33 protein-coding genes and 5 tRNA genes (1 of these 38 only partly in view) are annotated in these 45,848 nt (G+C 60.4%); 17 read left to right on the top strand and 21 right to left on the bottom strand.

Annotated elements, in window-relative coordinates:
• The 6 genes from ACW5XD_RS03865 to ACW5XD_RS03890 form a co-directional block, all read left to right on the top strand.
• Positions 1–1,171 carry the 3' portion of an MATE family efflux transporter gene (locus ACW5XD_RS03865; protein ID WP_456493711.1) on the top strand. The gene continues 209 nt to the left of window position 1, outside the view, so only the last 1,171 of its 1,380 coding nucleotides appear in the window; its start codon lies off the left edge, out of view; the stop codon is at positions 1,169–1,171.
• Positions 1,172–1,343: 172 nt separating this feature from the next.
• A tRNA-Val gene (locus ACW5XD_RS03870) sits at positions 1,344–1,420 on the top strand.
• A gap of 11 nt (positions 1,421–1,431) precedes the next feature.
• Positions 1,432–1,508 (top strand) — tRNA-Val (locus tag ACW5XD_RS03875).
• A gap of 15 nt (positions 1,509–1,523) precedes the next feature.
• Positions 1,524–1,600 (top strand) — tRNA-Val (locus tag ACW5XD_RS03880).
• 110 nt (positions 1,601–1,710) lie between these two features.
• Positions 1,711–1,787, top strand: a tRNA-Val gene (locus tag ACW5XD_RS03885).
• A gap of 34 nt (positions 1,788–1,821) precedes the next feature.
• Positions 1,822–1,898: transfer RNA gene (locus tag ACW5XD_RS03890), tRNA-Val, on the top strand.
• A 122-nt stretch (positions 1,899–2,020) separates the two neighbouring features.
• On the opposite strand, the gene ACW5XD_RS03895 is transcribed toward ACW5XD_RS03890, so the two are convergent.
• A complete protein-coding gene (locus tag ACW5XD_RS03895) occupies positions 2,021–4,468 on the bottom strand; it encodes a DNA polymerase II (RefSeq protein ID WP_456493712.1) in 2,448 nt (815 codons plus the stop codon).
• A gap of 183 nt (positions 4,469–4,651) precedes the next feature.
• On the opposite strand from ACW5XD_RS03895, the gene ACW5XD_RS03900 reads away from it, so the two are divergent.
• The 3 genes from ACW5XD_RS03900 (at position 4,652) to ACW5XD_RS03910 (ending at position 7,104) form a co-directional block, all read left to right on the top strand.
• Positions 4,652–5,143 (top strand): prolyl-tRNA synthetase associated domain-containing protein, encoded by a 492-nt coding sequence (locus ACW5XD_RS03900; protein WP_456493713.1) that lies wholly within the window; start codon positions 4,652–4,654, stop codon positions 5,141–5,143.
• Positions 5,144–5,359: 216 nt separating this feature from the next.
• Complete coding sequence (locus ACW5XD_RS03905) at positions 5,360–6,598, top strand: GGDEF domain-containing protein (RefSeq protein WP_456493714.1); 1,239 nt, start codon at positions 5,360–5,362, stop codon at positions 6,596–6,598.
• Entirely contained in the window at positions 6,595–7,104 is a 510-nt protein-coding gene (locus ACW5XD_RS03910) for a GNAT family N-acetyltransferase (protein WP_456493715.1), read from the top strand. Before ACW5XD_RS03905 ends, ACW5XD_RS03910 begins: the two co-directional genes overlap by 4 nt.
• Before the next feature lie 97 nt (positions 7,105–7,201).
• Here the strand turns inward: ACW5XD_RS03910 and ACW5XD_RS03915 are convergent, their stop codons facing one another.
• The 4 genes from ACW5XD_RS03915 to ACW5XD_RS03930 all read right to left on the bottom strand — a co-directional run bounded on the left by ACW5XD_RS03915 (position 7,202) and on the right by ACW5XD_RS03930 (position 11,634).
• Positions 7,202–8,062, bottom strand: a complete 861-nt coding sequence (locus ACW5XD_RS03915) for a PA4780 family RIO1-like protein kinase (RefSeq protein ID WP_456493716.1) — start codon at positions 8,060–8,062, stop codon at positions 7,202–7,204.
• A 178-nt stretch (positions 8,063–8,240) separates the two neighbouring features.
• Positions 8,241–9,236 carry an LpxL/LpxP family acyltransferase gene (locus ACW5XD_RS03920; RefSeq protein ID WP_456493717.1) on the bottom strand — a complete coding sequence of 332 codons (996 nt, stop codon included), beginning with the start codon at positions 9,234–9,236 and terminating at the stop codon, positions 8,241–8,243.
• A gap of 139 nt (positions 9,237–9,375) precedes the next feature.
• Positions 9,376–10,365 (bottom strand): lauroyl-Kdo(2)-lipid IV(A) myristoyltransferase, encoded by a 990-nt coding sequence (gene lpxM / locus ACW5XD_RS03925; RefSeq protein WP_456493718.1) that lies wholly within the window; start codon positions 10,363–10,365, stop codon positions 9,376–9,378.
• A gap of 276 nt (positions 10,366–10,641) precedes the next feature.
• Positions 10,642–11,634 carry a TDT family transporter gene (locus ACW5XD_RS03930; protein ID WP_456493719.1) on the bottom strand — a complete coding sequence of 331 codons (993 nt, stop codon included), beginning with the start codon at positions 11,632–11,634 and terminating at the stop codon, positions 10,642–10,644.
• Between the two features lie 99 nt (positions 11,635–11,733).
• Between ACW5XD_RS03930 and ACW5XD_RS03935 the strand changes: the two genes are divergently transcribed.
• Positions 11,734–12,657: a LysR substrate-binding domain-containing protein gene (locus tag ACW5XD_RS03935; protein WP_456493720.1), complete on the top strand. Its 924-nt coding sequence runs from the start codon at positions 11,734–11,736 to the stop codon at positions 12,655–12,657.
• 116 nt (positions 12,658–12,773) lie between these two features.
• Here the strand turns inward: ACW5XD_RS03935 and ACW5XD_RS03940 are convergent, their stop codons facing one another.
• From ACW5XD_RS03940 to ACW5XD_RS03950, 3 genes are all read right to left on the bottom strand, one after another.
• Positions 12,774–13,766, bottom strand: a complete 993-nt coding sequence (locus ACW5XD_RS03940) for a Gfo/Idh/MocA family protein (RefSeq protein WP_456493721.1) — start codon at positions 13,764–13,766, stop codon at positions 12,774–12,776.
• A gap of 28 nt (positions 13,767–13,794) precedes the next feature.
• Positions 13,795–14,640, bottom strand: a complete 846-nt coding sequence (gene nfo, locus ACW5XD_RS03945; protein WP_456493722.1) for a deoxyribonuclease IV — start codon at positions 14,638–14,640, stop codon at positions 13,795–13,797.
• A gap of 130 nt (positions 14,641–14,770) precedes the next feature.
• Positions 14,771–16,795 (bottom strand): glycoside hydrolase family 3 protein, encoded by a 2,025-nt coding sequence (locus tag ACW5XD_RS03950; RefSeq protein WP_456493723.1) that lies wholly within the window; start codon positions 16,793–16,795, stop codon positions 14,771–14,773.
• A 228-nt stretch (positions 16,796–17,023) separates the two neighbouring features.
• On the opposite strand from ACW5XD_RS03950, the gene ACW5XD_RS03955 reads away from it, so the two are divergent.
• Positions 17,024–18,034, top strand: a complete 1,011-nt coding sequence (locus ACW5XD_RS03955; protein WP_456493724.1) for a helix-turn-helix domain-containing protein — start codon at positions 17,024–17,026, stop codon at positions 18,032–18,034.
• On the opposite strand, the gene ACW5XD_RS03960 is transcribed toward ACW5XD_RS03955, so the two are convergent.
• Positions 18,014–18,937, bottom strand: a complete 924-nt coding sequence (locus ACW5XD_RS03960; RefSeq protein ID WP_456493725.1) for a LysR family transcriptional regulator — start codon at positions 18,935–18,937, stop codon at positions 18,014–18,016. The genes ACW5XD_RS03955 and ACW5XD_RS03960 overlap by 21 nt on opposite strands.
• 131 nt (positions 18,938–19,068) lie before the next feature.
• Between ACW5XD_RS03960 and ACW5XD_RS03965 the strand changes: the two genes are divergently transcribed.
• Positions 19,069–19,827 carry an SDR family NAD(P)-dependent oxidoreductase gene (locus ACW5XD_RS03965; RefSeq protein WP_456493726.1) on the top strand — a complete coding sequence of 253 codons (759 nt, stop codon included), beginning with the start codon at positions 19,069–19,071 and terminating at the stop codon, positions 19,825–19,827.
• 48 nt (positions 19,828–19,875) lie between these two features.
• Here the strand turns inward: ACW5XD_RS03965 and ACW5XD_RS03970 are convergent, their stop codons facing one another.
• Together ACW5XD_RS03970 and ACW5XD_RS03975 are read right to left on the bottom strand one after the other, a co-directional pair.
• Positions 19,876–21,174 carry an HD-GYP domain-containing protein gene (locus ACW5XD_RS03970; protein WP_456493727.1) on the bottom strand — a complete coding sequence of 433 codons (1,299 nt, stop codon included), beginning with the start codon at positions 21,172–21,174 and terminating at the stop codon, positions 19,876–19,878.
• Positions 21,175–21,384: 210 nt separating this feature from the next.
• Positions 21,385–22,818 (bottom strand): glycoside hydrolase family 1 protein, encoded by a 1,434-nt coding sequence (locus tag ACW5XD_RS03975; RefSeq protein ID WP_456493728.1) that lies wholly within the window; start codon positions 22,816–22,818, stop codon positions 21,385–21,387.
• A gap of 165 nt (positions 22,819–22,983) precedes the next feature.
• On the opposite strand from ACW5XD_RS03975, the gene ACW5XD_RS03980 reads away from it, so the two are divergent.
• On the top strand, positions 22,984–23,862 hold the full coding sequence (locus tag ACW5XD_RS03980) for a LysR substrate-binding domain-containing protein (protein ID WP_456493729.1): 879 nt from the start codon (positions 22,984–22,986) through the stop codon (positions 23,860–23,862).
• 278 nt (positions 23,863–24,140) lie between these two features.
• Here ACW5XD_RS03980 and ACW5XD_RS03985 read toward each other — a convergent pair whose 3' ends face one another.
• Complete coding sequence (locus ACW5XD_RS03985) at positions 24,141–26,009, bottom strand: potassium transporter Kup (protein WP_456493730.1); 1,869 nt, start codon at positions 26,007–26,009, stop codon at positions 24,141–24,143.
• 94 nt (positions 26,010–26,103) lie between these two features.
• Positions 26,104–30,099 carry an ATP-binding protein gene (locus ACW5XD_RS03990; protein ID WP_456493731.1) on the bottom strand — a complete coding sequence of 1,332 codons (3,996 nt, stop codon included), beginning with the start codon at positions 30,097–30,099 and terminating at the stop codon, positions 26,104–26,106.
• Positions 30,100–30,467: 368 nt separating this feature from the next.
• Between ACW5XD_RS03990 and ACW5XD_RS03995 the strand changes: the two genes are divergently transcribed.
• On the top strand, positions 30,468–32,084 hold the full coding sequence (locus ACW5XD_RS03995; protein ID WP_456493732.1) for a response regulator: 1,617 nt from the start codon (positions 30,468–30,470) through the stop codon (positions 32,082–32,084).
• A 289-nt stretch (positions 32,085–32,373) separates the two neighbouring features.
• Positions 32,374–35,277, top strand: coding sequence for an HD domain-containing phosphohydrolase (locus ACW5XD_RS04000; protein ID WP_456493733.1), 2,904 nt, complete (start codon positions 32,374–32,376; stop codon positions 35,275–35,277).
• On the opposite strand, the gene ACW5XD_RS04005 is transcribed toward ACW5XD_RS04000, so the two are convergent.
• From ACW5XD_RS04005 to ACW5XD_RS04035, 7 genes are all read right to left on the bottom strand, one after another.
• Positions 35,258–36,337 (bottom strand): GGDEF domain-containing protein, encoded by a 1,080-nt coding sequence (locus ACW5XD_RS04005; protein WP_456493734.1) that lies wholly within the window; start codon positions 36,335–36,337, stop codon positions 35,258–35,260. The two genes, ACW5XD_RS04000 and ACW5XD_RS04005, sit on opposite strands and share 20 nt — an antisense overlap.
• A gap of 390 nt (positions 36,338–36,727) precedes the next feature.
• Positions 36,728–37,579, bottom strand: coding sequence for an aldo/keto reductase (locus tag ACW5XD_RS04010; protein ID WP_456493735.1), 852 nt, complete (start codon positions 37,577–37,579; stop codon positions 36,728–36,730).
• 123 nt (positions 37,580–37,702) lie between these two features.
• Positions 37,703–38,764: an alpha/beta hydrolase gene (locus ACW5XD_RS04015; RefSeq protein WP_456493736.1), complete on the bottom strand. Its 1,062-nt coding sequence runs from the start codon at positions 38,762–38,764 to the stop codon at positions 37,703–37,705.
• Between the two features lie 109 nt (positions 38,765–38,873).
• Positions 38,874–39,362 (bottom strand): (R)-mandelonitrile lyase, encoded by a 489-nt coding sequence (locus ACW5XD_RS04020; protein ID WP_456493737.1) that lies wholly within the window; start codon positions 39,360–39,362, stop codon positions 38,874–38,876.
• A gap of 27 nt (positions 39,363–39,389) precedes the next feature.
• Positions 39,390–40,418 carry an MBL fold metallo-hydrolase gene (locus tag ACW5XD_RS04025; RefSeq protein ID WP_456493738.1) on the bottom strand — a complete coding sequence of 343 codons (1,029 nt, stop codon included), beginning with the start codon at positions 40,416–40,418 and terminating at the stop codon, positions 39,390–39,392.
• A 103-nt stretch (positions 40,419–40,521) separates the two neighbouring features.
• A complete protein-coding gene (locus ACW5XD_RS04030) occupies positions 40,522–41,505 on the bottom strand; it encodes an aldo/keto reductase (protein ID WP_456493739.1) in 984 nt (327 codons plus the stop codon).
• 128 nt (positions 41,506–41,633) lie between these two features.
• On the bottom strand, positions 41,634–42,782 hold the full coding sequence (locus ACW5XD_RS04035) for an iron-containing alcohol dehydrogenase (RefSeq protein ID WP_456493740.1): 1,149 nt from the start codon (positions 42,780–42,782) through the stop codon (positions 41,634–41,636).
• Between the two features lie 137 nt (positions 42,783–42,919).
• Here ACW5XD_RS04035 and ACW5XD_RS04040 point away from each other — a divergent pair, with 137 nt between their 5' ends.
• Together ACW5XD_RS04040 and ACW5XD_RS04045 are read left to right on the top strand one after the other, a co-directional pair.
• Entirely contained in the window at positions 42,920–43,888 is a 969-nt protein-coding gene (locus ACW5XD_RS04040) for a LysR family transcriptional regulator (RefSeq protein WP_456493741.1), read from the top strand.
• A 260-nt stretch (positions 43,889–44,148) separates the two neighbouring features.
• Positions 44,149–44,346, top strand: coding sequence for a hypothetical protein (locus ACW5XD_RS04045; RefSeq protein WP_456493742.1), 198 nt, complete (start codon positions 44,149–44,151; stop codon positions 44,344–44,346).
• A 504-nt stretch (positions 44,347–44,850) separates the two neighbouring features.
• Here ACW5XD_RS04045 and ACW5XD_RS04050 read toward each other — a convergent pair.
• A complete protein-coding gene (locus tag ACW5XD_RS04050) occupies positions 44,851–45,246 on the bottom strand; it encodes a DUF2513 domain-containing protein (RefSeq protein ID WP_456493743.1) in 396 nt (131 codons plus the stop codon).
• Positions 45,247–45,848 lie beyond the last annotated feature (602 nt).

A 45,848-nucleotide genomic window follows, 5' to 3' on the forward strand; every position in this document is an offset into this window, starting at 1 on the left:
CATCGTTTCCCAGCTCAACGGGGCCCGCAAGCGGGACGAGATCCGTCCTGCCGTGCATCAGGGCTTCTGGTTGGCACTGATGGTAACCCCCATCGCCATGCTGGCACTCTATTTCAGCCCGCTGGCGCTGCAGTTCATGGATGTGGATCCCGTGATGGCGAAGAAGACGGCCGGTTACCTGCACGCCATCCTGTGGGGCTTGCCTGCCTTCGTGATGTTTCAGGTACTGCGCAACTTCAGTGAAGGGCTCTCCCATACCATGCCGACCATGGTGATCGGCTTTGTGGGGCTGGCGGTCAATATTCCCGCCAACTACATCTTCATTCACGGTCACTTCGGCATGCCCAAACTTGGCGGGGTCGGCTGCGGCGTGGCCACCGCCATCGTGCTGTGGGCCATGCTGCTGGCGATGATCCTCTATGTGAAGCTCTCTCCCCACTTCAAGCAGATCAACCTGTTTGCCCAGCTCCGACGCCCCAACGGCAGCCGGATCTGGCGCCTGTTCCGCTTGGGCTTCCCCATCGCCATGGCGATCTTCTGCGAGGTAACCCTGTTTACCGTGGTGGCCCTGATGCTGGCCCCCTTCGGGGCAGAGACGGTGGCAAGCCACCAGATAGCCCTGAACTTCTCCAGCCTGGTGTTCATGCTGCCGCTGTCAATTGGTGTGGGGGTCACCATACGGGTTGGCCACAGCATAGGGGAAGGTTTGCCTGAGCACGCACGGGTCGCGGCCCGCACCGGTCTGATGCTGGGCATGGCCGTCGCTGCCTGCACCGCAGCTCTGACCGTGCTGCTGCGCGAACAGATAGCGACCATCTACACCGACGACCTGCAAGTGATCACGCTGGCCGCCACCCTGCTGTTCTTCGCCGCCATCTATCAGGTCTCCGATTCGGTGCAAGTAGTAGCCGCCGCCGCACTGCGCGGTTACAAGGACACCAAGGCGATCTTCTACGTCACCATAGTCGCTTACTGGGGGTTGGGGTTGCCCACCGGCATGATCCTGGGGCTGACCGACTGGGTCGTCCCACGCATGGGGCCGCAGGGTTTCTGGGTTGGCTTTATCGTCGGCCTGACCGGCGCCGCCCTGATGCTGGGAGCAAGACTGCGCCATACCTATGGCCGCTTCGCCAGTCCAGAGGACTGTACCGCCCTCTCCCGGGCCCAGTAAATGAGTGCCCGGCGAGCCGCTCACGAGGGCGGCTCGCCTGCAAAATCAACAGGCTGCGCAAGAACTGGGCAAACAGTCTCCTTTGTGCATGTCCCTTGTTGACAGCCTTGGGGGGCATGGGTAGTATGCCGACCACGCAAGCGACGTCGTGTTCGCTTGCGTGATGAGAAGCGGGTTTATAGCTCAGTTGGTTAGAGCACTACCTTGACATGGTAGGGGTCGTTGGTTCGAATCCAATTAAACCCACCACTTTTCGTGATGCGTCCTTAGCTCAGCTGGTTAGAGCACCACCTTGACATGGTGGGGGTCGGTGGTTCGAATCCACTAGGACGCACCATCACGACACTGTTATGCGTCCTTAGCTCAGCTGGTTAGAGCATCACCTTGACATGGTGGGGGTCGGTGGTTCGAATCCACTAGGACGCACCATAACAGTTCGAATAAATTGCATATATGGGTTTACAGCTCAGTTGGTCAGAACAGTACTTTGACATGGCGTAGGCGATGTCGTTGGTTCGAATCCAATTGAACGCAGATGTGGGTTTATAGCTCAGTTGGTTAGAGCACTACCTTGACATGGTAGGGGTCGTTGGTTCGAATCCAATTAAACCCACCACTCCCCTGCAACACAAAGTCGCCTTGCGCACCCTGCGTCCTTAGCTCAGCTGGTTAGAGCATCACCTTGACATGGTGGGGGTCGGTGGTTCGAATCCACTAGGACGCACCAGATTGGAAAAGCCCGCTCATTGAGCGGGCTTTTTGCATTCTGCTTTACTGCCCTGGCTTCCCGGCCATCCTGACAAAGATCGGCACCCCAGTTGCCCCGTCCCTGGTTGCGGGGCAACTTCGCTAGAAGAGATCCAGCTGCTGGCCGCAGATCCGGTCGAATGACTCGCCGATGAAGGGCAGTATGGCATCGGCGATGGGCCTCAGCTGCTTGTCGATGTAGTGCTCGTAATCGATGGCACTGCGCCTGTATTCCAGCGGCTCCGGGCCGCCCAGCGTCATCAGATAGGCGATGGTGCCCCTGTGTTGATAGCGCTGGGGCTGGCCGCGACGCAGGTTCTCCTCGTCGGCCAGACGCGCCGCCCGCACATGGGGCGGCACGTTCTTCTGGTACTCCTCCAGTTTCTGGCGCAGCCGCTTGCGGTAGATGAGCAAGTCATCGTGCAGGCCGGCCCGGGTCTGGTCCACTATGGTGCGCACATAGCTGCTGGGGTCCTCGTCGTGAAACACCAGCTCGTAGAGCCGGGTCTGAAACTGCTTGGCCAGCATGGTCCAGTCGGTGCGCACCGATTCCAGCCCCTTGAACACCAGATGCTCTTCCTCCCCTCGCCCCTCTTCCTGTTTTCCAACCAGACCGGCGTAGCGCTTCTTGCTGCCCTTCTCCAGCCCGTGGATGGTAGGCATCAGGAAACGGCGGTAGTGGGTCTCGTACTGGATCTCCAGATGGCTCGGCAGGTCGAACTCGCGCCTGATCAGCGCACTCCAGTTGTCGTTGATCATCCGGGCCAGCTCATGGCCAATTTCGTCCGCCTGCTGCGGACTGGTCTCCCTGCCCAGGTGAACAAAGGTGGAGTCGGTATCGCCGTAGATCACCTCGAACCCCTGCGCCTCGATCCACTCCCGGGTCTGCTGCATGATGCTGTGGCCGCGCAGGGTGATGGAAGAGGCGAGCCTGGGATCGTAGAAGCGACAGCCCCCCGAGCCCAGCACGCCATAAAAGGAGTTCATGATGATCTTGATGGCCTGGGAGAGCGCCTTGTTGCTGGCCGCCTTGGCCCTGTCCCGCGCCGCCCACAGGGTGGCGATGAGATCCGGCAAAAAGTGGCGAGTACGGGAAAACAGGGCACCGCGAAAGCCGGGAATGGCCTCGTCCGGATGCTGCAATCCCTCCACCAACCCCATGGGATCGATGCAGAAGGTGCGGATGATGCTGGGATAGAGGCTCTTGAAATCGAGCACCAGCACGTGACGATAGAGGCCGGGTTTGGAGTCCATCACATAGCCGCCTGGGCTCGCCAGCCCGCCATCGGCAGGCAGATTGGGCGCCACGTAGCCGCCGCGATGGAGCCGCGGCAGATAGAGGTTGGTAAAGGCCGCCACCGAGCCCCCCACCCGATCGAGTTCGAGGCCGGTGAGAGAGGCCCGCTCAATGGCAAAGGGGATGAGGTGGCAGTAGTCGAAGATCTCCCACACCAGCCTGCAATCCTCCAGGTTGTAGCGGGCGAGCGCCTCCTTGTCGGAGTGGAACAGCTCGGTGATCTTCTCCCCCCGGTTCGCCACATCCTCGATATCCTTGCCACGGCCGAGCAGCTCGCTTGCCACCGCATCCAGGCTGTAGCTGGCAAACTGCCAGGTGGCGCTTTTCAGGGTGTCGATGCCGTCGAGCACCATGCGGCCCGGGATGATGACGTTGCCGGTCTGGGGATCGCCCCGTGACGAGCGCCAGAAGCAGAGTTCGCGCCCCCGCCCGAGGCGCAGCCGCCGCTTGTTGAGTTCGGCGCGGCGCAGCAGCAGGCGAAAGTCGAAATTGACCACGTTCCAGCCGATCACCAGATCGGGGTCGTGCTGGCTGAACCAGGTTTCCAGCGCACTCAGCAGGGCATTTTCATCCGCCACCCACTCGATGCGGGTCTCCCACGCTTCGGCACCGGCTTCGGGAACGCCGATCATGATGACCCGCGCATCCTCTGGGCTGTAAAGCCCCACCGAGAAAAGCGCCCCGTCCATGGCGCACTCCACGTCCAGCGACACCCAGGAGAGGCTCGGCGTCACCGCCTGCGGGGCGCAGCGCGCCTCGTTCACCTCCCAGTAGCCACGCTTGCCCCCTTTCTGCCGTGCATGGCCGCCAAAACGCACCCCGGCTGTGATGAAGCGCTCCATCAGGAAGCGCTCCGGCAGCCGGATATCCGCCTCGAAGTGCTCCAGCCCGCGGATCAGCAACAACTCGATGGCGCGGTGAAAGGCGCTCAGGGTGGAGAAATAGCAGCCCACCACGGCACGCCCGTCGAAGGTGTGCATGGGCAGACGGCGAAACCGTCCGCTCACGCCGGCCCCCTTGAACAGCTCGGCCGCCTCCTGCATGTGGCTTTGCGGCAGGAAGAACACCGGCTCCTGCCCCGGCACCACCAGCCGCACCGGTCCCTGCTCGCTCCAGAGCCACATCACTATCTCGGTGCATCCCCCTTGCCCGGCCCGGCCGCGCACGTCCCGGCCATGACGAGTCAGGATAAACCCGTCGCGAGGCGGCGTGGCAGGAGAGGGGGTGGTCACTGTGGGTTGGGTCGCAGTCATTCAGGATAAAAGGGTCGGCCTTGGGATGAGACTATTGTACGTTCATACAGTGCCTGGCCGCAATTGCCACGCCAGGCTGCGCGGCAGGGGCCAAGCTGGTAAGCTCGACCTCTGCCCATGCGCCGGGAGCCCTGATATCACAGTTCATTCCCTGCGCCTGTTCGTCCGACACGAGGAGCCCTGGTGACACTCTATTCCCTGCTGGACCGGCTGGCCATTTGCTACCAGCGCATCGATCACGCCCCCGTCTTCACTTGCGAGGAGGCGAGCAAGCTGCTGCCCGACCTGCCCGCCGCCAGGACCAAGAACCTGTTTTTGCGCGACCCCAGGAGCGAGCAGCTGTTTCTGGTGGTGGCGCCGGAGGAGAGCCGGGTCGATCTCAAGGCGCTGGCCACGGCACTCGGGGTCAAGCGGCTGAGCTTTGGCTCTCCCGAACGGCTGGCTGCCGTGCTCGGTCTCACCCCAGGCGCCGTGACCCTGCTCGCCATGGTACGCGACACCGAGCGGGCGGTGACGCTGGTGGTGGACCACACCATCTGGCAGGCCGAACGGGTGCAGTGCCACCCGCTGGTCAACACTGCCACCCTCATCATCACGCTGGACGATGTGCGCCGCCTGCTGGCCCACCTCGGCCGGGAGGCCACCGTCATGGCGCTGCCGGTGCAGTCAACCTGACACTCCCCAGACGGGTAGCGCGATCGACAAACCCCGTCTCGAGCCCTTGATGAATCGAGTCAGCTGCCGCCATCGATCCGGTTGTGGTCAGGATCGGGAGCCAGCAGCCCAAGCCATTGATAATGAGCGGGATTCATGTTGTGATCCGGCATTGTCATGGCGACCCCCAGGGTCGAGACACAGTGACCGGCAGGACGAGCCCAGAGAGACCCCTTGATGCAAAATCTGTTTTCCTCAGCGCAATTGTTGAGCCTGATGTTGTTTGTCACGCTGTCGCACGTCGGGGTCGCGGCCATTTTCGCCTATGTGTGGCATACCCAGCGCCGCATCCGGGCCCTGCTCTACTGGTCGGCCAGCGAGCTGGCCATCGCCGCCGCCTTCGGCTGCCTGCTGATCCGCCCGCTCGCGGGGGATACCTCCCTCGCCAATATTCTGCTGACCAACCTGCTGCTGATCGCCACCCCCTTGCTCTATGAGCGGGGCCTGCGTCATTTCTTTCGGCGCGAGGCTGACCGGCTGGGCTGGCTCTGCCCCGCCATCGCCCTCACCGGCTTCGCACTGTTTGCCCTGACCGCCAGCCTGCAGCCGCTGTCCGATGTGCACAGCCGGATCATAGTGCTCTCGGCCGTGCTCTCGTTGCAGATGGCCGTGCTGATCTGGCAGCTCTGGCGTTATCAACGGCTGGCCCCCGTCTATCGGGTATTGCGCTTTGCCATCCTCTTGCTCGGCCTGCAGCTGCTGTTGCAACTGCTGCGGATCGCCAAGCACCTCTGGCTGCCAGAGTCTGCGGCCACGACCTTTACCGATCCCCTGCTCGGGCCCGTGATCCTGATCAGCCTGCTCTTTACCATAGCCCGCAGCTATCTGTTGCTCAGTCTGGTGCACACCCGCCAGCAGCAGGCGCTGCTGGCGACCCAGCGCGAGCTGGAGCGGCGCGCCAATCAGGATGAGCTGACCGGGCTGCTAAGCCGCCACTATTTTCAGCAACGGCTGCGGGCTCATGTCAGCGCAGGCTCAGTTCCCTGCCAGCTGCTGCTGATCGATCTGGACAACTTCAAGCTGATCAACGACCGGCATGGTCATCCCGCCGGTGATGCCATGCTGCGGGCGGTTGGCCGGGTGATCCGTGAGAACCTGCTGCCGGCGGGGCTGGCCGGGCGGCTCGGCGGTGACGAGCTGGCGCTGCTGGTGATGGCAAGCCCGCAGACGCTGCCGCACTACTGCCACACCCTGCAGCAAGAGGTCACGGAGGCGACCCGCTGGCTGGCTGGCGGCCCCATCAGCCTCAGCATGGGCCTCACCTCGCTGCAGCCGGAAGAGAGCTTCGAGCAGGCCTATCTGCGGGCGGATCAGGCGCTCTACGCCGCCAAGCAGACGGGACGACAACGGGCCTGCGTGCAGGAGCCCCACCACAGCGCGCCCCAGCCACTGCAGACTGCTGAGCTGCGCTCATGACGGCCACCATCGAATGCCGGGCTGCACAACTTTCCGATGCGCCCGCCTATCGCCGTTATGTGGCCGAGTGCGGGGACGCGGGCCTGCCGCTCTATCAGGTGGCGCAGTTTGACCCGGATCAGTGGCTGCAGGATCTGCTCGCCCATGCCGATGGACGGCATCTGCCGCCGGACTACCCGCCCACCACCACCTACTTTGCCCTCGAGGGGGAAGAGATCCTTGCCACCTTGCGCCTGCGCCACGGCGACAATCCGGCCACCCTGGCCTGGCTTGGCCACATAGGCTACGAGACCCGCCCCTCCCGCCGTGGTGAAGGGGTGGCCCGTACCCTGCTGCGCTGGTTGCAGCAAACTGTGCTGACCGAGCCCCTGCTCATCAGCTGCGACGAAGCCAACGGCGCCTCCCTCAGGGTCATAGCAGCCGCCAACGGACAATGTCTGGATCGCCGCTACCATGCAGGGGATGGCTGCTGGGTGCGGTTTTACCGGCTCTCTCCCGCACTATGACCACCTGCCTGACTCGGCACGGGTGCAAGGTCGCGGCCATAAAAAGAGCGCCTCCAGGGCGCTCGTGGTGTGACTGATGAGGTGATGATGGCGGGAGTCAGTAGCTGTCTTCCTGCTCGGCCTTCATTCGCGCCTGGCGGGCCAGCGCCTCCTCTTCGGCGCTCTCGATCTCGTGCAGCACGGCATCGATGTCGATAGCCTCGGTACTCTCCTCGAACAGACCGGTCAGCTCGCTCTCGGGGGTCAGCTTGCCATCTTCGAACCGCGCCCACATTTCCTTGGCGTAGCGGGTCTTGAGCAGCTCGGGGGCATACATGCCGTAGTAGTTGCGCATGTTGTTGACGTCCCGCTCCAGCATGGCCTTGGCCTGGTTGTTGGCGGCGGCATCCACCACCTGGGGCAGGTCTATGATGACGGGCCCCTGGGCATCCACCAGCACGTTGAATTCGGAAAGGTCGCCATGGATAAGACCGGCACAGAGCATGCGCACCACGTAGCGGATCACCTTGGCGTGATCGGCGATGGCCTGCTCGGGCGAGAGCGCCACGTCGTTGAGACGGGGGGCCACGTTGCCCTCCTCGTCGGTGATGAGCTCCATCAGGAGCACGCCGTCGAGGCAGACATAGGGCTGCGGCACCCGTACCCCGGCCGCCGCCAGCTTGAACAGGGCGTCGACCTCGGTGTTCTGCCACACCTCTTCGTGCTGCTTGCGACCGTACTTGGAGCCCTTCTCCATGGCACGGGCGCTGCGGCTGTTGCGTACCTTGCGCCCCTCCTGATAGACCACGGCCTGCTTGAAGCTGCGCTTGGACGCCTCTTTATAGACCTTGGCGCAGCGGATCTCGTCACCGCAGCGCACCACATAGACGTCGGCCTCTTTGCCGCTCATCAGCCGGCTGATGACGTCATCGACCAGGCCGTCATCAACCAGAGGTTGGATTCGATTTGGAATTTTCATGGCCGCCCTTTTACCCTATTTGCGCATCAGAAGATAGCCCCTGCGGGGCCAGCTTGCATATCCCTGTTATCTGGCGCCCCGCGGCGCCCTGATTGTCGACTTTTTGCCCACCAAACGGCCTGAGGGAGACGCGCCGGTAGCCACCCTCCGTTCAACACGCCAGCCGATGTATTTCCCTTCAGGAGTCGGGAGGCAGACCACTGCGGATCCGCTTAATGCCCTCTTCGTAAAGACCGTCCGGTCCTTCCTGATGTTCCAGAGTTTCGAAAATCTTGAGAAACCACATGTACTGCTCGGGATGGCGGCGCAGCTGCTGCTCCACCATGCGGTTCATGGCGTTGACATCGGCGTTCAGGTCCCCGCTGGGATAAGGATCGAACGGCGGTTCAATCTCCAGCCGATAGCAACCCTCATCCTCGTCGTAGCAGGCGAGGATGGGCACGGCCCTGGCGCCGGTCAGCTTCACCAGCTTGGGCAGGGCCGGCAAGGTTGCCTTGGGGTGGCCAAAGAAGGGGATGAACAGACTGGCCTCGCGGCCATGATCCTGATCCGGCAGGTAGAAAAAACTGGATCCACTGCGAATGGCCTTGATGGCCGGCTTGATGCCGACGCTGCGCTCGTACACCTTGCCCCCCTTGGCCCGTTCGCGGTTGATGTACCAGTCAAAAACCTGATCTTTCGGGCTCTTCATCATGGTGCACAGGACAAGCCCCTCGTCGGTCAGGTAGCGGCCTATCATGTCCACCGCCCAGGTGTGAGGCACCACCAGTATCATGGGACGCCCGGCGGCTTGCTCCGCCGCTATGTGTTCCCAGCCCCGCACCTTGATGCGGCGCTTGAGGTGGGCGGCACTGCGCAGGGTCAGCTCGCCAAAGCCCATGAAGGTCTTGAGGCCGGTGCGGATCGCCTTGAGCAGCAGGGTACGGCGCCCGGCCGCATCCAGCTCGGGAAAGCAGATCTTGAGGTTGGTCTCGGCGATATAGGCCTGTTTCCTGGAAAAGCGCAGCAAGGCAGGAGCCATGACATTGGCAACACGATCGCGCAGCCCGTGGGGAACCAGCGCCAGCAGGCACAACAAACCGAGTGCCAGCCAGCTGCCCCACCAGCGCGGGTGAAGCAGATGGGCATGAAATGAGGTGTCAAAAACCGGATCGTGTGAGGACATGGCCGCCATCAAGTCATAGAAAAGAAACGGTTATTTTAATTATCCTGATATTTTTTTCCACTTTGGGGTGCAAGGGGCGGCGCAATCCCGGGGGCGGCGCTCACAAAAATGGCCCCGAAGGGCCATGACAAACAGCGGTGACACCCCCTCAGGGGCGGGGGGGAAGATCACCCCGGATCCGCTTAATGCCCTCTTCGTAGAGGCCATCCGGCCCCTCCTGATCCTCACGGGTATCGAAGATCTTGAGGAACCACATGTACTGGCCGGGATGGCGAGTCAGCTGCTGCTGCACCATGTCGTTCATGCGGCAGGTGTCCGCCATCAGATCGGCGCTGGGATAATCCGTAAACGGCGCCTCTATCTCCAGACGGTAGCAGTAGTGCGCCTCGTCATAACAGGCCAGCAAGGGCACGGCCCTGGCTCCGCTGACCTGCACCAGACGTGGCAGGGCAGGCAGGGTCGCCTTGGAATAGCCGAAGAAGGGGGCAAAGATGCTCTTCTCGCGGCCATGATCCTGATCCGGCAGATAGAAGAAGCTGTGCCCCCCCTTGATGGTCCGGATCACCGCCTTGATGCCGGCGCTGCGCTCGTAGACGCGGCAACCGTTCTTGGCCCGGGCCCGGTTGAGGTGCCAGTCAAAAACCGGATTGCGGGCACTTTTCATCATGGTACACATGGGCACACCACGCTGGGTGAAGTAGTAGCCAGCGGCATCGACCGGCCAGCTGTGAGGCACCACCAAGATCACGGGCCGACCGGCGGCCTGCTCGGCCTCGATATGTTCCCAGCCGCTCACCTGGATGCGGCTCATCAGATAGGCGGGGCTGCGCACCGTGAACTCACCGAAGCCAAGCAGGGTCTTGAGGCCGATGCGAATGGAGGTCATCAGGATGGCATCTCGCTCGGCGGCGCTCTTGTCGGCAAAGCAGATATCCAGGTTGGTCTTGGCTATGTATATCTGCTTCTTGGACACCTTGACGACCAACGGGGCCAGCCATTCTGCCAGCTTGTCACGCCAGCGAGGCGGCACGAAGGCGAGCAGACAAAGCGCACCGAGCGCCAGCCAGCTCGGCCAGTAACGCGGGCGTAGCAAACGGGTCTGAAAAGTGGAATCAAACACAGGATCTTGGGCAGACATGAATGAGGTCAAACGAAGAAAATGGGGTTGCATTGTATTCGTCCTGACAGGTAATACCAGTGAAATTCATCGCGATCACCCCACTGTGAGCGCTGGTTCAAAAAATGGCTCCGCCAGGGACTGACGCCCCCGCTTTCGACCCGCGATAAGAGACAAAAAAGCGCTCCGCCAAAGGCGGATCGCTGTCACTGCTGTCTGGTCAGTGGAGCATGTCATCACGCATGCCCTTCTCGTTGACTGACCCCTTATCCCCTTGCTCTCCAGCAGAGTCTTTGCCTAGCGGCGGGCGCCGTGCCGGGCCATGCCTGACGTCATACCGCCATCACCCAGTGGCAGGAAGAACATCAGATACCGCAGGGCCACGTAGCCGACAATCAGGGTGGCGGCACCCAGTTCGAAATGGGCAAGCAGGTTGATCTGCTCCACATAGTGGGCCGCTTGCGGCCACTGCTCCAGCAGGTGCCCTACCTTGAACAGGGCGGTGGCGCCAATCACCAGCGGGAAGGTGAAAGCAGCATAGCCCGGTGAAAACGGCAGACGCAGCAGCTTGATGAAGGCCAGGTAGATGATGCCGGTCATCAGGATGGCGATCCCCAGCAGCACGGCCACCAGCAGCAGGGAAGGATCCTCGGTCACCGTCAGATAGCCGGCCAGTGACAGGCTGGCAGGGGCCGCCAGAATGGCGATGGTCGGCTTGGCCGCATCCGGCACTTCATGGCTGAAGATGAGGCGGTAGAGCATCAGCGGCAGCATCAGAGCGTAGCAGAGCATGCCGAACCAGAGCAGACCGTCGGCCAGCGCGGCAAACTGGCCGCCAGGAAAGGCGACGTCAGCCACGATAATACCCACCGGCGGCACGAACCAGCTCGGCACCATGTGATGGATCTCGAACTGCTTGGCCCGATGCCAGATGAAGGTCGCCAGAAAGAGAAGGTGCAGCACCACGGCAAACAACCAGAGCCCCTCGCCAAGGCCCGGGTTCAGCATGCCAACCGCCTTGGAGACCACCATGGTACCCATGGCATAGGTGGGCACCACGCTACCCACCACGGGGTGAGCCAGATCCTGCCACAACAGGCGCGGGTGCAGCAGAAACTTGAAGGTGAGGATCACCAGCAGCACGGCGGCGACGGCGGCGCCCAGCAACTGCAGGCGACCATCGAACTGACCGGCATTTTCCCAGCACCAACCAAGACTGGCGATCCCGAGTGCCAGGCCCGCCATGGGGGTCGGGGCTTTGCCTAAGGATTGACGGGTTCTTGCGATCATGTCTGAAACCTCTTGTAGGAGACGATGTGCATAGGATAAAGAGTGGCTATCGTTTACGATATCTAAATGAATTAAATCAATCGTTCAGGTTAACCAAACATGAAACTGACGCTGCAACAACTCAAGGTGTTCGCCACCATAGCCCGCTACGGCAATCTGGGGCTGGCCGCCAACGAGCTCTGCCTGAGCAAGGGCGCCGTCTCCCAGTCGTTGCAGGAGCTTGAGCGCCAGCTCGCTACCCCCTTGTTCGATCGCATCCACCCCAGGTTGCAGCTCAACAACGAGGGGCGCCTGCTGCAACCGGCCGCCGAAGAGTTGCTGACCCGGATGCAGGATATCGAGACCCTGTTCAGCCCGGATGCAGAGCCGAGCGGCCAGCTGCGCCTCGGCGCCAGCCAGACCATAGGCAACTACCTGCTCCCTGCCCTGCTGGCCAGCAGCAAGCAGGAACTGGGTCTGCCCCCCAGAGTCACCATCACCAACACCCACAAGCTCTGCCACCTGCTGGCCAACTTCGAGCTGGATCTGGCATTGATAGAGGGACAGAACCATCACCCGGATCTGGTCAGCGAGCCCTGGCTCAATGACGAAATGCTGATCGTGGCCCACCCCGACCATCCCCTCGCCCGGCGCAATCGCCTGTCGCTCAACCAGCTGAGCGATGAAACCTGGGTGCTGCGCGAGCCCCAGTCTGGCAGTCGTGAACAGTTCGAGCGGCAGATCCTGCCCGAGCTGCCCCGCTGGCAGGCGGGGCTCGAGCTCAACACCCTGGAAGCCGTGATGCTGGCGGTTGAAAAAGGGCTGGGGATCTCCTTCATCTCCCACCTGGCGGTGTCGGATCGGTTGCAGGCCGGTCGGCTGGTGGCCTTCTCCCTTGCCCGGCGCTTTCCCCGCCAGCTCTCCCTCATCTGGCATCGGCAGAAATACCACTCCGCCACCTTGCGCCGTTTCCTGCAGTTTTGCCGCGCACAGGAGGAGGCCCTGCCTCAGACAGCCACAACAGGGTCGCCAACGAGCAGATAGGACGAGCGTCTGAGGCATGACACCATTTGCGCACCGGCTCGCCGCCTTCCGCTCAAGCCGGCAAGAGAGCAGACAAAAAGAGAGGGCGCCCAACGCCCTCTCTGCATATCCCTAGATCACGAGCCGGCTTGCAAGCCGCGCTCGACCCACCCCAGCACCTGTCTGGTCAGGGCCTGCGGCACCCAGGGGGAATCGCTCAAGCCTTGCATAACGCACACGGCGAAATGATCCGCTTCGTGCTGCATGCCACCGCCCGTCACCGGCTCCGCTATGTCTCCCGGCCAGGCCAGCAAGGGATCGCCCGTGAGCCAGCGAACCTGCTGGGGGTTCCACCACTTGCCGGCCAGTTGCAGGGCCCAGCCCTCGCCGCCCAGATACGCCGCCTTGTCGAGATCCTGGACGATGGAGGCATCCAGCTCGGCCGCGAGGGGGCCAGCAAAGCGGAAGCTGGCGGCCTCGTCCACCTCGCCCGTCTGGCGGGAAAGAGCGACCTGCGGCTCCCCCACCGGGAGATCCAGCTGCTGGCAGAGCGCGGCGTAGAGCCAGAGCGGATAGACACCCACATCCCAGGCAGCGCCGCCGGCCAATGCGGGATCAAACAGCTTTCCATCTCGCTCCTGCACCGAGCCGAAGGCCGCCCGCAGCCGGTTGGGGGCAGGCAGGGCGCCGAGCCGCTGAAGCAACATGCGCATGGCAGGGAAGCACATCACCTTCATCGCCTCCATCAGCAGCAGGCCGCGCGTCTGGGCGAGCTGCACCAGCGCATCCCAATCCGCTACTCGGGTCACTGCCGGTTTTTCCACCAGCACGTGCTTGCCCGCCAGCAACATCTGCCTGATCAGGCTGGCATGCTCGGGGTGGATCACCGCCACATAGACGGCCTCCACCTCGGCGCTGGCCGCCAGCGCCTGATAGCTGTCATAGGCAAGGGGCAGCCCCTGCTCATCGGCAAAGGCCCGGGCCCGCGTCTGATCACGGGCGGCGATCGCCACCACCCGCCCCAGACTGGCGTGATCATTCACGTCCCGGCAGAAGCGACGGGCAATGGCGCCCGCCCCGGCAATACCCCAGCGCAGTGGCCGCGCTTGTTGCTCTTCTTGCATCATCATTGTTCCTTATGCGGCGGTTCCGGGCGCCTCACGCCTTGGCCAGACTGCGCAGCCAGCGGATCTCGTCACGCCAGATCGTCTCGTCTATGGTCTCCAGGATCAGCGGAATGCCGTCGAAGCGATCGTCATTCATGATGTGGTGGAATACCGCCTCCCCCAGATTGCCCTGCTGCAGGCTGTGGTGGCGATCGACCCGGCTGCCGAAGGTACACTTGGCGCCGTTGATGTGCATCCCCTTGAGGTACTGGAAGCCGACGATGCGATCGAAGTCGGCGAACACCCGGGCACAGGATTCAGGGGTGCGCAGATCGTAACCGGCGGCAAAGGCATGGCAGGTATCGAAACAGACGCCGACCCGGCTCTTGTCTTCCACCCCGTCGATGAGGGTGGCCAGGTGTTCGAACGACCAACCGAGGTTGCTGCCCTGCCCGGCGGTGTTCTCGATCACCGCCGTCACACCTTGGCTTCGCTCCAGCGCCCAGTTGATGGACTCACTCACCAGTTTCAGGCTGGCCGCTTCCGGGATCTGTTTCAGGTGGCTGCCGGGGTGGAAGTTGAGGTAACAAAGCCCCAGCTGCTCGCAGCGCTTGAGCTCATCGAGAAAGGCATCGCGAGACTTGGCCAGTCCGTCAGGATCCGGATGCCCCAGATTGATGAGGTAGCTGTCGTGGGGCAGGATCTGCTGCGGACGAAAGCCGGCTTTCTCGCAAGCCTGCTTGAAGGCGCGAATGCTGGCCTCGGAGAGCGGCGCCGCCTGCCACTGACGCTGATTCTTGGTAAACAGGGCGAAGGCGTTGGCACCTATGGCCTCTGCGCGGGCTATGGTGTTCTCCACTCCGCCGGCGGCACTGACGTGGGCTCCGATATATTTCATGAGATCTCCTCTGCACTGTGAATGCGCCATTATGCCGATCTCCCCCGCCCGCGCCAAACCGGGATCCTCGATGGCCACCATAGAAAAGGCGCCCGCAGGCGCCTCGTTCAGAATGGTCGTCAGCCATGACTCAATAGTCCAGCCCAGCGCCATAGGGATAGAGCGGACTGGCAGAGTCGCTCGCCACATCCGAGTGCTGGTTCAACACCGCCTGCCAGCTGGAGGGCAACTCAAACGGCAACTTGCCTCGGGCCTTGGCCTTGCCGCTGATGACGTCGAACAGTGCCTGATCCAGCGCCCCGAAGTTGGCCAGCAGCACCTGTGCCGCGGGTGCTACCTCGGTCAGGATGGCAGGCCGGTCAAGATAGACCGACAGCACCAGCGGCACCCCGGCCTGCTCAATGGTCTGGATGACGGCCAGATCGTCCGCCCCCTGATAAACCCCCTCGTGGGCGGTTTCCTGCACCACCTGATCCTTGCTGGCGAAGCCAAGCTGACCGAAATTAATACGGCCAAACGGGAAGCGGGGATCCTGCTCGCCGGGGGTACTGACCCGGGCAATCGCGAGATCGGCCTCGGCCAAGTTCGTCACCACCGTATAGCCATTGGCTGTCGCCACCTCGGCATTGACGTTATGGAGATAGACCCGCTTGCCCTCGGCCCTGAGTGGCAGCAAGGCGCCATCATTTTTCAGCAGCACATGAGACGCAGCCTGCGCCGCCTGGGCCTCCTGCTGGAAGGCGCTGTTGCCGACCAGGGTCACCGCCGCCTGGGCATCAACATAGGGGTTCTCAAACAGCCCCAATACGAACTTCTGCTCCAGGATGCGTTGGGCCGAGGCCGACACCGCCTCCTCGGTCACCAGACCCGCCTGCACGGCCGCCAGCAAGGGGGCTGGATCCTCCACCCCGCCGAACTGATCCACCCCGGCGGCGATGGCCTTGGCGTAACGCTGGGCCTTGGTCAGCTTCTCCACCCCCCACGGCATGCCAATGGGCAGGCTCCAGGGATCAACACCGGCCGCCACCTCCTCCTTGCTCAGTCCCTCCTCGCAACGCGTGTTGCAGTCGTTGACTATGCTCCAGTCGCTGAGCACCACCCCCTCGAACTTGAAGTGGCCCCGCAACAGATCGGTCAGGATCTGGCGGTTGAAGCCAAAACCCACCTCCTCGATTGCCTGCCCCTCATAAGTCAGCCCCTCCGGCCGGGCATAGTAGGGCATGACGCCCCCCATCTTGGCCTCAAAGGCTCCTTCAAACGGCACCAGATGGTAGGCAAACTGGCCACCCGGATAGACTTGCTCCTTGCCCCAGGGATTGTGGGCATCCAGCCCGTCCTTCTGCGGGCCGGCCCCGGCGAAGTGCTTGACCACAGTGACGACACTCTGCGGTCCTATGCCGTCATTCCCCTGCTGAAAGCCCTCTATGTATGCCTTGACCAGGGATTTGGCGAGCTGATTGTTCTCGCCGAAGGTGCCGTTGATGCGGCCCCAGCGTGGCTCGGTCGCCAGATCCGCCTGCGGTGACAGGGCCTCCTGGATCCCGACTGCGCGGTACTCCTGGCGGGCGATGTCGCCAAAGCGCCTCACCAGGGCGGCATCCCCAATGGCGGCTAGTCCCAAGGTTTCCGGCCACTGGGAGAAAGCACCGGCACCAATGCTGGTGGCGTTGGGATCGTGGGTGAAATGATTGCGCGGATCGGTACTGACCGTCATCGGGATGCCGAAGCCGACCCCCTCCAGCAGTGCCTGCAGCCGGTTGTTGTCCAAGGCGATCGCCGCCGGATCCCCGGCCATGCGGGTGATGAAGGTGTTGACCCCATCACTTCTCAGCATCTTGTCCATGGCGGCCAGATTGACCCGCCCCTGCTCGTCCAGCACCAAGGTACCGTGCATCATCAGCCCCGCCTTCTGGGCCAGGCTGAGTCGCGCGACCAGATCCCGCGCCCGCTCGTCGGCACCGAGGCGCCAGTCTTCATAGGGGGTCAGGTCGCCGCTGGCATCCAGATCCTTGAATTGCAGGCCATCCTGCTCGATCAGGGCCGCAGAACGGTACCCCAGGTTGGGTTGCTCGGGCTTGGAGGTGGAGTCGTTGTCATTGTTGCACCCGGCCAGCAGCAGGGCGCCTATGGTCAGGGCGAGACGGTGGTATTTCATTATTGTGACCTTCCATGTGTGTAGGTCAGGCCACTGTATGGAAAAGCCAGCCCCTTCACTTGCCCGCCGGGTGCAGGAGCTTGCCCGCTGGGAGCAGCATGCAAAACTGTGAAAAGGGTTGCAGGATTACGCTTGGTTACAAAACTGAAACAATTAACCACACCTAGGTCACAGCAATTTGTGGCCGGTGCTGGATCATGGTGGGCCACCGCTGACAAGGATTTAGCCGTGAAGACAGTCTCCAACCGGATAGCCCAGTACTGCCTCGCCCACTGGCAGGCCCAAGGACGGGATCCGGCCCACCTTCTCTCCGCTGCCGGCATTGCCAGAGAAGAGCTGCACCTGCCCCAGGGCAGGATAGATGCCGAGCGCCACTTCCGGCTGCTGGCCCACTTCGCCCCTCATGCGGATCTCGCCCATGGCTGGGCGCCTCCCTCGCTGACCAGGTTCTTTGCCGACTACCTGCCCCTGGCCAGCCTCTGCTGCAACGCCGCCACCCTGCGCCAGGCGCTGCACTTTTTCCTTTCCTACCGTCCCCTGATCGGCGAGTGCGACCGGATCACGCTGCAGGAGCAGGATGGCATAGCCCGGCTCAGCTATTACTCGGACTCCCATCATCCGGATGTGATCGCCATGAGCAGCCTGACCAATCTCTGCCACCTCTGTGCCCTGCTCCAGTTTTATCACCCGGGGCAGGGCCAGCTGGTGCTGCCAACGCCGGTGCGACCCAAGCTGTGGCGCGAGCTGGCCGCCTGGCTCGGAGGAGGGCTGCGCCAGGGGAATGGCTATCAGCTGCGCTTCCCCGCCGCCCTGCTCGATTTCGCCTATGCCGGCCACAACCTCGCCCTGCAACCCCTGCTGCTGGGGGAGCTTGGCCAACAGATGAGCCAGCTCCACCCGCCAACTCGCTACCGTGAGCGGGTACTGGAGCAGATCCGGCACCGGCTCTGGCAGGGAGACTGCGAACCCCACCGCCTGCTCGGCGAGATCTGCGAGACGCTGAAGCTGACCCGTTGGACCCTCAATCGTTATCTGCGTGAGGAGGGCTGCCACTTCTCGGCGCTGCTGGAGCAGATCAGACGGGAGGAGGCCTGCCGCTTGCTGCAAGATCCCGGTCTGCAGTTGCAGGAGGTGGGCGGACGGCTCGGCTTTGCCAACCAGAGCAGCTTCAGCCGCTTCTTCAAGGAGGCATTCGATCAATCTCCCAGCCAGTACCGTTTACGGCGTTGCCGGCTCTGACTCCCCGGCAAGCGCCTCATCCAGCACCTCGCTCAGCCAGTGGATGAAGGCCTGTACCCTGGGCGAGAGTTGACGACGATGAGCATAGAGTGCGTGAATGGGCAAGGGAGGCGCCCGCCAATGAGGCAGTATGGCAACCAGTTCACCACTGGCGAGTTGCGGTTCGACCCCGACGCCTGGCAGCTGGATGATCCCAAGCCCCGCCTGCGCCGCCGCCAGATAGGCTTCGCTGTCATTCACCGTGAGGGTCCCCGCCATCGCCAGCACGGCGCGGGAGCCATCGGCCTGCAAGTACTCGAAACCGGCCTCGCGACTCCCGGGCCCGGCACCATAGTGCACCAGCCGGTGCTGAGCCAGATCCGCCAGCGTCTGCGGTGTGCCGTGGCGAGCCAGATAGGCGGCGCTGGCACAGTTGATCTGGCGGTAGTGTCCCAGGGGACGCGCCACCAGGCTGGAGGACTCCAGCGCCCCCACCCGCACCACACAGTCAAAGCCCTCACGCACCAGATCGACCCGTCGATCCGTGCAGCTCAGCATCAGCTGCAAGTCAGGATGGGCCGCCAGAAAGGCGGGCAGCGCCGGGATGACCAGATGGCGCGCCATCCGGCTTGGCATGTCCACCCGCAGCTGGCCGCTGAGTTGCCCACCCTGCCGAAACAGCCCGTTGAACTCTTCCATGTCGGCCAGCAGCTCCTGGCAGCGGACATAGCAGAGCTGACCATCCGTGGTCAGCTTCACCCGCCGGGTGGTGCGATGGAGCAAGCGGGTTCCCAGCTGATCTTCCAGCCGCCGGATGGCCGCGGAGAGCGTTGCCTTTGGCATGCCCAGCTGCTCGGCGCTGCGGGTGAAGCTCTCAAGCTCGGCCACCCGCATAAACATTCTCATCGCCTCCAGTTGAACCATGGCGTCATTGTCACTTTAAATGGAACAGTGCATCCATTATCACCCTCTTTATCCATGCTGTAAGCACCAATAGAGTGGCACTAGCGGCTCGTCCCGAGCCCGCACCCACCCCCATTGACAGGAGTCGTTCCATGACCCGTTCCATCGCGCTCATCACAGGCGCCAGCCGCGGCCTCGGCAAGCACTCGGCACTGGCCCTCGCCGCCAAAGGCGTCGATCTCATCATCACCTACCGCAGCCAGGCCGAAGAAGCGGCCGCCGTGGTGGCGCAGGCCAAAGCGCTCGGGGTGAAGGCCCACGCCTTGCCACTCGATGTGGCCGAGAGCGCCTCCTTTGCGGCCTTCGCGGTTGAGGTGCACCAGTTGCTGCAACGGGAGTGGCAACGCGAGCGGTTCGATTTTCTGGTCAACAACGCCGGCATCGGCATCCACGCCAGCTTCGAGCAAACCACGGAGCAGCAGTTCGATACCCTCATGAACATTCACCTCAAGGGGACCTTCTTCCTGACCCAGCACCTGCTGCCACTGATCGGCGACGGCGGGCGCATCATCAACCTCTCGACCGGCCTCACCCGTTTCGCGTTGCCCGGTTACGCCGCCTACGCAGCCATGAAGGGGGGAATAGAGGTGTTGACCCGCTACCTGGCCAAGGAGCTGGGCCCGCGCGGGATCGCCGTCAACGTGGTGGCGCCCGGTGCCATCGAGACTGATTTTGGCGGGGGTGTGGTGCGGGACAATCAGGCCGTCAACGACTTCATCGCCAGCCAGACCGCGCTCGGACGAGTCGGCCAGCCCGACGACATAGGCGGTGTGATAGCGGCCCTGCTCTCGGATGACAATCGCTGGGTCAATGCCCAGCGCATCGAGGCCTCCGGCGGCATGTTTATCTAGCGCTCATCACAGCATGTCTCTGTACGGGCGGGATCGGCATACCTGCCATCAGTGCCGTATCGTCACCTCCTGCCCTTGACCGTTGGCGGCGCAGAGCGCTTGCGGCAAATGCGCTGCCAGGGTTGCAACGACCTCGGCATCGACCCGGTTCTGGCTGGCCAACTGTTGCAGAAAGCTGAGCGCCTGCCCGGCGCTCAGCCCCTCTCGATAGGGCCTATGCTGCACCATGGCTTGAAAGATATCGGCCACCCGCAGGATCCTGGCCTCCAGCGGCATCGCCTCGGCGGTCAGGTGGAAGGGATAACCACAGCCATTGGGCTCTTCATGGTGGTAGGAGGCCCAGAGGGCGATCGCCTCGAAACCGTCGATGTGACGCAGGATCTGATAGGTCTCGAAGCTGTGGGTGTTGATGATGGCGCGCTCCCGCTCGTCCAGTGAACCCGTCTTGTCCAGGATCTCGTCCGGTACCCGCAGCTTGCCAAGATCGTGCAGCAGACCAGCGATCTCCAGCTGTTCACAGCGCCCCTCCGCAACGCCCATCCGCTCGGCCAGCAGACGCGCCAATCTTGCCACCCCAAGCGAGTGCGCCACCGTGAAGGGGCTCTTGGCATCGACAATGGCCGAGAAAATACGCGCCAGCTGTTTGAGCTCACCGTTGCTGGTGGGACAGGGTTCCTGCTCGCGCAACATGTCATACATGTAATCCGTGATGGCTCGCCCCTCCAGCTGCAGCCAGAACGCCTCCGAGCGGGAAGCCGTCAGAAACGCCGCCACCAGCTCGGGGTCAAAGAACTCACCGGCGCATGCCTCTATCCTCTGGCGAATGTCATGGATATGCATCAGCAGGGTGCCATCGCCATAGTAAGGAGCGGCCAGCGCATCCACCCGATCGACCAGAAAAATGAGGTTGGCATGCCGGATGACGGCAGCGGACAGCGTTTGCATGTGCTGAAGCTGATGCCAATGGGTATGGTGATAGCGAATGGGATCGGCCAGAGGGGCCAGGGGCGGAAAATCCTTGAGCAGTTCATAGCCGACTTCACAATGCAGCTGGGATGATTCCCAATCGAACTCACTGACCAGATGACAATGGATAAAGGTCGATGAGACACCGATGTCGTGCAGCACCCCCAGCTCGAACAGGCAACCACATTCACTGTCACTTGCCCCCAGTGCTCGTCCGCATTCGGCCGCCATGATCCCGACCCGTTTGCCATGAGACACATCGCCTATCCCGACCAGGTCCAGTGATGCCGACAAGGCATACACGACTTGCCGCAGATCGACCTGCTGGGGCAGGGTTCCACCGACCATCGTCCCAAGATGAGGCATGTTGCGGTTGTTCATGGTGTGCATCCCACACGAGCCGACATGAAAAATCCCATTGTTTGGGGCCAACTTAACACATTGAATCTAGCCAATATGATCAACCCTACCGGGCTCCTTCCCTTTGGAACCTGCACTAATTGACAAAAGCATGAGTTGGATCAATCTGGCAGCAAATGTGCCAAGTGTGACACTCCCGCAACGGGACCCCGCGAGCAACTATTGCGATGTTTACAGCGCCTTGCCGCCGCTTGCGATCACCGATTGATACCAGTGGAAGCTCTCTTTCTTGATGCGGCGCAAGGAGCCGCCCTGCTCATCGCGATCCACATAGACGAAGCCGTAACGCTTCTGGTAGCCGTTGAGCCAGCTCAGGATATCGGTGAAAGACCAGGCGCAGTAACCAATCAGCTCGACCCCGTCCTGCAGCGCCTGCTGACAGGCGACCAGGTGGCTGCGCAGGTAGGCGATGCGGTAATCATCGTGCACCTTGTCATCCGCCCCCAGCTGGTCAAACTCGCCGAGGCCATTCTCGGTGATCATCAGCGGCAAGCCATAGCGGGAGGAGAGGCGGCGCAGGGCGATGCGCATCCCGGTCGGGTCAATGGCCCAGTCCCAGTTGCTGGTCTCCAGGTGCGGGTTGGGGGCCGTCTTGTAGAGACCGGGAATGCCGCTCGAGGGAGTGGTGCCCTTCTGGCCCGTGGTGTTGATGCGCTGCAGTGTCTGGCCGCCGAGGGGATTGTCGGTGTAGGTCAAGGTGTAGTAGTAGTTGACCCCTATGTAATCCGGCGTGCCTTCGCGCAGCAGCTCAAGATCCCCCGGCCGTATTTCCGGCGCCTCGCCATTTTCTTTCAGATAGGCGAGCGCCGCCTGGGGGTAACGGCCGAAGCAATAGGCATCCAGCCACCAGTAGTTGGTGAACTCCTCGGCATTTTCGAACGCCAGCATGTCTTTGGGGTCGCACGACGCCGGATAAGCGGGCGAGTAGGCAAAGCTCGGACCGATCAGGCCGTTCGGCACGTGCTGGCGGAACGCCTTGATCACCCGGGCGTTGGCCAGGAAGGCGATGTGGTTGGCGGCGAAGAAGCGCTTGCGATCCTGCACTGCGGGGGGATGGGTGCCGAGCTGATAGGCGTTGGTCAGGTTGTAGTTCTGCTCGTTGAGCGACACCCAGTACTTCACCTTGCCGGCGAAGCGCTGATACAGGGTCACGCAGTAACGCTCGAAGTCGTCGATGATGCGTCTGTCTTCCCAGCCGCCGTATTCATCCTGCAACGCCTGGGGCAAGTCCCAGTGATAGAGGGTGAGCACCGGCTCGATCTTGTGCGCCAGCAGGGTGTCGATGAGTTTTTCGTAGAAGGCGAGACCCGCCTCGTTCACTTCACCCCGGCCGCTCGGGTAGATGCGCGGCCAGCTCACCGAGAAGCGGTAGGCCTTGAGCCCCATCTCGGCCATCAACGCCACGTCCTCCTCCATGCGGTGATAGTGATCGACTGCCACATCGCCATTGCTGCCCTCAAAGGTCTTGCCCGGCAGCTTGGTGAACAGATCCCACACCGAGGGGCCCTTGCCGTCGGCATTCCAGGCCCCTTCCACCTGATAGGCGGCGGAGGCGGCGCCCCACAGAAAATCTTTCGGGAAGTCGTTGAACATATGGTGATGCATCTGGTGTTGCTCCTTCTGCGCGGATGGTGTCAGCCATCTCTGATAAATCGGCGCCCCATTCAAGGCGCCCCAAATAAATTGGCATAAGCATCGAACAGTTCTAAAATTCCGTCCAATGACAAATGTGGCCATTCAACATTCCCAACAGGAATGAAAGGAGCTGTGGTGGAGCTACGGGATCTGAAAGCCTTCGTGACCCTGGGGGAGGTGCTGCACTTCGGTCAGGCGGCGGTGCGCCAGCATGTCACCCAGTCGGCCCTGAGCAAGCAGATAAGGCGGCTGGAGGAGGAGTTTGGCGGCGAGCTGTTCGAGCGCAACGCCAGCAGCACCCGCCTGACCGTGCTGGGACGGGCGCTCTATGCGGATGCCCGCGCCCTGGTGGCCCAGAGCGAACAACTAGGGCGCACCGCCCGCGACGTGCTGGCAGGCAACAGCGGCACCCTGCGCATCGGCTTCGGCGTGGCCACCAAGATACTGGTACCCGCCGCCATCGCCCGCTTTCGCGCCGAGCGCCCGCAGGTCACCATAGAGCTCAACGACCTCTCCACCCATCACCAATTGCTGGCCCTGAGCGAAGGCAGGCTGGATCTCGGCTTTTGCCGCCTGCCCGCCCCCAAGGGGTGGCACTGCCTGCCTGTGGTGCAGGCGCACTTTGTCGCCGTACTGCCCGCCAGTTACAGCGGCGTAAATGAACTCGCGGATCTGGTGGACAAACCGCTGGCCATACTGCGCCGGGACAAGGCCCCCTCGTTTTACGACAACCTGATGCACTACCTGGCCCAGAGCGGCGTGCGCTTTCGCGATATCCAGTACGTCAACGACTTCGCCGCCGGGGTCGCCACCGCGGCGGCGGATATCGCCTGGACCCTGGTGCCCTCCTCCACCACCATAGAGCACCCGGATGTGCTTACCCTGCCCCTGCGCGAAGCCGAGGCAAGCTGGACCATAGGCCTCCTTCGCCCGCCCCACAGCAAGGGCCCGCTCATCGATGCCTTCTGGCAGATTGTCGCGGACATGGCGGCGCCAGCGGGCGAGCCGGATTAACCACCACACGCAGTGGGGCCCATTCTGGTGGGAAGTACAATTTGCGCCTCAGTGACGCTCGCGCCGAGACCACTGGCTTGAAGGCGGTGGCCGGGCTGTTTGCCCGCCGCGAGCGCAACGGCCTACCAGGCTCGCCTGCTGTTTCTCGGCATCATGGGGGTTTCTGATCCTTCGTCCTCCAGTGACTACGGAGGTCAACAGCAAGCCCACGCACAAAGCACAAGGCCCACACAATTCCGGTGCGGGCCCTGGTGCCCTTCAGATCGCCAATCCGGCGTTTATAACTCAACCTGCTCGCCGAGCTCGACCACCCGGTTGGTGGGAATATGGAAGAAGTCGGTCGCCTTCAAGGCATTGCGGTTCATCCAGACAAACAACTCCTCTCGCCAACGCGCCATACCGGGCAGATCCGTGCTGATCAGTGTCTCTCTCGACAAGAAGAAAGAGGTACTGCTGGCCTGAATGACCAACCCCTCATCCATGCAGCAGGCCAGAATGTCGTCGACGCTGGGTGTCTCCTTGTAGCCATAAAAGGCACTCACCTGCCAGAAACATGTTCCGAGACGAGTAACCTGTACTCGCTCGCGGCGATCAATGTGCGGCCCCGCCTTGGTTCGTACCGTCAAAAACACCACCCGTTCATGCAACACTTTGTTGTGTTTCAGGTTATGCAACATGGCATTGGGCACCCCCTTGGCAGAGCGAGCCATGAATACGGCCGTGCCTGGCACCCGGATCGGCGGATGAGCCTCCATGTTGTTGACAAACGCAGGCAATGACAGGGCTTTTTTCTCCAGCTTCTCCAGCACCAGTTCCCGCCCGCGATGCCAGGTCGTCATCACCACCAGAGCAATGGCAGCGAACAAGATAGGCAGCCAGCCTCCGTCGAAAAACTTGAGGGCGTTTGCTCCGAAGAAGCCGGCATCGATCACCAGCATGGGCAGACCAAACAAGACGATGATATAGGGAGGGATCTGCCAGCGCTGGCAGGCCACAAACGCCAACAGTATGGTGGTGATCATCATGGTACCGGTCACCGCGATCCCGTAGGCCGCAGCCAGATTGCCGGACGACTCGAACATGACGATGACCAGCACCACGCACAGCATCAGTATCCAGTTCACCAGCGGCAGATAAATCTGGCCAATCTCCTTGTCCGAGGTGTGCCGTATGGCCTGCCGGGGCAGATAGCCCATCAGGATCGCCTGGCGGACCAGCGAGAAGACCCCTGAGATGACTGCCTGGGAGGCAATCACCGTCGCCAGTGTGGCCAGCCCGACCAAGGGCAGCAGTGCCCAGCCGGGAGCAAGCAGATAAAAGGGGTTCTGGATAGCAGCAGGATTGTGCATGATCAGTGCCCCCTGCCCGAAATAATTCAGCATCAAGGCCGGAAAAACCAGACTGCCCCAAGCAAGACGGATAGGGCCCCGGCCAAAATGCCCCATGTCCGCATAGAGCGCTTCGGCACCGGTGACACAGAGCACAACCGCCCCCAGGGTGATGAAGGCCAATCCGGGTTGATGCTGAATAAAATTCATGGCATGCAGCGGACTGAGCGCCACGAGGATGGCAGGGTGCTCGAGGATCGCCAGCAACCCCAGCAGCCCAAGCGTACCAAACCAGAGCAGCATGACGGGACCAAACCAGCTGCCGACATTCCCGGTACCGAAGTGTTGCACCGAAAACAGCAGGATCAGCACCAACAAGGCGCCCGGGATCACAAAAGGAGAGAGTGCCGGAGTCACCACGTGCAACCCTTCCATGGCGGACAACACTGACATGGCCGGTGTGATCACCGCATCTCCGAGAAACAACCCGGCACCGGCCAGACCGAGCACCAGCAAGCCAGCCTGTTGCCGGGGCGAGCCCTGCCTGATGGCCAGAGAAAGCAGGGTCATGATCCCTCCCTCGCCCCGATCATCCGCACGCAACACCAGCACCACATATTTCAGGGAAACCACCAGCATCAGGGTCCAGAAAACAAGCGAGACCATGGCCAGCACATTCTCAGGGGAAGGCGCCAGCCCGATGCGATCGGCAAAGCACTCTTTCAGGGCATAGAGCGGGCTGGTGCCGATATCGCCGTAGACAATACCCAATGCCCCGAGCGCCATTCTGGCCGTATCACCGTCTCTGTGTTGTCGCATTCCATGCTACCCGTGTGGTTCCGTATCCACATGTATACACATAATCGGCGAGACAGCCCACTGCCGGTAAACCGGAGCCGTGTTTGCCTGCCCCTCACAGCAAAGGCTGCAACGCCTCCAGCGCGAGTTCAAAATCAAACGCATTGACGGCGCGATTGACGGGTTCGAATTGATAGCGCATCCCGGATTCCATCATCCCGGCCATGATCTCGGCACAGAGCGCAAGTGCCTCGCCATCGCTGTCAAGCAAGAGCCCGTGCAGTCGCTGCAACTGCACCGAGATGGGCTCGGCAGAGGGCGGCGGGTTGTCAGCGGGTGACAACAGCGACTGTGCATTCAAGGCCAGCAGCAGCGGTTGCAGCACCAGCTGTACCCGGGAAAGATGTGCCATGACGGCTTCCCTATTCTGTTGCGCACACGCCAGCTCCAGAGCCGCCGCCGCCTGCCGCACCGATGTGGCGCCTATGGTACCGGCATTGCCACTCAAGGTATGGGCCTGACGCTGCGCAGTCTCCTGCTCGCCCGCTTGCCAGGCCGCCATGAAACGCACTTCGAACCCCTGCTGACCCTGCCAGAAACGCTGCAACATGTTGCGATACAGCGCCTCATCTCCCTGCATGAAGGCAAGACCCACCGCCTGATCCAGACCCGCAATGGGCGGCAGGCCGTGCCCGATATTATGGGAGGTGATCGTGGATGGCAGTGCTGTGCTGATCCGTCTTCGCGCGGGCTTGATCCAGCGCGCCAGGGTGGCAAACATCAGCTTGATATCGAGTGGTTTGGCGATGTGATCGTTCATGCCTGCCGCCAGCACCTTCGCCTTGTCATCGGCCATGGCACTGGCCGTCATGGCGATGATCGGCAATGATGCCAGCACAGGATTGGCGCGGATAAAATGGGTTGTCGTGTATCCATCCATCACCGGCATCTGGCAATCCATCAGAATCCCGTCAAAGTCATGGTCTTTCGCGAGGATTGCCAGCGCCGCTTCTCCGTGCTCGGCGCACACCAGGGAGATCTGTTGCTGATCCAGCAGGGCTGTCGCCAACTCCCGGTTCATCTCGTTGTCATCCACCAGCAGCAGACGGGCCCCGGCCAACTGCTGAACATGGGGTGGTTGTGCCATCACCACGGTTGCGTCAGCGCTCTGCCTCTTTCCTGTTGCCAGTGCAATCACCTGATGCAGCGCTTGTGCGGTAAAGGGGTGAACAATCAGCGCCGCATGGGGCAACGCCAGAGTACTGGCTATCCTGGCTGCATCCGCAGGCTCCATCGTGGTCACCAACAAGATGGCGAGCACACCGGTCGCATTGTCCTGCAATCGCCTCGCCAGCCTTGCGACATGTGGCTCGAGAGCATCCGGTTGCCAGCCAAGCACAATCAGATCACAGGCTTGCTCTCCTTGCTCGACCTGCGTCAGCGTGGCCAGACGCTCATCCATGCTCTGCGGGATCTGCACCTGCCAGCCGGCAAGCTGGGAGGCCAGTGCATGGCGGGTCGCGGGATTGGAGTCCAGCAGCAAGATGCGGCAGGTGGGCGGGCAAGCAGGAGTCGACGCTTCTTGAGTGGGCAACAGGAAAGGGATCCTGAAATGGAACTGGCTGCCCTTCTCTTGCTCGCTCTCTACCCGGATCTCCCCCCGCATCAATTGCACCAGGTTATGGGTGATGGCCAACCCCAGGCCGGTACCACCATATTTGCGGGTGGTTGAACTGTCAGCCTGGACAAACGAGACAAACAGTTGCTCGCACTGGGCGGCCGTCATTCCGATACCACTATCCTGCACAGAGCCCTGCAGCCAGAGGCGGCCGGCACCATACTCGCTCACACCAAGGCGCACCACTATCTCGCCCCGCTCGGTGAACTTGATGGCATTGCTGGTGAGATTGAGCAGGATTTGGCCCAAACGCAGTGGGTCACCCACCAGGCTCAACGCCTGTTCCGGCAGATCGAAGATCAGTGCCACCCCTTTCTCGCGAGCCTTGAAGGCCGTCACGTCGGCCAGTTGGACCAACACCTCGTTCAACTCGAATTCGACCTGTTCCAATATCAGCTTGCCCGCTTCAATCTTGGAAAAGTCGAGGATGTCATTGATGATCCCGAGCAGACTGTTGGCCGCCTTGTCTATCTTGCTCACGTAGCTGTACTGCTGAGGATCCAGCCCGGTCCGCAATACCAGGTGGGCCATGCCTATGATGGCGTTCATGGGGGTGCGGATCTCGTGACTCATATTGGCCAGAAATTCACTCTTGGTACGGGTGGCATCCTCGGCAATCCGTCTGGCCTCCAGCATTGCCGCTTCGGCCTGCTTGCGCTCGCTGAAGTCAAAGATCACCCCGTCCAGATATTCGGCCCTGCCATGTTGATCATAAGTGGCCAACCCGAGCGAATAGACCCAGCGGATCTGGCCGAAACGATCCAGGATCCGGTACTCGTTGATGTACTGACGGTGAGCCTGAATGGCTTCCTCGGTATTCTGGTTGCTCCGTACCATGTCATCGGGGTGGATCAGCTCGCCAAATGCGCGACAGGCATCGGGGCCGACAAACTCCGTGGCCGGGTAGCCGGTCAGCTTCTCGGCTTCCTCGCTGACAAACAGCATGGTCCAGGGGTGACGGGGGATGCAGCGATAGACCATGCCGGGCACGTTGCGGACCATCGACTGGATCCGCTGCTCACTCTCATGCAGTCGTTGGCGATCGGCCGCCACCAGATCGTGCGCCTCCTTCATCGCCTGCTCGGCGGCACGAATGGGGGTGATGTCCACCAAGCTGCCGACCGCACCACCCAACTCGCTGTGTGCAAGCTGAACCCCCGACAGAAAATAGAGCAAATCACCACTGTATCCGTTTTGCAGCGACACCCTGATCTCCCGCTGCCAGCGGCCCGAAGTCGCGATCAGCTGGGCCAGATCGGCAGACATCGCCTTGCATTCCTGCTGGCCAAGAAAAGGCAACTCATCCACCCGCTTGCCCAATACGCTCGCCGACGGTGCAAGCAGCTCATCAAATGCCCGGTTGACCCCGACCAGCCGGGCATCGCGATCGGTGTAAAACAGTGGATGTGGCAAGGTATCGATCAAGGCCTGCTGGAAGGCAAACAGCTCACCACGCTCGCGAATACCGCGCTGGCGCAACAGGCGATCGTGCCATAGCCGGGCAAGCAGCAGGCCGGCGAACAAGATGGAAAAAAATACCAGCAGATGGCGCCACAGCGGCACGATCCTGGCTTCATCAACAAGCAGAAACAGATGCCACTTGCCCTTGAGGGCATGCCATTCAACAGGAACCCGGCTGACCAGATATGTCACACCTTCGATGGTGACCCTGTCACTGTCCAGTGCGGGCAAACCCTGCTGCCGACGGGTCGGCGCAAATTGCTGACCATATTGACGGGAGGCAAACAGCTGCTGCTGGCGACTGCTTGGCAGCAGACCTACCGCACGCATCAGCCACGGCTCCCGGTTGCTGGCCATCACCACGCCATCGGGGGAGACCAGCAAACCAATGGTGTCATTCCATCCAGCGAGAAAAGCGTCAACCAATTCCATTTCGAAACGGGCCACCACGGCACCGGTGATCTGACTGCCCAAGTTGCGATCGTGAGAAACCGGGGCCGCAACATAAAGCATCCGTTTACCGGTATTCAGACTGACCCCGGCATCCACGTTCTCATGACCTGCCATGGCCTGCTGAAAATAGGAGCGAAAGGAGACATCCTGACCGACGACATGCCGGCCCAGTTGATCCCAGTCGCGTACTATCATGCCAGCAGCATTGGTGACGAAGGCATGGTTGGCTCCGACACCTGCGGCCAGCACCTGAAGAGCTTCACTCCTTGCCTTGCTGCCCTGCGCCAGAAGCGAGGATTGCTGGATTTCACGATTAAGAAGCCCCGCCAGTTGTACTGCCCCCATCCCCTTGCTGGAGAGTGTCAGCTGCAGCAGGTTATCCGATTCCCGCTGGGTGCGGTTATCCAGCATCTGCTGATAGGCATGCCGCTCCAGCTGCAGATAGAGCAGATCCATCAGGCCGGCCACCAGCAGGCAAACCAACAGCACCAGTGGCCAGTGCCCGGCCCTCCTTCTCATGATGCCTGATGCCTGAAAAGGCAGCCCGCGAGCCCTGCTGGCAGGCAGGGTGCAGCGGGTGCCAGTGCAATGAAAGTGCCGATGTCATCCTCCTCCCGCGTGATAGGAAGAGCAGAATTCACGCTCAGATGGTCCATATCCTTTCTCTTCTGCTGCAAGATGAGGCCACACGTTGCACGGTGGCAAGGCGGTGGATGTCACCACTATGATATGCAGGTTTGTCGCCCCTGAAAGCCACGGATAACACGTTTCGTGCACATCAACGCAAAACTGAAGACAAGAATCACATGCTCTTCAGGGATCGATTGACCGGGCTCACACACTATATATGATAAGAGCCAATGTCCGGCCGTTGGGTAAATCGCATCATGAATGATCTCACCAAGCAGATGAAGTTATCCGAATTAATTGCTGGCAAGACGGTGATACTTGAAAAAGACATATTACATTGTGAGTCGCTTCGCGAACAATTACAGCTGGCGGGACTGACCGATATCTGTGCCACTGACAATATAGATACATGGCAGCAAGAATTAAATCAGCATGAGCTGGGCATGGTCATATGTAATATAGATATCCATACCGTCTCCATATTAAATACCCTCAAAGATCTCAGACGATCGGGCAAACATCGGAGATTGCTTTTTTTAACGCTGACGGCTGGAACAGACAAGGATATCATCGCCGCCTTTATCAAGGCCAAAGTCACCGATATTATTCTTACTCCGCTGAAAACTGAGTTGTTGCAAAGCCGTATTTATCGGGCCGCATCGACACACGCCAGTCATCCGGATACGACGCCCTATCTCGACATCGGAAAATTGAATCGCTTTACCGAAAATGATCTGATTGCCAGTACTCAGGACAGTCCAACAATCCTGGTTGTCGATGACATTCCCGATAATCTGTTGTTGATCACCTCGGTATTTCGCAAGGAATTTCATCTCAAGCTGGTCAAGGAGGGTGAAAAGGCGATCCGGATCTGTCAGTCCGACAATCCCCCGGATCTGGTGCTGCTCGATATCATGATGCCCAATCTGAGCGGATTCGACGTGGCCAGAATATTGCGTGAACATCCTGTTTCCGAGCACATTCCCATCGTCTTCATGACCGCACTCGACGATAGCTATTCGCGGCGCAGGGCGATGAAACTGGGGGCGGTCGACTTCATCACCAAGCCCATCGATATTGAACTGTTGCGGTTTCGCATTGCCAACCTGATGCGCCTGGTGCATGCCCGTCGCCATCTGCAAAAAGAGTATGACCAGATGCTCGAGCTCAACCGGTTGAAAGAGAGTCTCGAGTTCAATGTGCGTTACGAAATCAAGGAGCCACTGCTCAATGCCCTGCATCATCTCGATGAATTAAGTGCCCACACGCCTCTCAATCTGACCCAGAAAACCCAGCTTGCTACCTCCCGGCGATCCATTGTCGATGCACTGGAACTGACGCGCCTTGCCAGTGAAATCTACAAAATTGAAACCGGAACATTCTCATTGAAGATTGACATGGTCAAATTATTCGATATCTTCAACCGGTTGTCCGTGCAATATAAAGAGCGTTACTCCGACAAGCAAATCGATATAAAGCTGACCAAGCCCCACAATTACCTTTATGATGAACTTTCTATTTCAGGTGATAGTTTCTTATGCTACTCAGCATTCCAGATATTATTGCGACTGGTTTGTGAATACACAATGGACAAGGGGGTAATTCATGTTGTCTGCATGAAGAACAGTGCCGATGTCGCCATCTCCATCACAAGCACCACGACGCTGGATATGACCACACTCATCAAGCTTCAGGATAAATTTACCTATGGTGACAGCAAGGAATATGCTGGTGCCAATCTATATCACGCCAGAATGTTGATGGAGGCACAGGCGGCTACCATGACCATGACACTGGATGAATCAAGCAGTCAGTTGACGATCGCCACCATTTTTTCACAAAAAGAGGAGGCAACGCCCTATACCACCGCATGAAGGGGGAATCGCCACCCTCACCCGGCTGACGGTTCACGTCAGAGCGGCCCCCTTGGCTGATGGAATCACTGACGACAGCCCCCCATACATGGCCTGCTGACGAGCGCCAGAACATGTGTTGACGCGCTCGCGGTGATACTGCCGCTCACGTATGATGACGTTCAAAATATGAGGTTTATTGTTGTTCATTCAAAGGAATTGACATGATCACACAACCCCCAGTCCGCACTTTTCATACGCCTTGCCGCCTGGCCTCTTGCTCTTTTTACGCCAGCGCCGGAGCGTGATCATGTTTCGCCGCGTCATCCCCCTGTACATTCATATCGCCTACCTGTTTCTTGGCTTGATCCTGGTGTTTGCCGTAGCGAGTCTGGTCCATCAATATATCCAGACCAAGCAGCTGCTCATGAGAGATGCTGAAGTCCGCTTTAGTCTCATCGGTCAGCTGACCATTCAAAAACTGGAGGGGCTGTTCCAACCCGCCGCCCTGAGCACTGAGCTGCTGGCACGACATCGCCTCATCGAGGCCACCACGCTGGAGGCTAGACTGGCCACCGTGCCCTACATGGTCACCCTGTTGCAGGGGCAGGCTTCTGCCAATGGCGTCTATGCCGGTTATGACAATGGTGACTTGTTCTGGCTACACCCCTGGCCTGCCGACACACGGGTCTCGCAGCTGACACCTCCCATCCGTACCCGCTGGATCCTGGAGAGCATCATGCATCAGGGCTCCCGGACCACGAGTGATACCTTTTTTCTGGCAGATGATCTCGCCATTATCCAGCGCGACAGCCGGGCCGGCCTGACGCTTGATGCCCGTACCCGGCCCTGGTTCAAACTGGCCCGTCACGCCGGTCATCTGGTCCAAACGCCCCCCTACATCTCCAGGGACACGCAGGAGATCAACCTGAGCGTTGCCAAGCCGATGTCCAATGGCGCTGGGGTTGTCGGGATCGATCTCAGCCTGGGATCCATCGAGCGCATGCTGAAAGCAGCCGCACTGACCCCCAATATGCGGCTGGCCATCTTCAACGAACGAGATGAGCTGATCACCAGCCACAAGGGGGGACAATTTATCTCCGATAGGGAAGGCAACAAGCGATTGGCCAAGGTGGCAGAGACCGACCTGCCCATGATCCAGCAGCTGATGCAGATCAGCAAAATGCAGCACAGTGAAAGCCTGACCTTCCAGTCCGAGGGGCAAAACTGGCAAGGCATGCGGGTCAGCTTGCCAGCGGCAGATGGCGCCAGTTTGTCACTCTGGATGGCGGTGCCGCACAGCGAGTTGCTGGCCACGGCGATCACCATTCGCAATCAGGGATTTGTCCTCTCTCTGGTCTTTCTGGGGCTGGCCATCATCTCGGCGGTGTTTCTGGCGAGAACCGCAGCCCGTCCACTGGATGCCCTGACCCTGGAAGCACGCAAGATCGCCCAGTTCGACTTCAATCAACCCGTACAGATCAACACCTACATCGCCGAGATCATCGATCTCTCCCAAGCAATGGGAAACATGAAAGCGACCATTGCGCGCTTTTTGCAACTCTCCCACGCCCTCTCCAGCGAAACCAGCTTCCAGCAGTTGCTGGCGCGAGTGTTACTGGAGATGCAGCAGGTCACTCATGCCCATGGCAGCATGATCCATCTGGCCGATGGCCAGGCAAAAAGCCTGCAACTGGCACGTCTGCGCTGGGGCGATCTGCTGCTGGAAGCTCACCAGACCGCTCCCCTGTTGCTGGCAGATCAGCCGCATCATCCGTTGACAATGTCGCTGAATAACCCGGATCAACCACCGGAAAAGCTGACGGCCGCCGAGCTGCAAGCGTTGTTTCCACTTCCAGCCGATCTGACCCACGCCCTCACTCTCTGGGCCATTCCCTTGACGAGCCGGGAAGGCAAGCTGCTGGGTACGCTGACGCTGCTCATTGATGAGCGACAGCATCCGCTGAGCCCACAGTTGATGGCATTCGTGCAGGCGCTCTCCTCCACCGCCGCCATTGCTCTCAATACCCAGCGCCTGCTCGATGAACAGAAGAGTCTGCTGGAATCCTTTATCCAGCTGATCGCCGGAGCCATCGATGCAAAGAGTCCTTACACCGGCGGCCACTGCCAGCGAGTTCCCGAATTGACCAAGATGCTGGCGCAGGCTGCCTGCGATGCGACCGAAGGACCCTTGCGCCACTTCCAGCTCGGCGATGATCAGTGGGAGGCCTTGCATATTGCGGCCTGGCTGCATGATTGCGGCAAGGTCGTCACACCGGAATTCGTGGTGGACAAGGCCACCAAACTGGAGACGCTGTACGATCGCATTCACGAGATCCGCATGCGCTTTGAGGTGTTGAAACGCGATGCTGAAATTCACTACTGGCAGTCCCTGGCGAGCGGCGACAATGCCGCTGAGCTGCTGGCGGGCCTGCACACTGAACTGCAACAACTGGATGAGGAGTTTGCCTTCGTCGCCCGTTGCAATGAGGGAAGCGAGTTTATGGCGCCTGAACATGTCGAGCGGATCCATCAGCTTGCCCGTCGCACCTGGCGTCGTACTCTCTCCGACAGAGTGGGGATCTCCCAGGACGAAATGGCCCGCAAGCAGCACCAGCCCGAACCCAGCCTGCCAACCCTGGAGCCGCTGCTCGCCGACCGTGGTGACCATCTGTTTCCGCGCAGCGAGCGCGAACGGCTGGCGGAGGATAATCCGTGGGGTTTCAAGGTGCAGGTGCCCGAATATCTTTACAACCGGGGCGAAATATACAACCTCTGCATCAGCCGGGGCACCCTGGCCGATGAAGAGCGCTACAAGATCAATGAGCACATGATCCAGACCATCATGATGCTGGAAAAACTGCCCTTCCCTCCCCACCTTCAGAGCGTGCCGGAGATGGCAGGAGGGCATCATGAGAAAATGGATGGCAGCGGTTATCCCAAACGCCTGACTCGGGATGAGATGAGCATACCGGCGCGGATCATGGCTATCGCCGACATCTTCGAGGCGCTCACAGCCGGTGATCGTCCCTACAAGAAAGCCAAGTCACTCTCGGAAGCCATTCACATCATGGGGTTCATGAAAAAGGATCAGCATATTGATCCCGAGTTGTTTGATCTGTTTCTGCGTTCCGGCATCTATCGTCAGTATGCCGAGCGCTACATGGCACCCGAGCTTGTGGATGAGGTCGATATCAGGCCCTACCTGAGTTAGTCCCTGAGTTAGTCATAGTGCCCGCACACGGCGGGATCTCGCCCTCCTCACTCAGCTGAATACAGTTGCGGCCAGCCTGTTTGGCGCGATAGAGCGCCGTATCGGCCAGCCTGACCAGCTCAATGGCAGATTGACTGGCACAAGGATGCAGGCTGGCCACCCCGAAGCTGACAGTGACAATCCCCAGCGCAGAATCACAACGTGGCAAGGCCAGCGCCAGGATGAGGTGATGGATATGCTGCGCCGTCTCATATGCAGCCTGCAGGCTCATGTTGGGCAGCAAGATGACGAACTCTTCCCCACCATAGCGAGCCACCAACTCTCCGGCTCTGCGGCCCGACTGTGACAACGCCTGCGCCAGTGCCTGCAGACAGGTGTCGCCAGCCAGGTGGCCGTAGTGATCGTTGAACTGCTTGAAGTGATCAATATCGAGCATTATCAGCGCCAGTGGCATGCCGCTGCGCAACCCGCGATTCCACTCCTGCACCAGGATGTGATCAAACAGGCGACGGTTGCCAATGCTGGTCAAGGCGTCGGTATTGCTCAGGATCTCCAGTTGTCGGTTGACCTCTGCCAGTTCATGGGTGCGGGTTTCAATGATCTGCTCCAGTTCTGCATTGCGTTCTTGCAAGCGCGTCACAGGATAGACTTCGGCCTCTTGCGCCGAACCATAGGGAATGGAGATCCCGCTGTGCGCAATCTTCCACTCCTGCGCCTCATGTCGGAAGATCAACACCAGTCTGGCAGTCTCCCGCGACAGGAAATGATCAGGGATGGGCAGATGAATGTGGAAAAACGCTGTCGCGACGACCACATCATCGGCAAGATCTTGCAGCGACAAGTCCAGCATCTCGATATGAATACGCTCGGGGATCTGCGCAAAATCTTTCCGGGTCACCCGCACCCACTCTTCCCTGTCAGTCACGAGTTGATCGCTGCTGCCGGCATAACCGCTGAAATTGTCACTAAAGCGGGTAGTAAGGCGATCATCACGCGCCGAGTACATCTCGATGTATTCATCAAACAACGAACGGATAAGACGTCGACGTTCAATCCGCATGAACTTGCTCCAGTCATAGCACACCCGGCCAATGTCTCTAATATGGCAGGTGAGCCGCACGCCGACTAGGCAAAGAGACAGGGGCCAGATCCCATAATGAGCAAGTGGTCATATATTCTGGTTTTGGGGCGATGGAGAACGACATCTCGGTGCTCCACCAAGCCTGGTTGGCAGCAGAGGCACGGATCTTGATATTGGCCGGCTACCTCTTGGTGTCAGCAGGCTACTGCCCTGCGCTTATTCGCGGATGTCGCGCGTTTGCGGATCCGGGTCCCTCCTCCTGTGGGTGCACAGTGCGTGATGCACAAGAAAGACGGCCAGCGACACAATGAAGCCAGCCGTTCACCGTCAATCAGGTTAATGCCCCGGTATCCTTGCCCATCCCCCTTGTCAGACGTCGAGCTTGCGCCGGGTCAGCCACTCCACCATGGCGGGGTCGCGGTGAGAGAAAAAGGCACTGGTTGCCGTATCCAGCGCCGCTATCTGCACCATTTCCTCCAGGCTGAGCTCAAAGTCGAGGATGTCGAGGTTCTCCTCCATCCGCGCCTTGCGCACCGATTTTGCCAGCGACGCTATGCCTCGCTGGAAGAGCCAGCGTAACACGACCTGCCCCACGCTCTTTCCCCGCTTCGCACCGATGGCGGTCAGCACAGGATGCTGGAACAGACCATTTCGGCCCTCGGCGAAGGGAGCCCACGCCTGTGGCTGTATCTGTCGACTCTGCATCCAGGGTGCGGCATGCATCTGCTGATTGAAGGGGTTCACCTCTATCTGGTTGACGGCAGGCACCACCTTGTTGAACGCCATGAGATCCGCCAGCCGATCCGGCTGGAAATTGCTGACGCCGATTGCCCGGATCTTGCCGGCTTGCTGCAACTCCTCCATTGCCCGCCAGGCGCCGTGGACATCCCCGTAGGGCTGATGGATGAGATAGAGATCCACATAATCGAGCTGCAGGCGATTCAAGGAGCGCTCGAACTGCGCCTTGGCCCCCTCATAGCTGGCGTCTTGCAACCAGAGCTTGGTGGTGACAAAGAGCTCGTTGCGCCCAATACCGCTCTGCCTGATCGCGTTCCCGACCTGGGTCTCATTCTGATAGGAGGCGGCGGTATCGATCAGCCGGTAACCGCTGTCGATGGCCTCGATGACGGCGCGCTCGCACTCTGCCGCGTCCGTCATCTGGAAGACCCCAAACCCCAGCAGGGGCATCTCGATGCCGTTATTGAGTCTGACTGTGTTCATCTCGTTGTCCTTTCGCTGTGTTGTGACTGGCATGAGGCCAAGGGCCTCCAGGGATCAATTCGTTGCCAGGGTGTGCTGACCACCGTGATTGTGCATATCAGGCACCCTGCCGTTATCCCCTGGTTATTGCAGACCCTTCTCTTTCAGGAACTGGCTGACCAGATCGGCGATCTGCACATTGTTCAGATCGGAGAAGGGGAAGTGGGTGTTGCCCTTGATGCCGATCTCCGGCAGATGAACGACAGTGACATCCCCTCCATGCTGGTTGACCAGATCCCGCCACTGGCGAGCCATCGCCAGCCGGACTCGCCAGCTGTCCTGGGCGGGCATGGCGGTCGGTTTGCCTGGGATGTTGTCGCCATACAGGATCAGCACCGGGATCCTGGTCAGGCTTATGAACTGTGCCATCGCCACCGGCTCCCCCTTCAGGGTATCGAACGCACTCGGCATGGGGGCTGGCAACGCCTGCTCAGGGAAGAGGAAGCCACTGCCTGGTTCGAACGCGACTATGGCCTTCACCTTGTTGCTTTTTATGGCGGTATGCCAACCAGGCCCGCCCCCCTGAGAGTGGGTGAACAGGATGGCAGGACCACTCTTGTCCAGCACCGCCGCCATGGCATCGGAGATGACGTTGACATCAAAGGGCCCTGTGTTGGGGGTCATCTGACGGAAATACTGGTTCAACACAGCTTGATCCTGCGAAAACTGGACGCCGTTGAAATAATCCGGCCAGACGCCAAGGCGGAACTGATTGAACCACAACTGCTCATCCGGATTGGGATTTACTGTCCCCTCCGCCATGCTGCGACCCGCGTTGCCTCTGCGGGGTTGATCGACCAGATAGGTTGCAAATCCCCGGCGCAGAAAGAGGGTCTGGAAACCTTCCCGGCCATCCGGCGTGGTCTGCCAGGTACGGGCAGACTGGCCTGCGCCGTGAAGCATGACGATCGGATACGGGTGCGGGTTGGATGGGATTTGATAGAAGACGCTGGCGTGATCCCCATGGTAGGTCTGACCGGCAGGGTCCAGTGGTTTCCTGGGGTCGAAGGTGCCGGGTGCGGTGACGACGGTGCCCCCCGCAGCAAAGCTGCCCTGCTCCTGGATAACCAGGGGATCGGCACGGGCGGGCGCCACCAGCGCCCCCGCCAGCATACAAAACAGCAATGATTTAATCAGTCTCTTCATGGTTGTGTTCCCTTGTTTGGCCTGTGGCCTCAATCCTGTTTACATAGCTGAAGGTCATGGTGTGACCACCATGCAGAGATAGGTTTAACCGCCCACTCATGGGGCCGAGTCACTCTCGCTGCGCGTCGATGGGCGTGTGGTAATCGACCTCGCTCACCTGTTCCAACCAGGTCACCACCTTGCCATCCTGCTGTTCTGCCAGCGCCAGGTGGGTCATGGGGGTATCTGGCGCAGCACCGTGCCAATGCTTCACCCCGGCCGGGATCCACACCAGGTCCCCTGGCCGGATTTCCCGGATAGGACCTCCCGCCATTTGTACCCGCCCCACCCCGCTGACCACGTAGAGGGTCTGGCCCAGAGGATGGGTATGCCAGGCGGTGCGCGCCCCCGGCGTGAAGCTGACCAGACCACCGGAGATGGCGGCGGGCGCCGTGCCCTGATAGCGCTGATCCACATAGACATCCCCGACGAAGAACTCGCTGGCCCCCTGGGTTGCAGGCGCCAGCCCCGGAGAAAATACCTGTATCGTCTGCTCTTTTTCCTCGGCCTGGCCGAGCGCCATGGCGGCGGCGAGCGTGGTGGCGGATATTGGGTTCATTGTCGACTCCTGCGTTTTAAAAATGTGTCACTGGCGCCACCAGGCGCTGCCCTCGTGGGGAGCCAGCACGTTCAGGGGCTCCCCCATCATCGGGGTGGTCAATGGGATCTGCTGCTCGGCGGCCAGACGGACTATCTGCTCGAGGGGGTCATCCCACTGGTGCATGGCCAGATCGAAGGTGCCGTTGTGCACTGGATAGAGCCACTGCCCGCGCAGATCGTGAAACGCCTGCGCCGTCTGCGCCGGCAACATGTGCACGTACTCCCAGCGCTTGTCGTAGGCCCCGGTCTCGAGGAAGGTCATGTCGAACGGGCCGTAGCGCCTGCCAATCTCCTTGAAGCCGTCGAAATAGCCGCTGTCACCGCTGAAGAAGAGAGTGGCTCCCTCCCCGCGAATGACCCAGGAGGCCCACAGGGTCTGGTTGCCATCCCCAAGGCCACGGCCGGAGAAGTGCTGGGCCGGGGTGGCAATGAATTCGATGCCGCCGACCCGGATCTTCTGCCACCAATCCAGCTCCCTGACCTTGTGCTGGGGGACACCCCAGGCAACCAGGCGCGCCCCCACCCCGAGCGGCGTGATGAAGTGGCCGACCTTCTCTTGCAGCGCCAGGATGGCGTCATGATCGAGGTGGTCGTAGTGATCATGGGAGAGGATCACCGCCTCTATGGGGGGCAGCGCATCCAGGGTGATGGGCGGCGCGTGCCAGCGTTTGGGACCGAACCACTGCACCGGCGAGGCGCGCTCGCTGAACACCGGATCCGTTAGCCAGAACTTGCCCTGCAATTTGAACAGCAAACTGGAGTGGCCGAGGCGCCACACGTTGTTGTCCGGGGCGGCCATCAGCCCCTCCCGGGTCATGGCCTGCACCGGGATGGCGCGATCCGGCACAGTGCCGTCAGGTTTGGCGAACAAGAAGTCCCACCAGAGCCGGACCCCTTCCCAGGTGCTGCGCTGCGGCAGTGCCACGACATTGCTGAACCGACCCGCCTGATACTGGGAAGAGTCAGGGTGCGCGGGCAGGCCCGGTTTCAATACATAGGAGATAATGCCTGCCATCACGGCTCCTGTTAGCAACCAGAGAGAGCGCCGGCCCCTTGGGACGGCGCGAGAGAGTACAGAGGGGTTCTGCATTCATGAGACTCCTGTTGAGGATCCTGCCTTAGCGACCCACATTCTTCTGCAGGTGTGACGGATAGCGATCCCCCTCCACCTTGATCCCGGCCAGGGCACGCTGGATGTCTCCCAGATCGGTGGCTCTCAGTGCCACCCGGGCTGCACCCAGGTTCTCCTCGAGCCGATGCAGCTTGGTGGTCCCGGGTATGGGGACGATCCAGGGCTTTTGTGCCAGCAGCCAGGCGATCGCAATCTGGGCAGAGGTCACCCCCTTGCTGGCCGCAAGGTCGCTCAAGACCTCCACCAGATGCTGGTTGGCCTGGCGCGCCGCCTCGGCAAAACGTGGGACCTGGTTGCGAAAATCCGCGTCATCGAAACGGGTATCGGCCTTGATGGCCCCGGTCAGGAAGCCCTTGCCGAGGGGGCTGAACGGGACAAAGCCGATGCCCAGCTCCTCCAGCAGCGGCAGGATGGCCTGCTCCGGCTCGCGCCACCAGAGGGAGTATTCGCTCTGCAGCGCCGCCACCGGCTGCACGGCGTGGGCACGACGAATGGAGTCGACACCGGCCTCGGACAGACCGAAGTGGCGCACCTTGCCCTCCTGGATAAGGTCTCGCACTGTGCCAGCCACCTCTTCCATGGGGACATCGGGATCGACGCGGTGCTGATAGAAGAGATCGATCACATCGGTGTTGAGGCGGCGCAGGGAAGCCTCGGCCACGGCGCGGATATTCTCCGGCCGGCTGTCCAGCCCATCGGGCACCTTGCCGTTCTTGAAACCGAACTTGGTGGCGATCACCACCTTGTCCCGGAACGGGGCCAGCGCCTCCCCCAGCAGCCGTTCGTTATCGCCAGGGCCATAGGCCTCGGCGGTGTCGAAGAAGGTCACTCCCAATTCATAGGCGCGGCGGATAAGGTTGATGGCCTGCCCCTTGTCCGTGGCCGGGCCATAGCCAAAGCTCAGCCCCATGCAGCCCAGACCGATGGCCGACACTGTCAGCCCGCTGTTACCCAAAGTACGTGTTTGCATGATGGATCCCTTTTCCTGGAAGGCGCTCTCCTGGGAAAGCGCCATGGTGTGGGTGCCAGGCACCCGCTTGGTGTGATGGCTGGTGACTCGCGGCTCGCTCCTGACGCCGGAGCGGGAGGCACCGCCACTTACATGGCATTGCGAAGGATGCTGGCCAGCACCTCCTGGGTGTAGGTCTCGGCCAGACCAAACCAGCGGGCGTTGCCCTTGAGGTTCTCCAGGATGGCGGGCAGGTCCGCCTCCGTGATGCCGAGCTGGGAGAGGCGGGTCGGCGTGCCAATCTTGTCGAACCATGTCTCCAGGGCAGCAATGCCTTCCTCGGCGGTTTTCAAGCCAAACAGCTGCTGGGCGAAGCGCTCGAACTGAGCCGTATTCTGGCCCTGATACCACCTCATCCAGGCGGGCATCACCACCGACAAGCCGGCGCCATGGGGCACATTGAACAGGGCGGAGAGCGCGTGTTCGATCATGTGGTTCGGGTAACCAAAGCCCGATGTCCCCGCATAGGTCAGGCCGTTCAATGCCAGGGTCGCCGCCCAGGCGAACTCGGCGCGGGCGTTGTAATTTTCGGGGTCTGCCAGCAACTGCTCCGTGGTCTCCAGCACGGTGGCGATGACGGACTCCACCAGGCGGGACTGGATTGTCGGCTGCACCTTGGCAGTGAAGTAGCCCTCGATGGAGTGGGCTATGATGTCCGCCGCCGAGTAGACCAGATAGTCGCGGGAGACCGTCTGCATCAGCGCCGGATTGACGATGGAGACCCTGGGGAAGGTGTGCACCGAGTTGATGGCGAACTTCTCTTTGGTGTCATCGTTGGTCACCACGGCGCCGCTGTTCATCTCGCTGCCGGTGGCAGCCAGGGTCAGGATGGCAAACACCGGCAGCGCCGCCTCGATCTGCCCCTTGCCGATGAACAGATCCCAGACATCCTCCTGATAGAGGCTGCCTGCGGCAATGGCCTTGGCGCTGTCGAGCACGGAGCCGCCGCCGACGCTGAGGATGGCGTCGACCCCCTGCTCCCGTGCCAGGGCGATGGCATCACGCACCTTGGAGATGAGCGGGTTGCTGACGATGCCGCCGCACTCCACGAACGGGATCCTCTGCTCGCCCAGGCTGGCGCTCACGGTGGCGAAGAGGCCATCACCCTTGATCCGCTCGCTGCCATAGGCCAGCAGCACCTTCTTGATGCCGTGCTGGGCCAGGATCTCGCCGATGAGGCGCTCCTTACCGGTGCCAAACTCGATCCGGGTCGGGTTGTAAAAGCTGAAATTGTCCATCTTGCTCGTCTCGCTGTCCGGGGACATGCCGGGTGGCATCTCGATGGACTGAACTATAAATGGGCAACAAACATCGAACTAGACGGCAAATGGATGAATCAGTTACAACTAAATGATGTAAATCGACGAGAAAGAGCATGATCAGCGAATTGAGATCCATCACCACCTTCGTGCGCACGGTGGAACTGGGTAGCCTCAGCAAGGCCGCCGAGGCCCAGCAGATCTCCCCTCAGGCCGCCAGCAAGGCATTGCGGCAATTGGAGACTTATCTCGGGGTGAGGCTATTCCATCGCACCACCCGCAGCATGTCGCTGACCGAAGAGGGCCAGCGCTTCCTGGAGGCGGCCCAACCCGCCCTGCTCGGCCTGCAACAGGCGCTGTCGGCCGCGAGGCAGACCCGGGAGGCATTCGCCGGCCCGCTGCGGATCGTGGGGCCCCGCTCGGTCGCGCAGATGATCATAGGCCCAGTGCTGGACGAGTACTGCCGGCTCTACCCCGAGGTCCAGCCCGATGTACAGCTCGATGACCGCATCGGCAACTGGGTGGAGGAGCGGGTCGATGTGGGTTTGCGGATCGGCCTCTCGCCACAGGATGGGCTGATCGCACGCCGCCTGTTTCCCTTGCAGCTCATCATCTGCGCCTCCCCCACCTATCTGCGCAAACATGGGGTGCCGCAAACGCTGCACGATCTGGGCGTGCACCGCTGCAGCGTGTTTCGTCATGCCGGCACCGGCCACCTGATTCCCTGGCATGTAAGGCTTGGTGAGAGCGTGCAGGACCATCTCGTTCGTCCGGCGATATCGACCAATGACGAGACGGTGGAGCTGGGCGCCGTGCTGGCGGGGGAAGTGATAGGCCAAATTGCCGGGCCGACGGCGGCGGCGCACATCCGGGCCGGCCATCTGGTTCCCCTGCTGCTCGACCACATGACAGACATGTACAGCCTGTTTCTCTACTACGGCAGCCGTGCGGCCCAGCCCGCCCGGGTACGTCGCTTCATCGATCTGGCGGTCGAGCGTCTCACCGACAACCCTGAGTTCGTGCTCGGCGCCGAGGAGCTGCGCCTTGCCCATGCTCGGGGAGTCGGGGATGCAATGCCCGGATAAGGCGCGATAAGCCGGTGATCGAGCTGTCACAGAAACAGGAGTACCAGACGACGACTGACGAGGAGCCCTCCACGAAAGATAGGCGGGCTCACGGTGACGCAAGGGTGCCCCAGGATTTTCCAGCATCTGCCAAAAGAGTCTCATGGAGTAACACGGGATTTTCTTCGACTCCAAGGCTCCTGTGAAAGCCTCGTTGTAGACCAGAAAACGCCTTTTGAGCCTTCGAGATCATTGGCGTATCGGCACTCGGTCAGGTCATTGTGGCGGGTGAAGAGCTGAACGTCCTGCAGGGCGGATCCACCGGCACATCACGCATCAATGCTGCACGCATTTCGACCTCAATGGTGTTGCAACCGCTGTTGGCAGGTTTCCTTTATGAGCATCCGAACGTGAAACTTGAACTGACCAATGACGAAGGCTTCGTGGACATCGTCGAGCGGGGTCAGTCCACTCACTGAATTCTGAGTTCTGAGAGTACAGGGGATGCAATGGCAGAGGGTCCCACAGGGGCAGGATTGGCCGCAGATGGTGTCGGTTGCGGTAGCTGCTGAGGCTCTGGCAGGTAGTTTGGCTGAGGTTCTGGCTGGACAGCCACGGGCTTTACCCGAGAACGAGCGCAGGTAAGCATCTGAGCCACCTGTTCACGAGCGACCAGCTTGTCCCGAGTACGGAGAGATTTCTTGATCTCTTTGCGGCGACCACTGGGGAGCACTGTCACCTTGCGGTAGTACCAGATACCTTGCGGAAAGAGCCAGAGATTCACGTTGAAGACTCCTGATCCATCCACACAAAGTGGATTACCAAGAGGTCTGAAGGGGGTTATTAGCTGTAACTTATTGAATTGCAGAAACAGGTGGTGGCCCCACCAGCTTGCTTATCCCACTATAAGACGAACTTAGCGCCTTCAACATGGATAAAATCAACACGTTACAGAGCCATTATACCATATTGTGTGCCAGTTTTCAGGCTAAAACTGAGCCAACAAAGGCACCAAAAACAGCCTTTATAGTATCAATCGTTAGCTCTACGCCACGTTCATTAGCAAACTTGGTTAATCTTTGTGGCATTCCAACAGGTCTGAGAGTATCCAGTAGGTCGTGCCCTTGCATAGTCAGCATTGGCCTCCGACAGCTATACAACCAATGCCCATGTGAATGTGATACAGATACTCCCTCAATCAAGTCTGCATCAACTAGCAATTTGATGTGTCCACATAGCACATCGTCACTAAGCAATTGGCCTTGAGATGTTTGTATTCTCTGTTCATTTCCTCCACTGCCTGAAATGAGCGCAAGTAGGTCCTTTTCCTCCTCTACTGCCAATAAAACAGACCTGATAACGTCCCAATCTCGCTTCATGCAACTCCCCTTGTAAAAGTGCCCCGCCGAAGCGGGACATAGTTCTTCACTTTTTGCTTTGAGACAGTACCGAACCTGCAAGGGTCTTAGTCAGATCACTGTACTTATCACTTTCAAGTACCTTCGCTGCCTTTGTCTCCATAGTAGAACCAGTATCTTTGCTAGTCCCTGTCTGAGACAGAGCAGAACCGGCAAGCTGTTTCTGAACCTTTGACGCATTGGGATCACGCAAGACACTTGCTGCCAACGAACCTACATCAGAAGAAGTCTTCTTAGTCGTATTTAAACCCTCAAAAATACCCAATTAATAACTACATATTGTGTATTTATCCAATACAAACACAAGATATGGTATCGGGATACATTTGGCAAACGTTTTATAGATGAATTTTTCACCAACACACAATGCCTCTCCCCTGCCCTGCAAGCCTTACGTGATACGGCTTGAGCAAAGTTTTGATAATACCTGTATAAATACACAGTGTTAGACAATATCAACTTTCCACTCTCTTGTATGGAGATGGTATTCACCTGACAGTTGCCCACAAAAGGGAGTGGTCATACGGCTTCAAACCGGATAACAAAACGGTACCCCTACCGTG

It is taken from the genome of Aeromonas enterica, assembly GCF_054052465.1.

Excerpts from the sequence above, each read along its gene's own strand:
- ACW5XD_RS03995 (WP_456493732.1), top strand. The coding sequence starts at position 30,468 with ATGAATGATCTCACCAAGCAGATGAAGTTATCCGAATTAATTGCTGGC.
- ACW5XD_RS04040 (WP_456493741.1), top strand. The coding sequence starts at position 42,920 with ATGATCAGCGAATTGAGATCCATCACCACCTTCGTGCGCACGGTGGAA.
- ACW5XD_RS03920 (WP_456493717.1), bottom strand. The coding sequence starts at position 9,236 with ATGGCGGCCATGTCCTCACACGATCCGGTTTTTGACACCTCATTTCAT.
- ACW5XD_RS04050 (WP_456493743.1), bottom strand. The coding sequence starts at position 45,246 with ATGAAGCGAGATTGGGACGTTATCAGGTCTGTTTTATTGGCAGTAGAG.
- ACW5XD_RS04020 (WP_456493737.1), bottom strand. The coding sequence starts at position 39,362 with ATGAACCCAATATCCGCCACCACGCTCGCCGCCGCCATGGCGCTCGGC.
- ACW5XD_RS03940 (WP_456493721.1), bottom strand. The coding sequence starts at position 13,766 with ATGATGATGCAAGAAGAGCAACAAGCGCGGCCACTGCGCTGGGGTATT.
- ACW5XD_RS04030 (WP_456493739.1), bottom strand. The coding sequence starts at position 41,505 with ATGCAAACACGTACTTTGGGTAACAGCGGGCTGACAGTGTCGGCCATC.
- ACW5XD_RS03905 (WP_456493714.1), top strand. The coding sequence starts at position 5,360 with ATGCAAAATCTGTTTTCCTCAGCGCAATTGTTGAGCCTGATGTTGTTT.
- ACW5XD_RS03930 (WP_456493719.1), bottom strand. The coding sequence starts at position 11,634 with ATGATCGCAAGAACCCGTCAATCCTTAGGCAAAGCCCCGACCCCCATG.
- ACW5XD_RS03915 (WP_456493716.1), bottom strand. The coding sequence starts at position 8,062 with ATGAAAATTCCAAATCGAATCCAACCTCTGGTTGATGACGGCCTGGTC.
- ACW5XD_RS04000 (WP_456493733.1), top strand. The coding sequence starts at position 32,374 with ATGTTTCGCCGCGTCATCCCCCTGTACATTCATATCGCCTACCTGTTT.
- ACW5XD_RS03970 (WP_456493727.1), bottom strand. The coding sequence starts at position 21,174 with ATGAACAACCGCAACATGCCTCATCTTGGGACGATGGTCGGTGGAACC.
- ACW5XD_RS03910 (WP_456493715.1), top strand. The coding sequence starts at position 6,595 with ATGACGGCCACCATCGAATGCCGGGCTGCACAACTTTCCGATGCGCCC.
- lpxM (WP_456493718.1), bottom strand. The coding sequence starts at position 10,365 with ATGTCTGCCCAAGATCCTGTGTTTGATTCCACTTTTCAGACCCGTTTG.
- ACW5XD_RS03950 (WP_456493723.1), bottom strand. The coding sequence starts at position 16,795 with ATGAAATACCACCGTCTCGCCCTGACCATAGGCGCCCTGCTGCTGGCC.
- ACW5XD_RS04025 (WP_456493738.1), bottom strand. The coding sequence starts at position 40,418 with ATGGCAGGCATTATCTCCTATGTATTGAAACCGGGCCTGCCCGCGCAC.
- ACW5XD_RS04035 (WP_456493740.1), bottom strand. The coding sequence starts at position 42,782 with ATGGACAATTTCAGCTTTTACAACCCGACCCGGATCGAGTTTGGCACC.
- ACW5XD_RS03990 (WP_456493731.1), bottom strand. The coding sequence starts at position 30,099 with ATGAGAAGGAGGGCCGGGCACTGGCCACTGGTGCTGTTGGTTTGCCTG.
- ACW5XD_RS03975 (WP_456493728.1), bottom strand. The coding sequence starts at position 22,818 with ATGCATCACCATATGTTCAACGACTTCCCGAAAGATTTTCTGTGGGGC.
- ACW5XD_RS03960 (WP_456493725.1), bottom strand. The coding sequence starts at position 18,937 with ATGGTTCAACTGGAGGCGATGAGAATGTTTATGCGGGTGGCCGAGCTT.
- ACW5XD_RS04015 (WP_456493736.1), bottom strand. The coding sequence starts at position 38,764 with ATGAAGAGACTGATTAAATCATTGCTGTTTTGTATGCTGGCGGGGGCG.
- ACW5XD_RS03895 (WP_456493712.1), bottom strand. The coding sequence starts at position 4,468 with ATGACTGCGACCCAACCCACAGTGACCACCCCCTCTCCTGCCACGCCG.
- ACW5XD_RS03965 (WP_456493726.1), top strand. The coding sequence starts at position 19,069 with ATGACCCGTTCCATCGCGCTCATCACAGGCGCCAGCCGCGGCCTCGGC.
- nfo (WP_456493722.1), bottom strand. The coding sequence starts at position 14,640 with ATGAAATATATCGGAGCCCACGTCAGTGCCGCCGGCGGAGTGGAGAAC.
- ACW5XD_RS03985 (WP_456493730.1), bottom strand. The coding sequence starts at position 26,009 with ATGCGACAACACAGAGACGGTGATACGGCCAGAATGGCGCTCGGGGCA.
- ACW5XD_RS04005 (WP_456493734.1), bottom strand. The coding sequence starts at position 36,337 with ATGCGGATTGAACGTCGACGTCTTATCCGTTCGTTGTTTGATGAATAC.
- ACW5XD_RS04010 (WP_456493735.1), bottom strand. The coding sequence starts at position 37,579 with ATGAACACAGTCAGACTCAATAACGGCATCGAGATGCCCCTGCTGGGG.
- ACW5XD_RS03935 (WP_456493720.1), top strand. The coding sequence starts at position 11,734 with ATGAAACTGACGCTGCAACAACTCAAGGTGTTCGCCACCATAGCCCGC.